The organism is Streptomyces olindensis (assembly GCF_040645895.1).
Taxonomy (GTDB): Bacteria; Actinomycetota; Actinomycetes; order Streptomycetales; family Streptomycetaceae; genus Streptomyces; species Streptomyces olindensis.
This window is the reverse complement of record NZ_JBEYZD010000024.1, coordinates 56,564-112,399: the sequence shown is the minus strand read 5'-3', so window position 1 is coordinate 112,399 and position 55,836 is coordinate 56,564. Positions and strand designations below refer to the sequence as shown.

Annotated in this window: 53 protein-coding genes and 2 tRNA genes (2 of these 55 only partly in view); 28 read left to right on the top strand and 27 right to left on the bottom strand. The window is 72.9% G+C overall.

Annotated features, from left to right (window positions below; translation table 11 throughout):
* From ABZ948_RS18065 to ABZ948_RS18010, 12 genes are all read left to right on the top strand, one after another.
* On the top strand, positions 1-1,173 hold the 3' portion of the coding sequence (locus tag ABZ948_RS18065; protein ID WP_359760624.1) for an MBL fold metallo-hydrolase. 108 nt of this gene lie to the left of the window's left edge; the window shows 1,173 of its 1,281 coding nt (coding positions 109-1,281); its start codon lies off the left edge, out of view; its stop codon occupies positions 1,171-1,173.
* 530 nt (positions 1,174-1,703) lie between these two features.
* Entirely contained in the window at positions 1,704-3,983 is a 2,280-nt protein-coding gene (locus tag ABZ948_RS18060; RefSeq protein WP_359760622.1) for a sensor histidine kinase, read from the top strand.
* Positions 3,984-4,051: 68 nt separating this feature from the next.
* Entirely contained in the window at positions 4,052-4,483 is a 432-nt protein-coding gene (locus tag ABZ948_RS18055; RefSeq protein WP_031112764.1) for a roadblock/LC7 domain-containing protein, read from the top strand.
* A 2-nt stretch (positions 4,484-4,485) separates the two neighbouring features.
* Positions 4,486-4,857, top strand: a complete 372-nt coding sequence (locus tag ABZ948_RS18050) for a DUF742 domain-containing protein (RefSeq protein WP_114256583.1) — start codon at positions 4,486-4,488, stop codon at positions 4,855-4,857.
* Positions 4,835-5,464 carry a GTP-binding protein gene (locus ABZ948_RS18045; RefSeq protein ID WP_031112766.1) on the top strand — a complete coding sequence of 210 codons (630 nt, stop codon included), beginning with the start codon at positions 4,835-4,837 and terminating at the stop codon, positions 5,462-5,464. The genes ABZ948_RS18050 and ABZ948_RS18045 overlap by 23 nt, the downstream gene beginning before the upstream one ends.
* A 60-nt stretch (positions 5,465-5,524) precedes the next feature.
* Positions 5,525-6,097, top strand: coding sequence for a GAF domain-containing protein (locus ABZ948_RS18040; protein WP_359760619.1), 573 nt, complete (start codon positions 5,525-5,527; stop codon positions 6,095-6,097).
* Between the two features lie 182 nt (positions 6,098-6,279).
* A complete protein-coding gene (tdh, locus tag ABZ948_RS18035) occupies positions 6,280-7,308 on the top strand; it encodes an L-threonine 3-dehydrogenase (RefSeq protein ID WP_359760618.1) in 1,029 nt (342 codons plus the stop codon).
* A 120-nt stretch (positions 7,309-7,428) separates the two neighbouring features.
* Positions 7,429-8,622, top strand: a complete 1,194-nt coding sequence (locus tag ABZ948_RS18030; RefSeq protein ID WP_359760616.1) for a glycine C-acetyltransferase — start codon at positions 7,429-7,431, stop codon at positions 8,620-8,622.
* 31 nt (positions 8,623-8,653) lie between these two features.
* On the top strand, positions 8,654-9,556 hold the full coding sequence (locus ABZ948_RS18025) for a LysR family transcriptional regulator (RefSeq protein ID WP_359760614.1): 903 nt from the start codon (positions 8,654-8,656) through the stop codon (positions 9,554-9,556).
* 46 nt (positions 9,557-9,602) lie between these two features.
* Positions 9,603-10,175, top strand: a complete 573-nt coding sequence (locus ABZ948_RS18020; protein ID WP_359760612.1) for a helix-turn-helix domain-containing protein — start codon at positions 9,603-9,605, stop codon at positions 10,173-10,175.
* Complete coding sequence (locus ABZ948_RS18015; RefSeq protein ID WP_359760610.1) at positions 10,172-10,699, top strand: GNAT family N-acetyltransferase; 528 nt, start codon at positions 10,172-10,174, stop codon at positions 10,697-10,699. Before ABZ948_RS18020 ends, ABZ948_RS18015 begins: the two co-directional genes overlap by 4 nt.
* Positions 10,700-10,729: 30 nt before the next feature.
* On the top strand, positions 10,730-11,086 hold the full coding sequence (locus ABZ948_RS18010; protein ID WP_359760608.1) for an MmcQ/YjbR family DNA-binding protein: 357 nt from the start codon (positions 10,730-10,732) through the stop codon (positions 11,084-11,086).
* A 16-nt stretch (positions 11,087-11,102) separates the two neighbouring features.
* Here ABZ948_RS18010 and ABZ948_RS18005 read toward each other — a convergent pair whose 3' ends face one another.
* Both ABZ948_RS18005 and ABZ948_RS18000 read right to left on the bottom strand, forming a co-directional pair.
* Positions 11,103-12,020: a transketolase family protein gene (locus ABZ948_RS18005; protein ID WP_359760606.1), complete on the bottom strand. Its 918-nt coding sequence runs from the start codon at positions 12,018-12,020 to the stop codon at positions 11,103-11,105.
* A gap of 80 nt (positions 12,021-12,100) precedes the next feature.
* Entirely contained in the window at positions 12,101-12,805 is a 705-nt protein-coding gene (locus tag ABZ948_RS18000) for a thiamine pyrophosphate-binding protein (RefSeq protein WP_359760604.1), read from the bottom strand.
* Positions 12,806-12,941: 136 nt separating this feature from the next.
* On the opposite strand from ABZ948_RS18000, the gene ABZ948_RS17995 reads away from it, so the two are divergent.
* Positions 12,942-13,015 (top strand) — tRNA-Pro (locus tag ABZ948_RS17995).
* A gap of 71 nt (positions 13,016-13,086) precedes the next feature.
* Here ABZ948_RS17995 and ABZ948_RS17990 read toward each other — a convergent pair.
* The 5 genes from ABZ948_RS17990 to ABZ948_RS17970 all read right to left on the bottom strand — a co-directional run bounded on the left by ABZ948_RS17990 (position 13,087) and on the right by ABZ948_RS17970 (position 17,465).
* The gene (locus ABZ948_RS17990) at positions 13,087-14,088 is read right to left on the bottom strand and encodes a glycoside hydrolase family 43 protein (protein ID WP_359760602.1); all 1,002 of its coding nucleotides are present in this window, start codon (positions 14,086-14,088) and stop codon (positions 13,087-13,089) included.
* 77 nt (positions 14,089-14,165) lie between these two features.
* Positions 14,166-14,693, bottom strand: coding sequence for an NUDIX hydrolase family protein (locus tag ABZ948_RS17985; RefSeq protein WP_190050758.1), 528 nt, complete (start codon positions 14,691-14,693; stop codon positions 14,166-14,168).
* An 84-nt stretch (positions 14,694-14,777) separates the two neighbouring features.
* A complete protein-coding gene (locus ABZ948_RS17980) occupies positions 14,778-15,590 on the bottom strand; it encodes an SAM-dependent methyltransferase (RefSeq protein WP_359760600.1) in 813 nt (270 codons plus the stop codon).
* Positions 15,591-15,807: 217 nt separating this feature from the next.
* Positions 15,808-16,626 carry a hypothetical protein gene (locus tag ABZ948_RS17975; protein ID WP_359760598.1) on the bottom strand — a complete coding sequence of 273 codons (819 nt, stop codon included), beginning with the start codon at positions 16,624-16,626 and terminating at the stop codon, positions 15,808-15,810.
* 110 nt (positions 16,627-16,736) lie between these two features.
* Positions 16,737-17,465 carry a response regulator gene (locus ABZ948_RS17970; protein WP_359760596.1) on the bottom strand — a complete coding sequence of 243 codons (729 nt, stop codon included), beginning with the start codon at positions 17,463-17,465 and terminating at the stop codon, positions 16,737-16,739.
* Positions 17,466-17,644: 179 nt separating this feature from the next.
* Between ABZ948_RS17970 and ABZ948_RS17965 the strand changes: the two genes are divergently transcribed.
* The 8 genes from ABZ948_RS17965 to ABZ948_RS17930 all read left to right on the top strand — a co-directional run bounded on the left by ABZ948_RS17965 (position 17,645) and on the right by ABZ948_RS17930 (position 25,845).
* Positions 17,645-18,805: a sensor histidine kinase gene (locus ABZ948_RS17965; RefSeq protein ID WP_359760594.1), complete on the top strand. Its 1,161-nt coding sequence runs from the start codon at positions 17,645-17,647 to the stop codon at positions 18,803-18,805.
* 94 nt (positions 18,806-18,899) lie between these two features.
* Positions 18,900-19,541, top strand: a complete 642-nt coding sequence (locus ABZ948_RS17960; protein ID WP_359760592.1) for a helix-turn-helix domain-containing protein — start codon at positions 18,900-18,902, stop codon at positions 19,539-19,541.
* 52 nt (positions 19,542-19,593) lie between these two features.
* The gene (locus ABZ948_RS17955; RefSeq protein ID WP_359760590.1) at positions 19,594-20,931 is read left to right on the top strand and encodes a M24 family metallopeptidase; all 1,338 of its coding nucleotides are present in this window, start codon (positions 19,594-19,596) and stop codon (positions 20,929-20,931) included.
* Positions 20,931-21,908, top strand: coding sequence for a thiamine pyrophosphate-dependent dehydrogenase E1 component subunit alpha (locus tag ABZ948_RS17950; protein ID WP_359760588.1), 978 nt, complete (start codon positions 20,931-20,933; stop codon positions 21,906-21,908). The genes ABZ948_RS17955 and ABZ948_RS17950 overlap by 1 nt, the downstream gene beginning before the upstream one ends.
* A complete protein-coding gene (locus tag ABZ948_RS17945; RefSeq protein ID WP_359760587.1) occupies positions 21,896-22,876 on the top strand; it encodes an alpha-ketoacid dehydrogenase subunit beta in 981 nt (326 codons plus the stop codon). Before ABZ948_RS17950 ends, ABZ948_RS17945 begins: the two co-directional genes overlap by 13 nt.
* A gap of 43 nt (positions 22,877-22,919) precedes the next feature.
* The gene (locus tag ABZ948_RS17940; protein WP_359760585.1) at positions 22,920-24,281 is read left to right on the top strand and encodes an amidohydrolase family protein; all 1,362 of its coding nucleotides are present in this window, start codon (positions 22,920-22,922) and stop codon (positions 24,279-24,281) included.
* Positions 24,278-25,159 carry a cupin domain-containing protein gene (locus ABZ948_RS17935; protein WP_359760583.1) on the top strand — a complete coding sequence of 294 codons (882 nt, stop codon included), beginning with the start codon at positions 24,278-24,280 and terminating at the stop codon, positions 25,157-25,159. Before ABZ948_RS17940 ends, ABZ948_RS17935 begins: the two co-directional genes overlap by 4 nt.
* Positions 25,156-25,845: an SDR family oxidoreductase gene (locus ABZ948_RS17930; RefSeq protein WP_359760582.1), complete on the top strand. Its 690-nt coding sequence runs from the start codon at positions 25,156-25,158 to the stop codon at positions 25,843-25,845. The genes ABZ948_RS17935 and ABZ948_RS17930 overlap by 4 nt, the downstream gene beginning before the upstream one ends.
* Positions 25,846-25,980: 135 nt before the next feature.
* Here ABZ948_RS17930 and ABZ948_RS17925 read toward each other — a convergent pair whose 3' ends face one another.
* From ABZ948_RS17925 to ABZ948_RS17910, 4 genes are read right to left on the bottom strand one after another with little or no spacing between them, the layout of a single operon-like run.
* The gene (locus ABZ948_RS17925) at positions 25,981-26,628 is read right to left on the bottom strand and encodes an HhH-GDP family DNA glycosylase (protein WP_359760581.1); all 648 of its coding nucleotides are present in this window, start codon (positions 26,626-26,628) and stop codon (positions 25,981-25,983) included.
* Between the two features lie 2 nt (positions 26,629-26,630).
* On the bottom strand, positions 26,631-26,975 hold the full coding sequence (locus ABZ948_RS17920; protein WP_031112803.1) for a DUF3140 domain-containing protein: 345 nt from the start codon (positions 26,973-26,975) through the stop codon (positions 26,631-26,633).
* Positions 26,976-27,009: 34 nt separating this feature from the next.
* A complete protein-coding gene (locus ABZ948_RS17915; RefSeq protein WP_359760580.1) occupies positions 27,010-27,492 on the bottom strand; it encodes a Dps family protein in 483 nt (160 codons plus the stop codon).
* A complete protein-coding gene (locus tag ABZ948_RS17910) occupies positions 27,489-27,746 on the bottom strand; it encodes a WhiB family transcriptional regulator (protein ID WP_114257742.1) in 258 nt (85 codons plus the stop codon). Before ABZ948_RS17910 ends, ABZ948_RS17915 begins: the two co-directional genes overlap by 4 nt.
* Before the next feature lie 185 nt (positions 27,747-27,931).
* Here ABZ948_RS17910 and ABZ948_RS17905 point away from each other — a divergent pair, with 185 nt between their 5' ends.
* A complete protein-coding gene (locus ABZ948_RS17905; protein WP_359760579.1) occupies positions 27,932-29,119 on the top strand; it encodes a thiolase family protein in 1,188 nt (395 codons plus the stop codon).
* A 79-nt stretch (positions 29,120-29,198) separates the two neighbouring features.
* Entirely contained in the window at positions 29,199-29,972 is a 774-nt protein-coding gene (locus tag ABZ948_RS17900) for a sulfite exporter TauE/SafE family protein (RefSeq protein ID WP_359760578.1), read from the top strand.
* Here ABZ948_RS17900 and ABZ948_RS17895 read toward each other — a convergent pair.
* Positions 29,958-30,758 carry an HAD-IIA family hydrolase gene (locus ABZ948_RS17895; RefSeq protein ID WP_359760577.1) on the bottom strand — a complete coding sequence of 267 codons (801 nt, stop codon included), beginning with the start codon at positions 30,756-30,758 and terminating at the stop codon, positions 29,958-29,960. The two genes, ABZ948_RS17900 and ABZ948_RS17895, sit on opposite strands and share 15 nt — an antisense overlap.
* Before the next feature lie 107 nt (positions 30,759-30,865).
* On the opposite strand from ABZ948_RS17895, the gene ABZ948_RS17890 reads away from it, so the two are divergent.
* Entirely contained in the window at positions 30,866-31,606 is a 741-nt protein-coding gene (locus ABZ948_RS17890) for a cobalt-precorrin-6A reductase (protein WP_359760575.1), read from the top strand.
* An 18-nt stretch (positions 31,607-31,624) separates the two neighbouring features.
* Here ABZ948_RS17890 and ABZ948_RS17885 read toward each other — a convergent pair whose 3' ends face one another.
* The 3 genes from ABZ948_RS17885 to ABZ948_RS17875 all read right to left on the bottom strand — a co-directional run bounded on the left by ABZ948_RS17885 (position 31,625) and on the right by ABZ948_RS17875 (position 35,259).
* The gene (locus tag ABZ948_RS17885) at positions 31,625-33,700 is read right to left on the bottom strand and encodes an MDR family MFS transporter (protein WP_359760573.1); all 2,076 of its coding nucleotides are present in this window, start codon (positions 33,698-33,700) and stop codon (positions 31,625-31,627) included.
* Between the two features lie 81 nt (positions 33,701-33,781).
* Positions 33,782-34,552, bottom strand: coding sequence for a precorrin-6A synthase (deacetylating) (gene cobF, locus ABZ948_RS17880; RefSeq protein ID WP_359760571.1), 771 nt, complete (start codon positions 34,550-34,552; stop codon positions 33,782-33,784).
* A gap of 128 nt (positions 34,553-34,680) precedes the next feature.
* Positions 34,681-35,259, bottom strand: a complete 579-nt coding sequence (locus ABZ948_RS17875) for a DUF309 domain-containing protein (protein WP_359760569.1) — start codon at positions 35,257-35,259, stop codon at positions 34,681-34,683.
* A gap of 98 nt (positions 35,260-35,357) precedes the next feature.
* Between ABZ948_RS17875 and ABZ948_RS17870 the strand changes: the two genes are divergently transcribed.
* Positions 35,358-35,431 (top strand) — tRNA-Pro (locus tag ABZ948_RS17870).
* Between the two features lie 59 nt (positions 35,432-35,490).
* Here the strand turns inward: ABZ948_RS17870 and ABZ948_RS17865 are convergent.
* Complete coding sequence (locus ABZ948_RS17865; RefSeq protein WP_359760568.1) at positions 35,491-36,726, bottom strand: FAD-dependent monooxygenase; 1,236 nt, start codon at positions 36,724-36,726, stop codon at positions 35,491-35,493.
* 246 nt (positions 36,727-36,972) lie between these two features.
* Here ABZ948_RS17865 and ABZ948_RS17860 point away from each other — a divergent pair, with 246 nt between their 5' ends.
* Complete coding sequence (locus ABZ948_RS17860; RefSeq protein ID WP_359760566.1) at positions 36,973-37,635, top strand: NUDIX domain-containing protein; 663 nt, start codon at positions 36,973-36,975, stop codon at positions 37,633-37,635.
* 4 nt (positions 37,636-37,639) lie between these two features.
* Here ABZ948_RS17860 and ABZ948_RS17855 read toward each other — a convergent pair whose 3' ends face one another.
* Positions 37,640-38,386 carry a TetR/AcrR family transcriptional regulator gene (locus tag ABZ948_RS17855; protein ID WP_359760564.1) on the bottom strand — a complete coding sequence of 249 codons (747 nt, stop codon included), beginning with the start codon at positions 38,384-38,386 and terminating at the stop codon, positions 37,640-37,642.
* Between the two features lie 183 nt (positions 38,387-38,569).
* Between ABZ948_RS17855 and ABZ948_RS17850 the strand changes: the two genes are divergently transcribed.
* Complete coding sequence (locus tag ABZ948_RS17850; protein WP_359760562.1) at positions 38,570-39,652, top strand: GNAT family N-acetyltransferase; 1,083 nt, start codon at positions 38,570-38,572, stop codon at positions 39,650-39,652.
* A 40-nt stretch (positions 39,653-39,692) separates the two neighbouring features.
* On the opposite strand, the gene ABZ948_RS17845 is transcribed toward ABZ948_RS17850, so the two are convergent.
* Genes ABZ948_RS17845 through ABZ948_RS17805 form a run of 9 tightly spaced genes read right to left on the bottom strand, consistent with a single transcriptional unit; the run spans position 39,693 to position 51,941 of the window.
* Positions 39,693-40,772, bottom strand: a complete 1,080-nt coding sequence (locus tag ABZ948_RS17845; RefSeq protein WP_359760560.1) for a GNAT family N-acetyltransferase — start codon at positions 40,770-40,772, stop codon at positions 39,693-39,695.
* Positions 40,773-40,782: 10 nt separating this feature from the next.
* A complete protein-coding gene (locus ABZ948_RS17840) occupies positions 40,783-42,108 on the bottom strand; it encodes a beta-galactosidase (protein WP_359760558.1) in 1,326 nt (441 codons plus the stop codon).
* A complete protein-coding gene (locus ABZ948_RS17835) occupies positions 42,105-43,202 on the bottom strand; it encodes a glycosyltransferase family 4 protein (RefSeq protein WP_359760556.1) in 1,098 nt (365 codons plus the stop codon). The genes ABZ948_RS17840 and ABZ948_RS17835 overlap by 4 nt, the downstream gene beginning before the upstream one ends.
* Positions 43,195-44,733: an ArnT family glycosyltransferase gene (locus ABZ948_RS17830; RefSeq protein ID WP_359760554.1), complete on the bottom strand. Its 1,539-nt coding sequence runs from the start codon at positions 44,731-44,733 to the stop codon at positions 43,195-43,197. The genes ABZ948_RS17835 and ABZ948_RS17830 overlap by 8 nt, the downstream gene beginning before the upstream one ends.
* The gene (locus tag ABZ948_RS17825) at positions 44,730-45,563 is read right to left on the bottom strand and encodes a PIG-L deacetylase family protein (RefSeq protein ID WP_359760552.1); all 834 of its coding nucleotides are present in this window, start codon (positions 45,561-45,563) and stop codon (positions 44,730-44,732) included. The genes ABZ948_RS17830 and ABZ948_RS17825 overlap by 4 nt, the downstream gene beginning before the upstream one ends.
* On the bottom strand, positions 45,560-47,380 hold the full coding sequence (locus tag ABZ948_RS17820; RefSeq protein WP_359760551.1) for a glycosyltransferase: 1,821 nt from the start codon (positions 47,378-47,380) through the stop codon (positions 45,560-45,562). The genes ABZ948_RS17825 and ABZ948_RS17820 overlap by 4 nt, the downstream gene beginning before the upstream one ends.
* Entirely contained in the window at positions 47,380-49,773 is a 2,394-nt protein-coding gene (locus ABZ948_RS17815) for a lipopolysaccharide biosynthesis protein (RefSeq protein WP_359760549.1), read from the bottom strand. Before ABZ948_RS17815 ends, ABZ948_RS17820 begins: the two co-directional genes overlap by 1 nt.
* Complete coding sequence (locus ABZ948_RS17810) at positions 49,770-51,248, bottom strand: glycosyltransferase family 4 protein (RefSeq protein WP_359760547.1); 1,479 nt, start codon at positions 51,246-51,248, stop codon at positions 49,770-49,772. The genes ABZ948_RS17815 and ABZ948_RS17810 overlap by 4 nt, the downstream gene beginning before the upstream one ends.
* Before the next feature lie 6 nt (positions 51,249-51,254).
* On the bottom strand, positions 51,255-51,941 hold the full coding sequence (locus ABZ948_RS17805; RefSeq protein ID WP_359760545.1) for a glycosyltransferase: 687 nt from the start codon (positions 51,939-51,941) through the stop codon (positions 51,255-51,257).
* A 281-nt stretch (positions 51,942-52,222) separates the two neighbouring features.
* Here ABZ948_RS17805 and ABZ948_RS17800 point away from each other — a divergent pair, with 281 nt between their 5' ends.
* Complete coding sequence (locus ABZ948_RS17800) at positions 52,223-54,049, top strand: glycoside hydrolase family 15 protein (RefSeq protein ID WP_359760543.1); 1,827 nt, start codon at positions 52,223-52,225, stop codon at positions 54,047-54,049.
* Between the two features lie 54 nt (positions 54,050-54,103).
* Here ABZ948_RS17800 and ABZ948_RS17795 read toward each other — a convergent pair whose 3' ends face one another.
* A protein-coding gene (locus tag ABZ948_RS17795; protein WP_359760541.1) for a putative bifunctional diguanylate cyclase/phosphodiesterase crosses the window boundary here: on the bottom strand, positions 54,104-55,836 show its 3' portion. 1,456 nt of this gene lie beyond the right edge of the window; the window shows 1,733 of its 3,189 coding nt (coding positions 1,457-3,189); the start codon falls outside the window, past its right edge; the stop codon is at positions 54,104-54,106.

The window sequence follows — 55,836 nt, the reverse complement described above, 5'->3', positions numbered from 1 at the left end:
TTCAAGGACGGGGTCTTCCAGAACCCCGGCGGCCCCGCGCGGACCCGGCCCTCGGGCTCGACCCTGGATTTCGCGAAGGTCTTCTTCGACAAGGAGACCCGGCCGCGCCGCGCTCCCAGGGGCACGGTGCCGGTGCACGCCACCACCCTCGCGGACATCTCCCGGCCCCCGGCGACGGGGCTGCGCCTGACCTGGATGGGCCACTCCAGCGTGCTCGCGGAGATCGGCGGCCGGCGGGTGCTCTTCGACCCGGTGTGGGGCGAGCGCTGCTCTCCGTTCCCCTTCGCCGGCCCCAAGCGGCTGCACCCGGTGCCGCTGCCGCTGGCCGCGCTCGGCCCGGTCGACGTGGTGGTCATCTCGCACGACCACTACGACCACCTGGACATGCCCACCATCAAGGCCCTGGCCGGCACGGACACGCTGTTCGCCGTCCCGCTCGGCGTCGGCGCCCACCTGGAGCACTGGGGCGTGTCCGCCGACCGGCTGCGCGAGCTGGACTGGCACGAGTCGACGAAGATCGGCGGCCTCACCCTGACCGCCACCCCGGCCCGGCACTTCTGCGGCCGGGGCCTGCGCAACACCCAGCACACCCTGTGGGCCTCCTGGGTCGTGGCCGGTGACGAGCACCGGATCTACCACAGCGGCGACACCGGCTACTTCGACGGCTTCGCGGAGATCGGTGCCCAGCACGGGCCGTTCGACGCCACGATGATCCAGATCGGCGCCTACTCCGACTTCTGGCCCGACATCCACATGACCCCCGAGGAGGGCATGCGCGCCCACCTCGACCTCCAGGGCGGACCGGAGCACGGCCTGATGCTGCCGATCCACTGGGCCACGTTCAACCTGGCGACGCATCCGTGGGCGGATCCGGGCGAGGGCACGGTCGCCGCCGCCCGCGCGGTGGGCGCCCGCGTCGCGCTGCCCCGCCCTGGCGAACCCTTCGAGCCCACGGCCGGGACCGTCCCGTCACAGCCGTGGTGGCGCGGGGTGGCGCTCGCCCCGTCCGGTGGTCGTCCGGTCGGTGGCGGCCCGGTCGGGGAGGCCCTCGCCGACGCCACGATCAAGACCGCCTCGGACGCGGCAGCCGTGGCCCAGGCCGACACTCAGCGTGACAGTCGAGGCGGGGCGGCCCAGGGCACCGAGGACCCGGAGACGCTTCCGGCGGGCTGACCCGGGGCGCGGCGCGGACGGACGGCGAGGGCCGGGGAGCGAGAGGCTCCCCGGCCCTCGCCGTCTCTGCGTGACCACTTCTGACCAGGTCGGATCGAAACGTTTCCGTGCATGTTCGGATGCCTGACGGGGTTATCGGTCTGTCGTACGAGACCTCATACCAGAGCGGGACGCTCACCGTATGAGTTTGTCAACTGCCCACCGCACATGATGCGCTGGCGACTACTGTCAGTGGCCGTCGGGAAACAGACGGATCAAGGAGCGGGGGCCGGCACGTGCAGGCGCAAGGCGGACGAGGGAGTCGACGCGAGGAGGATCCCCGCTGCCCGAGCGCGACCGACGCAGGCACGGGCGCGGCTGTCGCCGCCGCGCCCGAGCGGCATCCGGACCCCGGCCAGGTCGGTGCCGGACGGAAGCGGCGCGAGTCCGGGCGGGCGGCCCGGGGCGCGCGGAAGCGGCCCCGTGAACCGGTCCGCACCTCCGCAAGCCCCCCTGGCAGCCAGGACCGACGGACCAGTACGAGGACACCGATGTCTCACCTCCGCGCCCCGGCCGCACGCGCAGACCGCCGTGAGGGCGGGCGGCACGGGCGGCCGGCCGCCCGCACCGCCACCGCGCTGCCCGAGACCCACATACGGCCCCAACTGCTGCGTCTCGCGGTACTGCCGCCCGTCGCCGTCGCCCTGAGCGGCTGCGCCGCCGTCCTCTTCACCGTCCGGTCCACCGGAACACGGCCGGGCCTCACGCTGTGGGCCGTACTCGCCGGCGCGGTCTTCGTCGCCCTCGTCGGCATCGGCGTCGCCGCGGTGGCGGCCAACCGGGCCGCCAGGTCCGTGCACGACCGCATCGGAATCCTGCGCCGCGCCACCGCACGGCGCGAGGCGGACCTGCGCGCCCTCGTCGAGACGCTGCGCCGCGGCGACGGACCGCCGCAGCACAGCCCGCAGGGCCCGCGCGACGGCGCCGCCGATGACGCCGACGACTTCGAACTCCTCTCCGGCGACCTGGCCCGTGCGCACGACGGCGCCGTCACCGCCGTCGTGCAGGCCTCGCAGCTCTCCAGCCAGGCGGGCAGCGAACAGAAGCTCGAGGTGTTCGTCAATCTCGCCCGGCGCCTGCAGTCACTGGTGCACCGCGAGATCTCCATCCTCGACGAGCTGGAGAACGAGATGGAGGACCCCGACCTGCTCAAGGGGCTCTTCCACGTCGACCACCTCGCCACGCGCATCCGCCGCCACGCCGAGAACCTCGCCGTGCTCGGCGGGGCCGTCTCCCGCCGCCAGTGGAGCAACCCGGTCTCCATGACCGAGGTGCTGCGCTCGGCCATCGCCGAGGTCGAGCAGTACTCCCGGGTCAAGCTCGTGCCGCCCGTCGACGGCACCCTGCGCGGGCACGCCGTCGCCGACGTCATCCACCTGCTGGCCGAACTCGTCGAGAACGCCACGGTGTTCTCCGCCCCGCACACCCAGGTGCTGCTGCGCGCGGGCCTCGTCACCTCCGGGCTCGCCGTCGAGGTCGAGGACCGCGGGCTCGGCATGCCCCTGGAGGAGCAGACGCGTATGAACGCGCTGCTCGCCGACCCGGACCAGGTGAACGTCGCCCGGCTCCTCGCGGACGGCCGCATCGGGCTGTTCGTCGTCTCGCAGCTGGCCCGGCGGCACGGCATCACCGTCCGTCTGCAGACCAACATCTACGGCGGCGTGCAGGCGGTGCTCGTCGTGCCCCAGGCGCTGCTCGGGGCGGAGGCGGGAGCGCCCGGCGGCGCGGGCCGGCCCCAGGGCGGCGGTACGGCGGCGGGCGCGGAGCGCCCCGCCGTGCCGATGCGGCAGGCGGGGCAGCGCGGGCAGGCGGCGCCGGGCGGGCAGCCACAGGGCGGAGCCGACGCCGGCGCCGGCGGCCGGCTCGGGCGGCAGTCTCCTGCCGACGGGACGGTGTCCGGCTTCTCGTCCGTTGCCGAGGACACGGCGTCCGGTTTCTCGTCCGTTGCCGACGACACGGTGTCCGGCTTCTCGTCCGTTGCCGACGACACGGTGTCCGGCTTCTCGTCCGTGCCGGTGCCCGCGTCCGAGGCGCGGTCGTCCGGCCCGGCGGCATCCGCCGTCCCGGCCACGACAACCGCAGGTCCGCCCGCGGCACCCGCCGGTCCCTCCGCCGCATCCGCCGACCCGTCCCCGGCCGGCCTCGTGTCCGAAGGGTCCCGGCAGGCGGCCGAACCGGCCCCGGGCGGAGGGCCGAAGAACGGCCGGCCCGCGCCGCTGCCCGTGCGCGGCGCCCGCCGCGAGCGACCCACCCCGGCCGAGGCACGGCCCGGCATCAGCGCCGACGACCGGCTGATCCTCGCCGAGAACGTGACCGCGCCGCCCACCCCGCGCAACGGCGTCGTGCGCGGCACCATGGGCAAGCCCCAACTGCCCCGCCGCCGCGCCCAGGAGCACATCGCACCCCAGCTGCGCGACGGCCCGGCGCCCCGCCAGGACTCCGAGTACCTCGTCGGCCACGACCCCGGTCTGATGGCGGCCTTCCAGCGCGGCATCAGCCTCGCCGAGGCCCAACAGAACATGGAGGCCGGGAACATGGAGTGGGGCGACACCACGTCGTCCCCCATGGACAGGGAGCCCGCCCACAGGGACCCGATCCCCCGGCAGCCGGCACACCCGGAGCCGCTCCCCACCGAGCTGTCCTCCCCGACCACCCCGGCCTCCCTGGACGCGGTCCGCACCATCGAGGCACGCGGCGTACGGGACGGTGCGACAGCGTCCCGCCCCGACCACACCACCACCCGGCACGACGGGAGCGCACCCGCCGGATGACCACCCCCGTTTCCCCCCCCACCCCCAGCGCTCCCGCAGACCTTCGTACCCCAAGGAGTCGATCCACCATGGCGAGCGATGCGCCGACCGCCCATGTATCCGATCTCGACTGGCTGATGAGCGGCCTCGTGCAGCGCGTACCGCACACGACCGCCGCCGTGCTGCTGTCCTGCGACGGACTCGTGAAGTCCGTGCACGGCCTCGACCCGGACAGCGCCGACCACATGGCCGCGCTGGCCTCCGGCCTGTACTCCCTCGGCCGCAGCGCCGGGGTCCGCTTCGGCGACGGCGGCGACGTACGCCAGGTCGTCGTCGAACTCGACTCGACCCTGCTGTTCGTCACCACCGCCGGCTCCGGCACCTGCCTGGCCGTGCTCGCCGGCCGCGAGGCCGACGCGGCCGTGCTCGGCTACGAGATGGCGATGCTGGTCAAGAGCGTCCGCCCCTACCTGGTGACCGCTCCCCGGCAGTCCGTCGAATCCCCGGCGATGAGGCCTTGAGCGTGACGGCGGCCGGTGACGGGCCCTGGCTCGACGACGCGGCCGGGCGACTGGTGCGCCCGTTCACGGTCAGCAACGGCCGCACCCGTCCCACCGTCGCGCTCGACCTCGTGTCGCAGGTGATGGCCACCGGGGCGACCCCCCTCGGCTATCTCGGCCCCGAACACGCGGAGGCGCTCGAGCGGTGCCGTGTGCCCGTCGCGGTCGCCGAGGTGGCCGCGCATCTGAAACTGCCGGTGGCCGTCACCAAGGTGCTGCTGGCGGACCTCGTCGACTGCGGGGCGCTGACCACCAAGCCCCCCGCGTTCCACCACAACCCGACGGACCGGGCTCTTCTGGAGGCAGTGCTCGATGGACTACGACGACAGCTCTGACTACGCCGACGGACCCGGCCGCGGCGCCGACCCGTTTCCCACCGCGCTGAAAATCCTGGTGGCGGGCGGGTTCGGCGTGGGCAAGACGACCTTCGTCGGCGCGGTCAGCGAGATCGCACCGCTCAGCACGGAGGAGCTGCTCACCACCGTCAGCGCCGCGACCGACAACCTCGACGGCATCGAGAACAAGGTCGAGACGACCGTGGCCATGGACTTCGGCCGCATCACGCTCGACCCGCAACACGTGCTCTACCTCTTCGGCACGCCCGGCCAGGAGCGATTCTGGTTCATGTGGGACGAGTTGTGCGAGGGAGCGCTCGGGGCGGTCATCCTCGCCGACACCCGCCGCCTCCAGGAGTGCTTCGCGGCCGTCGACTTCTTCGAACAGCGCGGCCTCGGATTCATCATCGCCGTCAACGAGTTCGACGGTTCCCACCGCTACGACCCCGAGGAGGTGCGCGCGGCACTCGACCTGCCCGAGGAGGTCCCCGTCGTGTGCTGCGACGCCCGGATCTCCAGCTCCGGGGTCCAGACCCTGCTGACCCTGGTGCGCCACCTCATCGCCCACGCGCCCGCCCCCGCGACGGGGTACGGCGCCCACATGTGATCTCCAACCACCCCCAGGGAGACCGTATATGACGCATGCCCACACTCCAGGAGCGTGCCCATGAGCTACGACCCGCCGCGCCCGGCCGGTCGTCTGCTTCTCACACCCGAGGACAAGGAGGCCCCGGCCCGCGCCCGCCGACTGCGCGGGCTGGGCCTCGGGGAGCGCCCCGAACCCGCGCTCGACACCTTCGCGCACCGCCTCGCCGAACTGACCGGGGCGCCCTACGCCATGGTCAACTTCCCCGACGAGCAGCGGCAGTTCTACGCGGGCCTGTACGTCCCGGCCGTCGCGCCGGTCGTGCGGAGCGACGGCACCAGCCCGCAGCTCGGCCGCACACTGCCCCGCGACCACGGCTTCTGCCCCCATGTGGTGGCGCGACGCAAGGCCCTCGTCCTGGAGGACGTCCACGACTATCCGCGGTTCTCCGGCAACCCCGTGGTCGACGAGTTCGGCATCCGCTCCTACCTGGGCGCACCGCTCATCGACGGCACGGGGCTGGTGCTGGGCACGCTCAGTGTCGCCGACGTCGAGCCACGGCCGTGGGGCAAGCAGGGCCTGACCACCATCAAGGAGCACGCCGCGCGGCTCGCCATGGAGCTGGAGGGCCGGGACGGCCTGCTGCCCTACTGAACGCCCGGGTGGCCGCCGTGCCCGCGCAAGGCGTGAAGGAAAGCTGAGGCGGCGCTTAAGAAAACCTCGATGGACCGGTCCGGCCGCCGTACGGCACATTGCTGTGCGATCCCACTCCTCTCCCGGTCCAGGGGCTCCTTCGGCATGCCCGGAGCCGGGACTCACCCCCAGGAGCCGTAGCGGTGAAGGCGCTGGTCAAGCAGAAGGCGGAACCCGGGCTGTGGCTCGCGGACGTCCCCGAGCCTCCGGTCGGGCCGGGCGACGTCCTCATCAAGGTGCTGCGCACCGGTATCTGCGGCACCGACCTGCACATCCGCGCCTGGGACGGCTGGGCCCGGCAGGCCATCAGCACCCCGCTGGTCGTCGGGCACGAGTTCGTCGGCGAGGTCGTCGAGACCGGGCGGGACGTCACCGACATCGGCGTCGGCGACCGGGTGAGCGGCGAGGGGCACCTGGTGTGCGGCAAGTGCCGCAACTGCCTGGCGGGCCGACGCCACCTGTGCCGGGCCACCATAGGGCTGGGCGTGGGCCGGGACGGGGCGTTCGCCGAGTACGTGGCCCTGCCCGCCGCCAACGTCTGGGTGCACCGGGTGCCCGTCGACCTCGACGTGGCCGCGATCTTCGATCCGTTCGGCAACGCCGTGCACACCGCGCTGTCCTTCCCGCTCGTCGGCGAGGACGTGCTCATCACCGGCGCCGGCCCCATCGGCCTGATGGCCGCCGCCGTCGCGCAGCACGCCGGCGCCCGCCACGTCATGATCACCGACGTCAGCGAGGAGCGTCTGGAGCTCGCGCGCAAGATCGGCGTCAGTCTCGCGCTCGACGTCTCCGGTGCCACCATCGCCGACGGGCAGCGCACGCTCGGACTGCGGGAGGGCTTCGACATCGGCCTGGAGATGTCCGGCCGCCCCGAGGCGCTGCGCGACATGATCGCCAACATGACGCACGGCGGCCGGATCGCGATGCTCGGCCTGCCCGCCCAGGAGTTCCCGGTCGACTGGGCCCGGATCGTCACCTCGATGATCACCCTCAAGGGCATCTACGGCCGCGAGATGTTCGAGACCTGGTACGCGATGTCGGTCCTGCTGGAGGGCGGGCTCGACCTCGCCCCCGTGATCACCGGCCGGTACGGCCACCGCGACTTCGAGGCGGCGTTCGCCGACGCGGCGAGCGGCCGCGGCGGCAAGGTCATCCTCGACTGGACGGCGTAACTCCCGCCCCAGGCAAGACTCCCGCCCCGCAAGACTCCCACCCCCGCAAGACTCCCACCCCCGCAAGACTCCCACCCCCGCAAGACTCTCTCCCGCCGCAAGCACCTCAGGAGCTTCCCGATGTTCGACTCCGTGCGCGACGACCTGCGCGCCACCCTCGACGAGATCCGCGCCGCCGGTCTGCACAAGCCCGAGCGCGTCATCGGCACCCCGCAGTCCGCGACCGTCGCCGTCACCGCGGGCGGCCGCCCCGGCGAGGTCCTCAACTTCTGCGCCAACAACTACCTCGGCCTCGCCGACCACCCCGAGGTCGTCGCCGCCGCCCACGAGGCCCTGGACCGCTGGGGCTACGGCATGGCCTCCGTCCGTTTCATCTGCGGCACCCAGGAGGTGCACAAGGAGCTGGAGGCGCGGCTGTCCGCGTTCCTCGGCCAGGAGGACACGATCCTCTACTCCTCCTGCTTCGACGCCAACGGCGGCGTCTTCGAGACGCTGCTCGGCCCCGAGGACGCGGTCATCTCCGACGCCCTGAACCACGCGTCGATCATCGACGGCATCCGGCTGTCCAAGGCCCGCCGCCTGCGCTACGCCAACCGCGACCTGGCCGAACTGGAGGCCCGGCTCAAGGAGGCCTCCGACGCCCGCCGCCGGCTGATCGTCACCGACGGCGTCTTCTCCATGGACGGCTACGTGGCCCCGCTGCGCGAGATCTGCGACCTCGCCGACCGCTACGACGCGATGGTCATGGTCGACGACTCCCACGCGGTCGGCTTCGTCGGCCCCGGCGGCCGCGGCACGCCCGAGCTGCACGGCGTCATGGACCGCGTCGACATCATCACCGGCACCCTCGGCAAGGCCCTCGGCGGCGCCTCCGGCGGCTACGTCGCCGCCCGCGCCGAGATCGTCGCCCTGCTGCGCCAGCGCTCCCGGCCCTACCTGTTCTCGAACACGCTGGCCCCGGTGATCGCGGCGGCCTCCCTGAAGGTCCTCGACCTGCTGGAGTCGGCGGACGACCTGCGCGTCCGGCTCGCCGAGAACACGGCGCTCTTCCGCGGCCGCATGACCGAGGAGGGCTTCGACGTCCTCCCCGGCGATCACGCCATCGCCCCGGTGATGATCGGCGACGCGGCGAAGGCCGGCCGCATGGCCGAACTCCTGCTGGAGCGCGGTGTGTACGTGATCGGCTTCTCCTACCCGGTCGTGCCGCAGGGGCAGGCCCGGATCCGGGTGCAGCTCTCGGCCGCGCACTCCACGGACGACGTGCACCGCGCGGTCGACGCGTTCGTCGCGGCACGGGCGGAGCTGGAGGGCTGAGAAGCAGCGGTGACCTGAGAGAATCGATCGCATGATCGAGGCGCGGCGGCTCCACATCCTCCGTGCGGTGGCCGACCACCGCACGGTGACGGCGGCTGCCGCCGCGCTGTACCTGACCCCGTCGGCCGTGTCCCAGCAGCTCGCCGCGCTGGAGCAGGAGACCGGCCACCGGCTCGTGGAGCGCGGCGCCAAGGGCGTACGGCTCACCCCGGCCGGCGAGATCCTGCTCAACCACACCAACGCGGTCCTCGCCCAGCTGGAGCGGGCCGAGGCCGAGCTCGCCGCGTACAGCTCGGGAGCGGCCGGCACCGTCACGGTCGCCTCCTTCGCCACCGGGATCGCCCTGGTCGTGGCGCCCGCGGTGGCCCGCCTCGCCGAGTCGGCGCCCGGCATCCGCATCCGCGTCCAGGACGCCGAGGGCGACGCCAGCCTGCCGATGGTGCTGGACCGGCAGGTGGATGTCGCCGTCGCCGTCGAGTACCGGGGCGCCCCGCCCGCCGACGACCCACGGCTGGCCCACGTACCGCTGTACGCCGAGCCCTTCGACGCGGTCGTGCCCGTCGGTCACCGGCTGGCCGACGCGGCCGAGGTGCCGCTCGCCGACCTGGCCAAGGACTGCTGGATCGGCCCCTACCCCGGCAACCCCTGCCATGACGTGGTGGTCCTGGCCTGCGAGAACGCCGGTTTCCAGCCCCGCATGGAGCACTCCTCGGACGATTTCCGCGCGGTCGTCGCCCTCGCCTCGGCCGACGCGGGTGTGGCCCTCGTACCGCGCTCGGCGCTGCGCGGCATGGACCTCGCCGGCGTGGTCGTCCGCCCCGTCGACGGCACGCCCCCCACGCGCCGGGTCTTCGCCGCCGTACGTCGGGGAGCCGAGGGGCACCCCCTCATCCGGCCGGTGCTGGACGCGCTGAGCGCGGCGGCCCCGGTGTGAGGACTCCGTAACCCGGGCGTCTCATATCCGGGATAGCGTCCCGAATATGAGAAATGACGACCTCGACCCCGTCGACGCCAGGCTGGGGGCCCGCCTGGCCGAGCTGCGGGCGCAACACGGCTACTCCCTGGGCGAGCTGGCCGACCGCAGCGGAGTGAGCCGGTCCACCCTCTCTCGTGCCGAGCGGGCCGAGATCAGCCCCACGGCCTCGCTCCTGAACCGCCTGTGCGCCGTCTACGGGCGGACCATGTCCCAGCTCCTCAGCGAGGTCGAGGCCGAGCCGGCGCCCGTGGTGCGCACCGCCGACCAGCCCGAGTGGCGGGACCGGACCTCCGGCTTCGTGCGGCGGTCCGTGTCCCCACCGCACCCGGGGCTGCGCGGCGAACTCGTCGAGGGACGGCTCACCGCCGGCGCCGACCTCGCCTACGACCGCCCGCCCGTGGCCGGCCTGGAGCAGCACATCTGGGTGCTCGAAGGGGCCCTGGAAGTGACCGCGCAGGACACCGCACACCACCTGGGCACCGGCGACTGCCTGCGGATGCGCGTGTGGGGGCCGACCCGGTTCCGGTGCGCCGCCCCCGAGGGCGCCCGGTACCTGCTGGCGGTGGTGCGGCCGTGACCCCTCTGGACGAATCCCGGCTGCGGCGTCACGCCGGGGCGTTGGCGGACCTGCTCGCCGACACCGTCAACGGCGGTGCCTCGGTCGGCTTCCTCGCCCCGCTCGACCGCGCGGAGGCCCTGGCCTGGTGGCGGGAGCGGGCCGCCGACGTGGCCGCGGGCCGGCTCGCCGTCTGGGCGGTCTGCGAGGGGGACCGCGTCCTGGGCACCGTGAGCCTGGCCTTCCCGCGCAAGGCCAACAGCCGCCACCGCGCCGAGGTCGTGAAGCTCATGGTGCGCCGGGAGGCCCGCGGGAGGGGCCTCGGACGCGGGCTGCTGGCCACCGCGGAGGAGGCCGCGGCGGCCGCCGGCATCACCCTGCTGCACCTGGACACCGAGACCGGCAGCCCCGCCGAGCACCTGTACCGGTCCGCCGGCTGGACCTCGATCGGCGCGATCCCGGACTACGCGGCGCGCCCCGACGGAGTGCTGCGACCGACGACGATCTACTACAAGCACCTGCCGGCGACCGCTCTCACCAGGTGATTGTCAGTGGCAGCGGATACCGTGCCTGCCATGCCGGATGCCGAAGACGTACGACGGATCGCCCTGTCCCTGCCGGACACCACGGAGAAGATCGCCTGGAGCATGCCCACGTTCCGGGTCGCGGGCAAGATGTTCGCCACACTGCCGGAGAACGAGACGTCCATCGCCGTGCGCTGCCCCAAGGTCGAGCGGGACGAGCTGGTGCTCGCCGAGCCGGGCAAGTTCTGGATCGCGGACCACGAGGCGCAGTTCGCCTGGGTCCGGGCCCGGCTCGACGCGCTCGAGGACGAGGCCGAACTGCGGGACATCCTCGCCGACTCCTGGCGCCAGGCGGCCCCCACCCGGCTCCTCGAGGCGCATCCCCGGCTGGGTCTCCCGGCCGGGTGACACCACCCTCCGGAGCTCACGCCGCCGCGGCCGCGCCTCCACCCAGGAAGCTCCCGACGCGCTCCCGGAGCGACCGGGCGTCGAGCCCGTGGGCGGCGGCATGCTCCTCCGGCTGCCCGTACCGCCGCAGCTCGCGCCGGCCCACACCCAGCCCGAGGACCCGGTGCGGCACATCGGACAGCGCGTCGTTCGCGGCGGCCGTCGAGGTGCCCGCCAGATAGGGCTCGACCAGGACGACGTCCGCCCCCGCCGTCTCGGTGGCGAGGCGCAGGGCGGCCCCGTCGAAGGGGCGGACGGTCGTCGCGTACAGCACGGTGACGTCCAGCCCCTCGGTGGCGTCGAGCACCGCGTCGAGCGTCGGCCCCACGGCGACCACCACACCGGAGCGCCCCTCGCGGACGGTGCGGAAGCGCTCCCCGTCCACCGGCAGCGCCCGCCCGTTGGACTGCACGGACAGCCGTACGTACACCTTGTCGTCGCCCGCGGCGACCGCGTGCCGCAGCAGCGTCTCGGCCTCGTCCGGGTGGCCCGGGACGTGGACGGTCCAGCCGTCCAGGGTGTCGAGGAGGGCCACGTCGCCCGGCGCCATGTGCGTGTACCCCCCGGCGGGCCAGTCGAAGGAGGCGGCGGCGCTCACCAGCACCGCGCCCGCGTCCTGGTGCCCGAGGTCCAGCTTGACCTGCTCGAAGGGCCGCTCCACGAGGAAGCTGGCGAAGGTGTGCACGACGGGCCGCAGCCCGGTCAGCGCCAGTCCCGCCGCCGCCCCGACCAGGAGCTGCTCGCGGATGCCGACGTTGACGACCCGGTCGGGATGCCGGCGGGCGGCCGCGGCGAACCCGTCCACGCCGATCTCGGCGAGGACCACGGCGACCCGGGGGTCCTCGTCGAGCAGCCGGGAGACGACAGGGGCGAAACGGTCACGCATGGTGTCCATGGGTACGGATTCCTTTTCGTGGGGTCGGGAGTCGGGAGTCGGGAGTCGGGAGTCGGGAGCCGGGGGTCGAGGGTCGAGGGTCAGGCGGACTTGGGCTCGACGCGGGCCACCACCACGTGCGGCCGGCCCGGGTGCGGAGCGGTGAAGGCGGCGTGCAGCGCCTCGTGGTCACGGCCGTCGACGGTCAGCGCGGACCAGCCCGCGGCCTCGAAACGGGCGGCGATCCCGCCGGGGCGGGCGTATGTCGCCGAGGAGTTGTCGATGACGACGGTGTGCAGCCGGTCGAGTCCGGCGGGCCCGGCGAAGGCGATCGCCTCGTGGTTGCTGCCCTCGTCCAGCTCGGCGTCCCCGACGAGCGTCCACACCCGCGGTCCGTCGAGGCCCTGGGCGCGCAGTCCCAGCGCCGTGCCGACGGCGATCGGCAGCCCGTGCCCCAGCGAACCGCTGCCGATCTCGGCCCCCGGCACGAGGGTGCGGTCCGGGTGGTGGCCGAGCGGGGAGTCGTACGAGCCGAAGCCCGGCAGCCACTCCACGGGCACGAAGCCCTTGGCGGCCAGTACGGCGTAGTACGCCATCGGCCCGTGCCCCTTCGACAGCAGGAACCGGTCCCGCTCCGGGTCGGCCATCCCCTCCGGGCTCACCCGCAGCACCCGGTCGTAGAGCACCCACAGCACGTCCAGCGTGGACGTCGCGGCCGGGCCGTGCTTCTCGTCGCCGGTCATCAGGGCCATCAGCCCCGGCAGGTCGGCGTACGTGTACGTGTGCGTGTGCGTCGCGTTGGTCATGACGACGAGCCTGCAACCTCAATCAATGTTGAGGTCAAGCGGCGGCCGCGGGAAACGGATGCGCGATCACCGGTGTGAGTGCGGTATTGTTTCCCTGCGCGTTCGGCCAGGGGAAACCCCCAGGTCAGACGGGCAACGGGACGTGGCGCAGCTTGGTAGCGCACTTGACTGGGGGTCAAGGGGTCGCAGGTTCAAATCCTGTCGTCCCGACAGAATCGATCAGCGGGTCCGCCGATATCGGCGGACCCGCTGATTGCTTTTCCGGCAGCCGTCGTGCCGCCTCAGCCTCCGCCGTCCAGGTCGTCGCGCCGACGCAGGATCTCCAGCTCGTGGCCGTCGAGCCGCATCTCGTACAGCTTCCCGCGGGCGTTCTCGAAGGGGCGGTGGAGGATCATCATCAGCTGCCCGTCGAAGGTGCGGAACAGCATGCCGTGGCCGCTGTCGTCGCGGACCAGCGGGCGGTGCTGCCGCCACGGGCCCGTCAGCTCCCCGGACTCCGACACGGCGTAGGTCTGCACGTAGCCGCCGCTGATGGTGCCGTCCTCGCCGGCCACGTTCTTCTCGTAGGTCGACCACAGCATGAGCAGCGACCCGTCGGGAGTGCGGTACAGCTGAGGGCCGTCCGTGATGTACGGCGGGAGCTGATGCGGTACGCCGGCCGGGATCTGCTCGCCGGTCCACGGCGCGTCCGAGGCCTTGAAGAGGTGGACCGGGTCGCCGACCGACGCGGACAGGTCCGGGGTCAGCCGGACCGCCTCCATCGTGCCGTCGATGGTCTGGAGCCACTCGTGCGCGTACACCATCCACGGCTGCCCGGCCGGGTCGGTGTACAGCGTGCCGTCGAGGGTCATCAGATGCTCGGGCGGGACCGGGCGCGAGGGGTCGAGGACGGTGAAGGGGCCGAGCAGCGAGTCCGACACCGCCGTGATCGTGCCGCGCATGTGGGTCGCGGTGCGGAACGGCACGCCCCACCGGTTCGGCGGCGGGACCGGAAGCGGCCTGCTCTCGTTGTGCAGCGTCGTGAACAGGTAGTACCTGCCGCCCCACGCGTGCACCTCCGGCGCCCACGCGCCGTCGGTCGCCCAGATCCCGTCCTGGTCGGAGGTCCGGAACACCACGACGGGGTCCGTCCAGTCACGCAGGTCGTGGCTGCGGTAGACCATCGTGCCGGTGCCGTCGACGCCCGACACGGAGGGGACGTTGGACGTGTACAGGTGGTACGTGCGCGTCACGTCGTCGGCGACGACGAACGGGTCGTGCAGCGGCATGTCGGGAAGGCGCATCGGCGAAGGTCCTCTCGTCACCGGTTACTCGTCGCCGGTCCGTTCGTCGCCAGTGCCCCGGTCACCGCCGCGAGCGGTCAGATCACACAGCCCGCGTGCGCCAGCGCCTGCTTCAGCAGCACCCCGTGCCCACCCGGCATCTCGCTCTGCACCGCCTCCGACAGGGCCTCCTGCGGGCTGAACCACACCAGGTCCAGCGCGTCCTGCCGGGGCCGGCAGTCGCCCGTCACCGGCACGATGTAGGCCAGGGACACCGCGTGCTGGCGGGGGTCGTGGTACGGCGTGATCCCCTGGGTCGGGAAGTACTCCGCGACCGTGAACGGCTGGAGCGAGGCCGGGACGCGCGGCAGGGCGACCGGCCCGAGGTCCTTCTCCAGATGGCGCAGCAGGGCGTCGCGGACGCGCTCGTGGTGCAGCACGCGGCCGGAGACCAGCGTCCGGCTGACCGTACCGTCGGGCCCGATGCGCAGCAGCAGGCCGACGCTGGTGACTTCGCCGCTGTCGTCGACGCGTACCGGGACCGCCTCGACGTACAGGATCGGCATGCGGGCGCGCGCCATCTCCAACTCGTCGGAGGACAGCCAGCCGGGCGTGGTTTCGGTCATGTCAGACATCGCTTGATCATACTTTCAGCCGTGTGGACTTCCTGGGTAGCCGCTCCAGGGGAACTGTGACCGGCCACACGCGCGTCAGGGCTTCACGGCCACCGCGCCGTACTGCGGGACCAGCACGGCCGAGCCGGGCTCGGCGCGCCACTGCCCGCACGACACCATGCCCGGGTCGAGCAGGTCGAGGCCGTCGAGGAAGGCGGCGATGTCCGTGCCGCTGCGGGCCGTGATCGGGGGAGTGGCGTTCTCGTTCCAGAACTTCATGGCCGGGATCTGGCCCGCGCCGCCGAGCTCGTCGTCGAAGGTCGGGTGGGTGAGGACCAGGAAGCTCCCGGACGGGACCGCGGCCATCACCCGGCGCACGATGTCCCGGGCCTTGGCGGTGTCCAGGACGAAGTTGAGGATGCCCAGCATCATCACGGCGACGGGCCGGGTGAGGTCGAGGGTGTCCGCCGCCCGCTCGATGATGGCGTCCGGGTCGTGGACGTCGGCGTCGATGTAGGCGGTGGCGCCGTCGCTGGTGCCGGTCAGCAGGGTGCGCGCGTGCACCAGCACGATCGGGTCGTTGTCGACGTAGACGATCCGGGCGTCGGGCGCGATCCGCTGGGCGATCTCATGGGTGTTGTCCGCCGTCGGCAGACCCGTGCCGATGTCGAGGAACTGCCGCACTCCGCGCTCGCCGGCCAGGTGCGCCACGGCCCGGCCGAGGAACTCCCTATCCGCCCGGGCGATGTCCCGGATGATCGGGAACATGCCGGCGACGTGCTCCCCGACCTGCTGGTCGACCTCGTAGTTGTCCTTGCCGCCGATCCAGTAGTTCCACACGCGGGCGTTGTGCGCCACACCGGTGTTCAGCCTCGCCGAGCCGCTCGGCGGGGTGTGGCTCTCACTCACGTCTGTTCCTCTCCTCGCACGAGCGACCGAAACCGGCCATCGCCGCCATTGTGCCGTCCCGTTGATCACGCTGTCCCGGGAATCGGCAGAGCGGGTGGGGCGGTGGGTGCGCGGCAGCCGATGGGCGGTCGGTGCGCGGCAGCCGGTGGGGCCGTCGGTGCGCGGCAGGAGCGAGCCGCGGGCCTGCGACCTGGTCCGGCCACGGGCCCGACTCGGCTCAGTCGGGGCTCGCGGCGGGCGTCCGGCCGGCCAGGACGTCCTCCAGGCGCTGGGTGCCGAGCCGCGCGGCCTGCTCGACGGAGTCCTGTTCGTCGCCGTCGAGCCCGCCCGCCGTGACGGTGATCGCGTCGTTGCCGACGCGCACGGCGGCGACGTCCAGGGTGAGGGTGGCCTCCGTGCCCCCGATGGGGCCCCGCACCGTCACGCGCAGGCCCTCACGGGCGTCGCCCACGGCGGGCGGCGAGGTGTCGACGACCTGGACGGTGCGCTGTTCACGGCCGTCGGTCACGGTGAACTGGTCGCACTCCTGCGGCAGGGAAGCCAGCCAGTTCAAGGACTCCTGTGGGTCGGTCCGGTCGTAGGAGGCGACCTGGTACAGCAGCCGTGAGTCGCCCTGCGTGAAACCGCGCAGCGCCGACACGCCCGACGGTCTGCCCAGCAGGTCGTCGTCGAAGAGGGAGTCCATGAGCCGTTGGCAGTCGGCGGCCTGGGCCTTGGCGGTGAGGAAGTCGGAGACGTCCACCCGGCCGATGAGCAGGCTGTCGTGCCAGTTCTGGGCCTCCGTCTCCTTCACCTGGGTCCAGTCGTCCTCGATGTCCGCCTCGGTGATCAGCGCGGCCCGTGCACCGCTCTCGGTGAGGGTGGCGGTGGGGGAGGGGGTCTGCCGCCGCTCCCCGGCGACCTGCGACGCGGTGACGCCCGGGACGCGCGAGCCGTCCTCGCCGCCGCCGTCGGAGCAGGCGGCGCCGGCCAGGAGCGTGCCTGCCGCGAGGGCGCAGGAGAGAACGCGGGTGTGCCGGGGCGGACGACGGGTCATCGGTGGTGCCTCCTGGGGACGTGACGCGTGTCCTCAGCGCACCACCGGCACCGACGGCCCACCACCGGCACCGGACTGTTCGGGTGAGCGCCCGCCGGGGCGCGGACGCCTCACGCTCCGGCCCGGGCGTGCCCGTTCTGCCAGGCCCAGGCCGCGATCTCGACGCGGTTCCGGGCGGCCAGCTTGGTCTGGACGCTGGACAGGTGCGTCTTGACCGTGGAGAGGGAGACGTACAGTTCCGCCGCGATCTCGGCGTTGGTGCGGCCGAGGGCGACCAGGCGGACCACGTCCAGCTCGCGCTCGGTCAGCGGCTCCCGGAGCGGCGCCGAGGGGGCGGGGGGTGCCGGCCGGGGCGCGCTGTCGGCGGGAGTCGCCGCCGTGACGTGCTTGAGCAGGCGGACCGTGACCGACGGGGAGACCAGCGAGTCGCCCGCGGCGGCGGCGCGCACGGCCTCCGCGAGGAGGGTCGGCCCGGAGTCCTTCAGGAGGAAGCCGCAGGCACCGCCGCGCAGCGCGCCGTACACGTACTCGTCGAGGTCGAAGGTGGTCACCACGACCACCCGCATCGGGTCGGCGACCTGGGGCCCGGCCAGCAGCCGGGTCGCCTCCAGACCGTCCAGCTTCGGCATCCGGATGTCCAGCAGGCACACGTCCGGGCGCTCCCGGCGGGCCAGCGCCACCGCCTCCTCGCCGTCGCGGGCCTCGGCGACCACGGTGATGTCCGGCTGGGCGTCGAGGAAGAACCGGAATCCGGTGCGGACCATGTCCTGGTCGTCCGCGATGAGCACCCGGATGGGAGCGCCGGCGCGGCCGGCGGTGGCCGGTTCTGGGGTCGTCATGGGTCGATCATGCCTCGGCCGGTGCTCGGGCATCCAGGTGACGGAGGGTGAGGGATGTGCCTCCACCCTCGCCCGCGGACCCGGACACGCGCCTCGGCCGAACGGCCACACGCTGCGGACCAGGCCCTCGGCCGATCGGGCGATCCCCGCGCCCGGGGTCCTCGCCTACCGTGAGCGGCATGAGATCGACCTCTCCCCGGGGCTGCCTGCGGGGCTTCGCCGTCGGCTTCCTGCTGGCGGCCTCCGCGTACGACCTGGTGATCCACGGCGCGCTCGGGCACAGCCTCTGGCCGCCGGCGGTGGTGCTGCTCGCCGGGCTCACCGCCGTGCTGTGGCCGGCCGACCGCAGGCCGCGGTGGCTCACCCCGCAGCTGCGCACCGCCGTGCCCGCCGGGGCCTCCCTGCTCTTCACGACCGGCGTCCTGGCCGGGAACAGGGAGGTGCCGTTCGGTCCGGGCGAGGTGCTGATCCTGTTCAGCCTGCTGTTCATCGCCGTACGCCACTGCCCGTGGCCCGCGGCGCTGCTGTGCGGTGCGCTCGACGCGGTCGCCCTGCTCCTGCTGCCGGTGCGGTACCTCCGGTCGCCGCTGGACGAGTCGCTGCTGGCCGTCGTGGTCGGCCTGGTCCTGGCCGGGCTCGTCGCCGGGCTCGCCGGGTACCTGCGCTCCCTGGACTACCGGCGCACCGTCGCGGTCTTCGACACGCGGCGCGCCGAACGCGTCGCCATCGCCGCCGACCTGCACGACTTCGTCGCCCACCACGTCACCGGGATCCTCGTGCAGACCCAGATGGCCCGCATGATGGCGGCTCGGCAGCCGCAGGACCTCGACCCCGTCCTGGCCGGCATCGAGCGCGCGGCGACCGAGGCGCTGGCGTCCATGCGGCGCACCGTGGGCGTGCTGCGCGACACGGGCGCGGAGGCCGCCGACCGCCGTCCCGTCGGCGACCTGGCCGGCATCGCCGACCTGGTCGACGGCTTCGCGAGCCCGGGCCAGAAGTCCGTCCTGCGTCGCGACCCGGCCGTCTCCGACGACCTGCCGCACGAGGTGCAGGCGGCGGCCTTCCGGGTCGTGCAGGAGGCGCTGACCAACGTGCGGCGGCACGCGGCCGACGCCACGGAGGTCACCGTCCGCCTGGCCCGGGCCGGTGACCGGCTGGAGGTCACGGTGGCGGACGACGGCCACGGCGGCACGCAGCTCCCGGAGGCGGCCCACGGGGGCGGCTTCGGGCTGGTCGGACTGACGGAGCGGGTCACGGCGCTGGGCGGGGAACTGCGGGCCGGGCCGCGGGCGGGAGCGGGGTGGCAGGTGACCGCGACCTTCCCCGCGGGCGGCGGCTGAAGCGGATCCCGGGTCTCGCTGGCGCGGCACGCCGCGCGGGTTGTTCAATGAAGCTGAACATGCCGCGCCGCGCGCATGGTGAGAGGAGCCGCCCGTGTCCCCGGCCGTCGTGCCGCCCGTCGGCGCGCGCATCCGGCAGGCCCGCCTGGAGCGCGGCAGGAGTCTGCGCGCTCTCGCCCGGGAGGTCGGCGTGTCGGCGAGCCTCGTGTCGCAGATCGAGACCGGCAAGAGCCAGCCGTCCGTCAGCACCCTGTACGCGATCACCACGGCCCTGGGCATCTCCGTCGAGTCCCTCTTCGACGCCCGCGAGGGTGCCGGGGCGACGGCGCTCCCGGCGGCGCGCGGCACCGTCCCGCACGCTCTCGCCGCCCTCGCCGCCGACCGAGGCCGCCGGATCGGGCCGCTGGCCGCGGCCGGTGAGCGCGAGACGCTGGAGCTGGACTCGGGCGTGGTGTGGGAGCGGCTCGGGCGGGTGCCGGGCGCGGACGTCGACTTCCTGCTGGTGACCTACCGGCCCGGCGGCGCCTCCTCCGGCTCCGGCGCGCTGATGCGGCACGCGGGCACCGAGTACGGCTACCTGACCTCCGGCGAGCTGGTCCTCACGCTCGGTTTCGACGAGTACACGGTCCGCCCGGGCGACTCCGTCTGCTTCGAGTCGACGACCCCCCACCGCTACCGCAACGATGGAGAGGTACCCGCCGTGGGCGTCTGGTTCGTGTCCGGCGATGTTCAGTGACACTTGACACGCGTACCACCCGGGCGTTCACTCCGAAGTGGGGGTGGTCGCCATGGCGATCCGCACATACGGACCCAACGCCGTCGACTGGGAAGAGCGCATCGACCTGGACCGGCTGCGCGGGCAGCGGCTGGCCCGGCTGCACGAGTCGCTGAACCGCTCCGCCCTGGGCGCGGTGCTCGGCTTCGACTTCGCCAACATCCGCTACATGACGGCCACCCACATCGGCACCTGGGCGATGGACAAGCTGATCCGCTTCGCCCTGCTGGTGCAGGGCGGCGAACCGGTCGTCTGGGACTTCGGCTCCGCCGCCCGCCACCACCAGCTGTACAACCCGTGGCTCGACTACAGCGACGGCAAGGGCGGCCCGCCCACCGGCGCCCGCGCCGGCATCTCCACCCTGCGGGGGGCCTTCCACCCGGACGCGGGCATCGCCGAGGACGTCGCCCGCAAGATCGCCACCGAGCTGCGCGACCACGGGCTCGCCGGCGAACCGCTCGGCGTGGACGTCGCCGAGATGCCGGTCCTCGCCGCGCTGCGCGCCGAGGGCATCGACGTCGTCGACGGGCAGCAGGTCTTCCTGGAGGCCCGCCGCATCAAGACCGGCGACGAGATCGGCCTGCTCACCCAGGCCTGCGCGATGGTCGACGCGGCCTACGAGGAGCTGTACGGGTACCTGCGCCCGGGCGTCCGCGAGAACGAGTGCGTCGGCGTCGTCAGCAAGGTGCTGTACGACCTCGGCAGCGAGTACGTGGAGGGCGTCAACGCCATCTCGGGCGAGCGCTGTTCACCGCATCCGCACGTCTACAGCGACCGTCTGGTCCGCCCCGGCGACCCCGCCTTCTTCGACATCCTGCACAGCCACCTCGGCTACCGCACCTGCTACTACCGGACGTTCGCCGTGGGCAGCGCCTCCCGGGCGCAGCGCGACGCCTACGTGCGCTGCCGGGAGTACATGGACGAGGCCATCGCGCTCGTCCGGCCGGGGGCGACCACCGCCGACATCGTCCGGGTGTGGCCGCGCGCCGAGGAGTTCGGCTTCGCCGACGAGACCGCCGCCTTCGCTCTCCAGTACGGCCACGGGGTCGGCCTGTCGATCTGGGAGAAGCCCATCTTCAGCCGCCTGGTCTCCCTCGACCACCCCGAAGTCCTCGAAGAGGGCATGGTGTTCGCCCTGGAGACCTACTGGCCGGCCGCCGACGGCTGGTCCGCCGCCCGCATCGAGGAGGAACTGGTCGTCACCGCCGACGGCTGCGAGGTCATCACCAAGTTCCCGGCCGAGGAACTGCTGGTGGCGGGCCGCAAGTACTGGACGGTGGGCGGCGAGCTGAACACCCGGCGCGAGGCGCAGTCCCACCTCAACACCGCGCGTGGCGACGGAGCGGGCTGATGGAGACGGCCGGACTCCTCGCCGCCTACGAGCGGATGGCTGTCATCCGCCGGACGGAGAAGGCCGCCCACGACCTGTTCCTCCAGGGGCTCGTCAAGGGCACCACCCATCTCGCGGCCGGGCAGGAGGCGGTCGCCGTGGGCGCGAGCGCCGCCCTGCGCCCGGACGACTATGTGTTCGCCACCTACCGGGGCCACCACCATGCCCTCGCCCGGGGAGCCACCCCCGAGGAGTGCCTCGCCGAGCTGATGAGCCGGGCGACCGGGCTGTGCCGGGCCAAGGGCGGCTCCATGCACCTGACCAAGGCGGCCACCGGCATGCTCGGCTCGTACGCCATCGTCGGCTCCCACCTGCCGATGGCGGTCGGCGCCGCGTGGTCCGCCCGGCTGCGCGGCACCGAGCAGCTCGCCGTCGCGTTCTTCGGTGACGGCGCCACCAACATCGGCGCCTTCCACGAGTCGCTCAACCTGGCCGCCGTCTGGCAGCTGCCCGTGCTGTTCGTGTGCGAGAACAACCTGTACATGGAGTACACGCCGATCGTCGACGTCACGTCCGTGCCCCGGCCGGCCGCCGACCGGGCACCGGCCCACGGCATCCCGGGCGAGGTCGTCGACGGCAACGACGTCGAGGCCGTCGAGGAGGCGGTGGGGCGGCTGGCGCGCCGGGCCCGGGCCGGAGACGGGCCCGCCGTGCTGGAGGCCGAGACCTACCGGCACTTCGGGCACAGCCGCGCCGACCCCGCGGCCTACCGCCCGGCCGAGGAGGTCGAACGGTGGCTGAAGCACGACCCGCTGGACCTCGCCCGCGGGCGCCTCGCCGAGCTGGGCGTCGACGAGGAGCGGGTCACCGCGGCGGACGAGCGGGCCCGGGACCTCGTGGAGCGGGCCGTCGAGGCGGCCAGAGCCGCACCGGGCCCCGACCCGGGTGAGGCGCTGACCGACGTGTGGGCGGACGGAGGTGCCGCATGGCGGACCTGATCACCTACCGGGAGGCGGTCGCCGAGGGCATCGCGCGCGAGATGCGCCGGGACGCGTCGGTGGTGTGCCTCGGGGAGGACATCGGCGCGGCCGGCGGGGTGTTCAAGACGACCACGGGGCTGCTGAAGGAGTTCGGGCCCGAGCGGGTGTGGGACACGCCCATATCCGAACAGGCCATCGTGGGTGCGGCGATGGGCGCCGCGATGACCGGGATGCGGCCCGTCGCGGAGATCATGTTCTCCGACTTCCTGGCCTGCTGCTGGGACTACCTCGCCAACGAGATCCCCAAGGTCCGCTACATGACCGGCGGTCAGGTGACCGTGCCCCTCGTCGTGCGCACCGCCAACGGCGGCGGACTCGGCTTCGGCGCCCAGCACTCCCAGGCCACCGAGAACTGGGCTCTGACCGTGCCGGGCCTGAAGATCGCCGCACCGGCGACCCCGGCCGACGTCATCGGCATGATGGCGGCGGCGATCCGCAGCGAGGACCCCGTGGTCTTCTTCGAGCACAAGGCACTCCTCGCCACCAAGGGCGCACCGCCACCGCCCGGGCACGTCGTCGAGCTGGGCCGCGCCGCCGTCGTCCGCGAGGGCGAGGACGTCACGCTCGTCGCCCTGGCCTCGATGGTGCCCCTGGCCCTGAAGGCCGCCGACGCGCTGTCGGGGGAGGGCATCGAGGCGGAGGTGGTCGACCTGCGCTGCCTGGTCCCGCTGGACGCCGCGACCGTTCTCGCGTCCCTGCGCAGGACCTCGCGGCTCGTCACCGTCGAGGAGAACCCGTACCAGGGCGGCTGGGGCGCCACCGTCGTCTCGATCGTCGCCGACGAGGGATTCGGCCTGCTGGACGCACCCGTGCGGCGGGTGGCGGGGGAGTGCGTCCCGCTGCCCTTCGCCGACGCGCTGGAGGAGCAGGTCATCCCCACCGTCGACAAGGTCGTCACGGCGGTCCGGGGACTGGCCGCCTACTGAGCCGCCCACCGCACGCACCGACAACCCCATGGGAGGAAGCGCGATGACCACCAGGACTCTGCTGCGCTCCGGTCACGTGATCTCGATGGACCCCGACATCGGGGACCTGCCCCAGGGGGACGTCCTCGTCGAGGACGGCCGGATCGCCGCCGTCCGGCCCGAGATCAGCGCCGAGGCCGAGGTCCTCGACATGACCGGCCGCATCGTGATCCCCGGTTTCGTCGACACCCACCGCCACACCTGGGAGTCCCCGATCCGGGGTGTCGCCCCCGACGCCACCCTCGACGACTACTTCGTCGACATCCTCGACACCTTCGCGCCCCTGTACACCCCGCAGGACGTCTACGCGGGCAACCTCGCGGGCGCGCTGGAGTGCCTCGACGCCGGCATCACCACCCTCGTCGACTGGTCGCACATCAACAACACCCCCGAACACCCGGACGCCGCGGTCCAGGCCCTGGCGGAGAGCGGCATCCGCGCGCAGTACGCCTACGGAAGCGCCAACACCTCCCTCGCCGACTACTGGTTCGAGAGCCGGATCGCGGTCCCGGCGGACGACGTACGGCGGATCCGGTCGACGCACTTCGCGTCCGACGACGGCCTGCTGACCATGGCCCTCGCCACCCGCGGACCCGGCTTCTGCGTCGACGAGGTCGTCACGCAGGAGTGGGCGCTCGCCCGCGAACTCGGCCTCCCCATCACGGTGCACGTCGCCATGGGACGGCTCGCCGGCCGCTTCGGCATGGTCCGGCGACTGCGCGGTCTGGGCCTCCTCGGCCCGGACACCACCTACGTCCACTGCTGCTACCTCAGCGAGGAGGAGTGGCGGATGGTCGCCGACAGCGGCGGGACCGTGTCGGTCGCGCCGCAGGTGGAGCTCCAGATGGGGCACGGCTGGCCCCCCGTGATGCAGGCGATCGAGCACGGCCTGCGGCCCTCCTTGAGCATCGACGTCGTCACCACCGTGCCCGGCGACATGTTCACCCAGATCCGCGCCGCCTTCGGCGCCGAACGCGCCCGTGTCAACGCCGACTGCTGGCAGGCCAACATGCCGGTGCCCGACACCATGCTGACCGCGCGGCAGATGCTGGAGATCGCCACCCTCAACGGCGCCCACGTCGCCGGGCTGGAGGACCGCACCGGCTCCCTCACCCCCGGCAAGCGCGCCGACATCGTCGCCATCGACGCCACCGCTTCGAACGTCGCCCCCGTGCACGACGCGGCGGCCGCGGTGACCCTGTGCGCCGGCGTGTCCAACGTGGACACCGTGCTCGTCGACGGCGTGATCCACAAGCGGGACGGCCGGCTGCTCGCCGACACCGCACGCGCCCTGCGCCTCGTCGAGGAGTCCCGGGACCGGCTCCTGGCGGCGAAGGAGGAGAAGAGGGCGAAGGCCACGGCATGACGAACCACCTGGTACGCCGCGCCGCGGACCTGCCCGAGGCGCCCTACGACGGCCACGGCCACCGGCGCCGGACGCTGGTCGGCGAGGACGACGGCAGCGTGCACACGGGCTTCGGCCTGTGCGACCTACGGCCCGACGGCCGCGTCCGGGCCCATGTCCACTCGTACGAGGAGACCTTCCACATCCTCGCCGGGGCCGTGATCCTCGACGTGCCCGAGGGCTCGTACCTGCTGGAGGAGGGCGACTACGGCCTGCTGCCGATCGGGGTGCCGCACGCCTGGCGCGGCGCCGGGGACACCGGCGGCCGCTGGGCGGACATGCTGGCCCCCGTCCCGCGGGCCCGCTACGGCCACGACACCCAGGCGGTGCCGGGCCTGCCCGCCCGCGACCCGGTCCGCGTCGACGTCCGCGACCCCCGCACCCGCTCCTTCGGCCACTTCGAGCCCGGCCAGATGGACCCCGGCAAGCAGTCCCAGGACCTGCTGGCCGCCACGGCGAGCATGCGCACCGCGCTGCTGGTCTACAGCGGCATCACCGTGAAGATGATGGTCGACGGCGACCTGGGCGCGGTCGGCTCGACGATGTTCATGGTGCAGTACGCGTCCGACGGGATCATCGGCACCCACGACCACCCCTTCGAGGAGACGTACCTGATCCTCGAGGGCGTCGCGGAGGCCACCCTCGACGGCGAGCGGTACCGGCTGGAGCCCGGGGACCTCGCCTGGGCGGGCGCCGGCTGTGTGCATGGGTTCGTCAACGCCGGGCAGGGGCCCCTGAGGTGGCTGGAGACGCAGGCGCCGCAGCCACCGGCACGGCACTCGTACCGGTTCACGCGGGACTGGGACTACCTGCGTGCGGCACTGGAGGAGGGGTCATGAGCAGGGTGCTCGTCGTGGGCGGCACGTCCGGGATCGGTCTGGAGGTCGCCCGGACGTGCGCCGGGCGCGGCGACGACGTGGTCCTCACCAGCCGCGACGCCCTCCGGGCCGACGCGGTCGCGAAGGAGGTCGGCGCCCGGGGACTCGCCGTGGACCTGGCCCGGCCGCTGGAGATCGCGGCGGCCCTCGCCGACGTGGGACGCGTGGACCACCTGGTCATCGCGGGCGTCTCCCGGGACGACAACAAGGTGACCGAGTACGACATCGACGCCGCCCTGCGCCTGGTCACGCTCAAGCTCGTCGGCTACACCGAGGTCGTGCACGCGCTGCGGACCCGGCTGCACGACGGCAGCGCCATCGTGCTGTTCGGCGGCCAGGCCAAGGAGCGCCCCTATCCGGGCGCGACGACGGTGGCGACGGTCAACGCGGGCGTGCGGGGCCTGATGAACTCCCTCGCCGTCGAACTCGCGCCCGTCCGGGTCAACGTGGTGCACCCCGGCGTCGTCGGCGACAGCCCGTACTGGCAGGCCAAACCGGAGAAGGTGCTCGCCGCGCTGCGCACCGAGACGCCCACGGGACGGCTCGCCACGATGGCGGACGTGGTGGACGCGGTCGACTTCCTGCTGCGCAACCAGTCGGTCAACGCGGTCGAACTGACCGTGGACGGGGGCTGGTTGCTCGGGTGACGGCGCCGGGCCGTCATCGGCGCCATCCGGCGACGCCGGCGTCATTCGGCCGGCGTCATTCGGCCGGTGCGTCCGGCCGGTGTCATCCGGCCGTCATCCAGCCGGTGTCCACCGGCCGGTGTCATAGGGCCGATGTCATCCGGCGCGCCGGAGCGTGTCCTCCACGATGTCCTTGTCCACCGCCGCCCGCACCAGCGCGGCGGCGAGCACGGCCGGGTCGGTCCCCCCGGCCAGCTCGACGAGGCGCTCCGGGTCCTTGGGCAGCTTCAGCCGCTCGGCGCCCTGCAGGGCCTTGGCGTCCAGGTAGGGCGCGGCCTCCGGCCAGACGCTCTGCGCCTCGCGCAGGAAGATGTCGGCACCGGCCGGTCCCATGCCGGGGAACTCCTGGAGGAGGTGGCGCAGTCCGGACACCTTGCCGTCCGCCTCCCGGCGCAGCCGCCGCAGGTCGCCGCCCCACCGCTCGTTCAACAGCTCGGCCGCGTCGCCGAGTTGTGTGGCGGTGCGCTCGTCGTAGCGCCGGTAGCCGCCCCGGCCGAGCGCGTCCACCCGCTCCTGCCAGTCCGCCTCGGCCATCCGGCGCGGATCGCGCAGCCCCGCCTCGTGCAGGGCACGGGCGGTGGCCAGCGCGATCGATCCGCGGATGCGGGCGCTGAGCAGGTGGGACAGCACCAGCAGCCGGTACAGCGGCTGCGGTGTGTCCTTCAGCCGGATGCCCGCCTCGTCGGCGTACGTCCGGCCGTGCGCGTCGACGAGTTCGCGTACGACGCGCTCCCGCCGGCTCACGGCTACGCCTTCAGCGGATCGTGGCCGACGGTCATCAGCCGGTGCCGGCGGCGCGTGTCCTCGGCCGTCACCTCGGGGATCGGCTCGTTCTCCAGATCCACCTGCGAGGTGACCCTGTCCACGACGTTCCGCATCACCCGCAGGTCGTCCTCGGTCAGGTCGGTGCGCCGCTTCTGGAGGATCGCCAGGACGTGCTTCCCGGTCTCGGTCCCCGCCTCCTCGGGCAGCGGCTCCGCCTCCTCGTCGGCGTCACGCGTCCGCAGCCAGGCGGCGAGTTCCTGCGAGGTCATGTTCACCACGCGGTGGAAGTCCTCCCACAGCGCGTCCAGTTCCAGGGCGTCGGTCATGGGGGTGCCCCTTCCGTACGTAGGTGCGCGCCGGTCAGCCTTCGCGGGGGACGTTCTCCGCGTCGAACATCCACCGCTGCTTCTCCAGCTCGGCGGTGATGCCGATCAGCAGGTCCTGGGTGACCAGGTCGGCCTTCTCGGTCGCGTCGATGCGCTCGCGCAGCCGGGCGATCGCGTCCTGCAGCGACTCGACCATCACCTGCACGGCGTCCGAGTCGCGCACCCAGCCCTCCTTCGGGGCGGGCAGCGTGAAGGCCTTCGCGATGGTCTCCGGCCGGCCGTCCGGCGGGACGCCGAGCGCCGCGGACCGCTCCGCCACCGTGTCGGCGAAGTTCCGCGCGGCCGAGACCACCTCGTCGAGCTGGAGGTGGATGGACCGGAACCGCGGTCCGACGATGTTCCAGTGCGCCTGCTTCCCGATCAGCGAGAGTCCGAGCAGATCCACCAGGGTGTCCTGGAGTGCCTCGCAGGAGACCCGGCGGGCCTCGTCGGGCAGTGTGCTCCTGACAGCCGTCATAGGGCGCTTCTCCTTCTCGCGTCGTTCCTCGTGGTCCTGAGCAGTGCGTCGCGCTCCTCCTCGCAGGTGCCGCCCCACACGCCCGAGGCCTGTCCGCTGCTCAGCGCGAAGCTCAGGCAGTCGTCGGTCACCGGACAGCGCGCGCAGATCCGCTTGGCGGCCGTGACGTCCCGCAGGGCGGGGCCCGCGGTGCCCACGGGAAAGAACAGCTCGGGGTCCTCGTCCACGCAGGCGGCGCTCCGCAACCACTCCATGACCGCGCGGGTGCCCAGGGCGCATTGGTGCAAACGCGGCGCGCGAGGCTCAGGGCCCGTGTCCCGGCCTGCGAGAACGCCTCTCCGGGCCGCTCCGGACCCGCACAATCTTCCCAGCGGGCGGCCAGAGGTCTATAGTTCGAAACTAGCAGTGCTAATTAACATGCGGTGTGAGGAGCCCTCTCGTGCGTCCCGTCCACTTCGCGGCCGCCCGCCGCACCCCCATCGGCAAGCTGCGGGGATCCCTCTCCTCGGTCCGGCCCGACGACCTCGCCGCGACCGTCGTCCGCGCCCTGGTCGGCGACGTGCCCGCCCTGGACCCGGCCCGCGTCGACGACGTCTACTGGGGCGCCGCCAACCAGGCCGGCGAGGACAACCGCAACGTCGCCCGCATGGCCGCGCTGCTCGCCGGCCTGCCCGAGTCCGTGCCCGGCGCCACGGTCAACCGCCTCTGCGCCTCCGGCCTGGAGGCCGTGACCACGGCCGCCCGCACCATCGCCGCCGGCGAGGCCGACATCGTGATCGCGGGCGGCTCCGAGTCGATGAGCCGCGCCCCCTTCGTCCTGGCCCGCCCCGACGAGGCCCTGCCGCACCGCGTCGAGACCGTCGACACCCGCCTCGGCTGGCGCCTGGTCAACCCGGCCATGAAGGACCTGCACGGCCTGCTGTCCATGGGGGAGACGGCCGAGGAGGTCGCCGCCCGGTACGGCATCGCGCGCGAACGCCAGGACGAGTTCGCCCTGCGCAGCCACCGGCTGGCGGCCCTGGCCCGCAAGAACGGCCACTTCGACGACGAACTCCTGCCCGTGGAACGCCCCGACGGCGTGGTCGTCGACACCGACGAGTGCGTCCGCGAGGACACCTCGTACGAGAAGCTGTCCCGGCTGAAGCCGGTCTTCCGGCAGGGCGGCACGGTCACCGCGGGCAACGCCTCCCCGATGAACGACGGCGCCGCCGGCCTGCTCCTGGTCAGCGAGGAGGCCCTGAACGACCTGGGCCTCACCTCCCTCGGCCGCTACGTCGCCGGAGCCAGCGCCGGCGTCCACCCCGACGTCATGGGCATCGGCCCGGTCCCCGCCACCCGCAAGGCCCTGAGCCGCGCCGGCTGGAGCGTCGGCGACATCGAGGAGGCCGAGTTCAACGAGGCGTTCGCGGCCCAGGCCCTGGCCTGCGTCGACCAGCTCGGCATCGACCCCGACCTGGTCAACCCGACCGGCGGCGCCATCGCCCTCGGCCACCCCCTGGGCTGCTCGGGTGCCCGCATCCTGACGACGCTGCTGCACCGCATGCGGCGCACCGGGGCGGGACGGGGGCTGGCGACGATGTGCGTCGGAGTGGGGCAGGGGAGCGCGCTGCTGGTCGAGCGGGCCTAGGGTCTGTCGGCCACAGGACAACCACCAGGCGAGACGGCACTGTGCGCCCCGGTTCGTTGCACATAGCATCAGTGTTCGCATGAACACCATGACGCTCTGGCACATCACCGGCTGGGAGTTCGCCGCCCTCGCCTTCGCGGCCCTGCTCGTCGGCTTCTCCAAGACCGCCGTGAGCGGGGCCAACACGGTCAGCCTCGCCATCTTCGCCGCGGTGCTGCCCGCCCGCGCCTCCACCGGCGTGCTGCTGCCGATCCTCATCGCCGGGGACCTGCTCGCCGTCGCCACCTACCGGCGGCACGCCCACTGGCCCACACTGTGGCGGCTGTTCCCGGCGGTCGCCGCCGGCGTCGTCGTCGGCACGGTGTTCCTGATGTGGGCCGACGACGCGATCGTCCGGACCTCGATCGGCGCGATCCTGCTGCTGATGGCCGGCGTCACGGTGTGGCGCAGGCGCACGGCCGACGCGGAGCGGGAGCCCGAGTCGATCACCACCCGGGCCGGCCGCCTCAAGGCCCGCTCGTACGGCGTCCTCGGCGGATTCACGACCATGGTCGCCAACGCCGGCGGCCCGGTGATGTCGATGTACCTGCTCTCGGCGGGCTTCCGCAAGCTCGGCTTCCTCGGCACCTCCGCCTTCTTCTTCCTGATCGTCAACGTCTCCAAGCTGCCCTTCAGCGCCGGCCTCGGCCTGATCGACGGCCGCTCGCTCCTGCTCGACCTCGCGCTGGTGCTGTTCGTCGTGCCCGGCGCGCTGCTCGGCAAGTGGGCCGTGCACAAGATCAACCAGCGCCTGTTCGAACAGCTGGTCATCGCGGCGACGGTCGTCGGCGGGCTGCAACTACTGCTGCGCTGAGCCCCGCAACAGCGCCGGAAGGTCCGCGAAGGAGTCGATCACGTGGTCGGGCGTGCCGTCGGCGGCCCGCAGCGCCTCCGGCTGGAACTTCCCGGTCCGCACGAGGACGCCCCTGACACCGGCCCGCTGCGCCGCCAGCACGTCCGACTCGACGTCGTCCCCGACCATCACGGCCTCGCCGGCACCGGCACCGAGCCGGGCGAGCGCCGCCTCGAAGAACGCCCGGGCCGGCTTGCCGGTGATCTCGGCCTCCACCCGGGCCGCCTTCTCCAGCCCGGCCAGGAACGCGCCGGAGTCCAGCCGCAGCCCCTCGTCCGTACGCCAGTACAGATTGCGGTGCATCGCCACCAGCCGGGCCCCGCGCTGCACGTGCCCGAAGGCCCGGTCGAGCGCCTCGTACCCGAACTCCGGCCCGGCCCCGCCGACCAGCACCACATCCGGCACGGCGCCCGTGTCCGCCGGGTCGACGACCGTCACCCCGTCCAGGTCCTCCGCGATGTCACCGCTGTTCAGCAGCGCGCACCGGGCGCCGGGACAGTGCTCGGCGAGATACGCGGCGGTGGCGGCGGGCGCGGTCAGGATGTCCTCGGCGGACACCGGGAACCCCGCGTCCGCCAGCGTCCCCGCGATCGACGCCCGGGTCCGGGACGTCGTGTTCGTCACCAGCAGCACGGCGAGACCGGCCTCCCGGACCTCCCGCAACGCCTCGACGGCCCCCGGCAACGGCCGCCACGAGACGGTGAGCACCCCGTCGATGTCGACGAGCACGGCACGCACGGACTCCATGCCAGGACGATAGCCACCACCGGCCGTCCCCGCCGGTGGTCCGCACCCGTCCCGGTGTCGGCACCCGCCTCGATACCCCCCGTCCAGGGCCCCGTACGCTCGACGCCGTGTCCTGTCACGTCCTGATCCTCGGCGGCACGACCGAGGCCCGCGCCCTGGCCGCCGCGCTGGCCGACCGCCCCGGTGTGCGCGTCACGACGTCTCTCGCGGGGCGCGTCGCGAAGCCCGGGGCGCTCGACGGGGAAGTGCGCGTCGGGGGCTTCGGCGGAGCCGAGGGGCTGGCCGGGTGGCTGCGCGAGGAGGGCGTGAGCGCGCTCGTGGACGCCACGCATCCCTTCGCCGAGTCGATCACGGCCAACGCGGCCCGGGCCGCGGCCGCGACGGGTGTGCCGGCGGTGGTGCTCCGCCGCCCCGGGTGGCGGCCGGGCCCCGGGGACCTCTGGCACCCGGTCCCCTCACTGGAGGCGGCGGCGGACCTGCTGCCCCGGCTCGGACGCCGGGTCCTCCTCACCACCGGGCGCCTTGGCCTGGCCGCCTTCGCGCACCTGACGGACCTCCACTTCGTGGCACGGTCGGTGGACCCGCCCGAGCCGCCGATGCCGCCGGACACCCAGGTGCTCCTGGCCCGCGGCCCGTTCACCGTCCCCGGCGAAACGGCCCTGCTGCGCGAGCACCGCGTCGACGTCCTGGTGACCAAGGACAGCGGGGGAGAGGCCACGGCGGCCAAACTCACGGCGGCGCGGGACCTCGGCCTGCCCGTCGTGGTCGTCCGGCGGCCGCCGCTGCCGGACGGCGTGACGACCGTGCCCGACGTGGTGGGAGCACTGGAACGGCTGGGGCTGCGGTAGGGGCCGGACGCCCGGCCCTCACACCGAGCTGGTCGCCAGGACCTTCGCCGGCCTGGTCGGCAGCCCGTGGCTCAGGTCCTCCACCAGCAGCCGCTTCGCGATCGCGTCGACCGCGACACGCAGGTCGCTGTCCGAGGGGCGGCCGATGTCCTGCCCGAGCCGGTCCTCCAGCCAGGCGGCCCACGCCCGGCTGATGACGGCCGCCTCGCGGGCACCCGCCTCCGTGTGCGAGAGCAGGGAGCCGGAACGGGTCAGGAACCCCTCGTCGACCATCCGCTCGAAGACGGGCAGCAGCACCTCGGGCGGCATCCGGCGCCGCGCGGCGATCAGCCCCAGGCTGGCGTGGCCGACCAGCCGCGTGAACAGCTCGACCTGCATCACCGCCCACGCCCCGGCCACGTCGAGCCGCGTGTCGGACTCCAGGACGATCCGGCGGGTGGTGTCCAGGTCCGTACTGCCGATGATCTTCCCGACGGCGGCCTCCAGCACCCGCTGGGAGTCCGGGCCGTGCGGCGAGGCGAACCCCTCACCCATGTCGGTCGACCCGGTCCGGGCGGTGTCGCGCAGCCGGACCTGCTTGAGGAACAGGGCGACGAGGAAGCCCAGCGCGGCGACCGGCACCGTCCACAGGAAGACGGTCTGGAGCGTGTCGGCGTAGGCACCGACGATCGGGGCGGCCACCGCCGGCGGCAGTTCGTGCACACCGTCCGGGCTGGTCGCCGCCCTCGCGACGGTGCCCGGGTCCGGCCCACCGGACTCCGCCGCCCGGCCCACCCCCTCCCGCAGGTTGGGCGTCAGCGCGTTGGTGTAGATCGTGCCGAACACGGCCGTGCCGAACGAACTGCCCAGCGTGCGGAAGAAGGTGACCCCGGACGTCGCCGTGCCCAGGTCGGCGTAGTCGACGGTGTTCTGCACCGCGATCGTCAGCACCTGCATGCACAGGCCGATGCCGGTGCCCAGCACGACCATGTACAGGGACTCCAGCCCCGCGCCGGTGTCCGGCCCCATGAGGGACATCAGGAACAGGCCGACGCCCATCACCACCGCGCCGACGATCGGGAAGATCCGGTACCGCCCCGTCCGGCTGACCACGCTGCCGCTGAACACCGACGCGACCAGCAGCCCGGCCACCATCGGCAGCGTCCGCACCCCGGACACCGTCGCCGAGTCGCCGTCGACGTACTGCAGGTACGTCGGCAGGTACGTCAGCGCGCCGAGCATCGCGAAGCCGACGATGAAGCTCAGCACCGAACAGACCGTGAACACCGGGTTGGCGAACAGCCGCATGGGCAGCATCGGTTCACGTGCCCGGGTCTCCACCCAGCAGAACAGTCCGAGCGCGACCACACCGCCCGCGAACAGCGCGATGATCACCCCCGAGCCCCACGCGTACTCGTTGCCGCCCCAGCTCGTCGCCAGGATCAGCGCACTGGCCCCGGCCGCGACGAGCGCGATGCCCAGGTAGTCGATGACGGGCCGGGACGCCGACTTCACCACCGGAATGGTCCGGGCCGCCGCCAGCACCACGACGATCGCGATGGGGACGTTGACGTAGAACGCCCACCGCCAGGTCAGGTGGTCGGTGAACAGCCCGCCCAGCAGCGGCCCGATGACGGTGGAGACGCCGAACACCGCGCCGATCGCGCCCTGGTACTTCCCGCGCTCGCGCAGCGGGATCACGTCCGCGATCAGCGCCATCGACGTGACCATCAGCCCGCCCGCGCCGATGCCCTGCATCGCCCGCCAGGCGATCAGCAGCGACATGTTCGTGGCCAGACCGCACAGGAACGAGCCCGTGATGAACACGACCGCCGAGACCTGGAAGACCACCTTGCGGCCGAACAGGTCGCCGAACTTGCCGACCAGCACGGTCGACACGGTCTCCGCGAGGAGGTACGAGGTGACCACCCAGGACATGTGATCCGCCCCGCCCAGGTCCGAGACGATGGTCGGCAGCGCGGTGCCGACGATGGTCTGGTCGAGGGCCGCGAGCAGCATCCCCAGCATGATCGTCACGAAGACGACGTTGCGGCGACGGGTGTCCAGCACCGGCGGCTGGGAGGCGGGCAGAGCGGTTTCCTCCACGACGGTCACGTCGTCACCTTCACACCTGTGGGCTACGTGCGCATGCCAGAACGTCCGCACGGGTGCCCGGTCACGCCTGCCCCAGTCGTGTCAGTCGCGGGGATGCCGGCGCAGCAGGTACGTGTCCATGATCCAGCCCTTGCGCTCGCGGGCCTCGGCACGCAACCGCTCGATCCGGGGCGCGGCCTCGGCGAGCGGGCCGGAGACGAGGATCTCGTCCGGGGTGCCGATGTAGGCGCCCCAGTAGATGTCGACGTCCTCGTCCGTGTACCGCTGGAACGCCTGGTGGGCGTCGAGCATCACCACCACGTCGTCCACGCCCTCCGGGAAGCCCTCCGCGAGCCGCCGCCCCGTGGTGATCTGCACCGGCCGGGCGACCCGGTTGAGCCCCGTCCGGTGCCGGGCGACGAGCGCCGAGACGCTGCTGATGCCGGGCACGACGTCGTACGCGAACGCGACGGTGCCGCGCTCCAGCACCTCCTCCAGGATCGCCAGGGTGCTGTCGTACAGCGAAGGGTCGCCCCAGACCAGGAAGGCGCCGGTCTCCTCCTCGCCGAGCTCCTCGGCGATCAGCCGCTCGTAGATGCCGGCCCGGGCACTGCGCCAGTCCCCGACGGCGGGGGAGTAGGCCGCGCCGCCGGCGCTCCGATCCCGCTCCGGGTCACGCGCCTCGACGACCCGGTACGTCCCCTCCGTCAGATGCGCCTCCAGCATCTCCCGGCGCAGCCCGGTGAGGTCCGCCTTCACCTCGCCCTTGTCCAGGATGAAGAACACGTCCGTGCTCCGCAGTGCCTTGACCGCCTGGAGGGTGAGCTGGTCGGGGTCGCCCGCGCCGATACCGATGACATGAATCTTTCGCACGCCCCGAGTCTGCCGTACGTGTGGGGGCGGGGGTTCACCGCGTCCGTGGGGGAGGGCGGGGCTCGGGGGAAGATGTGGCTCGCTCACGGCGTCCGTACGCGAGGGGCGTGACGTCACCGCGACCCGGCTCAGCGCCCCGCGCCCGCTCCCCGAAGCCGGGGCGCCCGCGCCCCCGCGTCCACGGCCCGGCCGTCCCGCTCCACCTCCCGGGCCAGCTCCCGCGCCCAGTCGGCGACGGTCCCGACGTCGATGCCGTACGGCACGGTCCGCCCGGAGCCGGACACCCACGTCTCGGCCGCGCTCGCGCCCCGGCGCAGCAGCCGCGCTCCGCCCGTGAGATTGCCGCGGGCGGCGTGCGTCAGGCCCACGGCGAGCTGGGCGAGACCGCGCCACAGCTCCCGCTCCTCCTCGGGCCCCGACTTCCACGCGTCCTCGAAGACCTCGTGGGCGTGGAACGGCTTGCCCTCGTCCAGCAGCCGCTGCGCCTCCGCGACGGTCTCCTCCGGGGTGCGGACGACGCCCTCGGGCTGGCGGGGCACGCCGTCCGCGCCGTACGGCAGGGGCCGGCCGAGACCGTCCCGCGGCCGGGCGTTGCGCGCCCGGCCCTCACTGTCGCGGTCCCGCACGCCTCCCGGCTGACCCGAGCCGTCCGCACCGCCGCTGCCGTTTTCGTTGCCCGTGCTGTCCTCGTCGCGTGTGCTGCCCATACGCCGATTGTCCCGCCCGGGCCGCTTTCGGCGCGGCCAGGGGTGTGGGGTAAAGTGCTGTTCGCGCGATCACGCGGTTCACCGCGGGTGGCGCGCACCGGGACGTGGCGCAGCTTGGTAGCGCACTTGACTGGGGGTCAAGGGGTCGCAGGTTCAAATCCTGTCGTCCCGACGGTGCGGAAAGGCCTCCGCGGGCAGTCGCCCGCGGAGGCCTTTCCCATGCCCGAGGAATCAAGGCACCCGGTGCCCGTACAGCCAGTCCAGGCGGCGGTGGTACACGTGGGGAGCCAGTGTGCCGAGGAACCACAAAGGCACGTGGGCGAAGCGGCCGTCCTGGTGGAAGCGCCGGCCGTTCTCGCGTGACCCGGCCTGGACGCGTGCGGTGCGCGGTTGCCTGATCGCGGCGTACGAGCGCAGCGCCCGCGGAACGTCGCCGGGGCGTTCGAGTCCCTGTGCTTCGAGTCCCTGTGTTTCGAGCCGCTGTGCTTCGAGCCGGTCGGCGAGGACCTGTGCGTCCTCGATGGCCATGGTGGCGCCCTGGGCCAGGTAGGGCAGCATCGGATGGCAGGCGTCACCGAGGAGCGCGACCCGGCCGTCGGTCCAGTTCTCCAGGGGCTCGCGGTCGAACAGCGCCCAGCGGTAATGGGCGTCCGCCTCGCGCAGGACGGTGGTGACCGTGGGGTGCCAGCCCTCGAAATCGGCCAGGGCGTCCTGCCGGGTGCCGCGCTCGGTCCAGGACTCGCCCCGCCACGCGTCGCGCTCCACCACCGCCACGAGATTGGCCAGCGCCCCACCCCGGAGCCGGTAGGTGATCGCATGGCGTCCCTCGCCCACCCAGAGGCATGCGGTCGGCGGGGGCACGTCATGCCCCAGGCGTTCGACCGGGACGGTGACCCGCCAGGCGACGTGGCCGGTGAACCGGGGCTCGCCGGCCCCCAGCATCCGGTCGCGGATCACCGAGTGGATGCCGTCCGCCCCGACGAGCAGGCTGCCGCCGACCCGCTCGCCCGAGTCGAGCACCGCCGTGACCCGCTCCGGGTCCTGCTCGTAGCCCCGCACCGCCGACCCGGTGCGCAGGGTGATGTCCAGGCCGCTGTCGGCCGTCGCGGCGAGGAGGGCGTCGAGCAGGTCCGCGCGGTGGACGTGCAGGTAGGGGGCGCCCCACCGCCGTACGGCCGTCCCGGCCAGCTCGATGCGGAACACGCGCCGGCCGGAGCGGCCGAGGCGCATCTCGACCGCCTCGGGGCGGAACGTCGTGGGCAGCAGCCGGTCCAGCACGCCGAGGGAGCTCAGCACGCGCACCCCGTTGGGGCTGAGCTGGATGCCCGCGCCGATCTCCCCGATGGCCGCCGCCCGCTCCAGCACCGTCACGCGCCACCCGGTGCGGCCGAGCGCGAGCGCGGTGGTCAGCCCGCCGATACCGGCCCCGACGACGACCGCGTGTTTCGTGCTCCGGCGCGTTTCCACGCGTGTTTCCATACGTCCTCCCCCGTGAGGTGAATCGGATCGCCGCGGCCGTGCGGGCACTCCCGCAAGCGCTCGGCGCCGACCCCCACTGTCTCCCGGCCGACGGGGCGACGGGCAGGCGCGGACGCGCCACACCGTCGCGCCGGGAACCCCGGCCGGCCCGGAAACGTCCGGCGACGGACAGCCCCGGATGGTAGAAGCGGGCATGACCACTTCGCTTTCCGTCCCCCGCCCGGCCGGTGCCCGATGACGGCCGGCATCGACACCCCCGACCGCAGGGGCCGCACCGGACTCGACCGCACCGGCCGGGACCTGACCGGCAACCCCCGCGTCAAGGTGCGCGACGTCAAGCTCCTGTCCAGTCACTGGTACGTCGAACGGACCACGACCTTCGACTTCCGGCACGCCGACGGCACCTGGAGCACCCAGGAACGCGAGACGCACGACCGCGGCAACGGGGCGACCATGCTGCTGTACGACGCGGAACGCGAAACCGTCCTGCTCACCCGCCAGTTCCGCTTCCCCGTCTACGTCAACGGGCACCCCGACGGCATGCTCGTGGAGACACCGGGCGGCCTCCTCGACGACGATGACGAGCACCCGGAGATCGCGGTCCGGCGCGAGGTCGTGGAGGAGACCGGCCACACCATCGGCGAGGTCCGGCACGTCTTCGACGTCTACATGAGCCCCGGCTCGGTCACCGAACGCGTCAGCTTCTACGCCGCCGCCTACGGCCCGTCGACTCGCACCCACGAGGGCGGCGGCCTGGGCGAGGAGGGCGAGGACATCGAGATCCTCGAACTGCCCTTCCGCAGGGCCCTGGAGATGATCCGCACCGGGGAGATCGCCGACGCGAAGACGATCATGCTGCTGCAATGGGCGGCGTTGGAGGGGCCGTTCGCGACGTGAGGCCCTACTCCCGCGCGAACCGGTCGAGCAGGGCGTCCAGCCCCGCCGTCAGACCCTCCGGCCCACCGTGCTCGGCGAGCGCGGACGCCGTCTCCCGCAGCGTGGGCAGTTCCTGGGGCGACAGGCGGTGCAGTCCCATCCGGAAGGCGGGATCCGTCTCCTCGGGGTTGTCCACCATGGGGCGCAGCTCCACGGACACGTAACCGAGGAGCCAGGCGGTGAACGCCCGGAAGGCGGAAGCGGCACGGGCCTGGTCGAACCCCGCCTCGCGGAGCAGGGCGAGCACCCGCTCGTGGTCGCGCAGGACCGCGAGCGGCCGCCGGGCCAGCGGGACGGCGAGCATGCGCGTGGCGAGCAGCGGCACCGCCTGCGGATGGGCGAGGCAGACGTCGTACGTCGCGCGCGCGATGCGGTGGAGCTCACTGCGCCAGGCGTCCTCGGCCGCGGTCGGCGTTCCGGAATCCTCGGACAGGCGTTCCTCGAGTTCCAGGTAGAGGGCCTCGACCAGTCCGTCCAGGAGGGCGTCCTTGCCGGCCGCGTACCGGTAGAGCGCCATCGCCTCCACGCCGAGCTCCGCGCCGAGGCGGCGCATGCTCAGCGTGGAGAGACCTTCGCGGTCGACCAGCTCCAGGGCGACGGTCAGGACGCGTTCCCGGCTGAGCCTGCCATACTTCCCGCGGTCGCTGGCGCGCCGGGCCGGGTCGGAGGCAGCCCCGGCCTTCCCGCGGGCTCTGGCCCGTTCCTTGGCCATGCGTGGCCTCCTCACGTCGGCGCGTGCCCGCATTTCGCTGGGGCGACCTTACGTCTACCGCGTACCTGTACATCGTAAGTGGGTGCCCGGCATCGCCGTCTCGTCCCGAGATGCCCGCCTTGTTCGAACACCCTAGGATCGGAGCGTGGACGCCGGTGGTCTCCGCGTCGGCAGGAGATGGCTGTGAGCACATCCGTAGTCCTGATCCCCACGCCCGCGGGAGCCGTGCGGGTCACCGCCCCGGCGCCGCGCGGGACCTGGTGGGAGCTGGCCGAGGCCGACGCCTCGACCCGCGTCACCCAGACCCCGGCATGGCTGGACTGCGTCTGCGCGACGGGGCCGTACCGCGACGCCAGCCGGCTGTACGAATTCGAGGACGGCAGGAGGCTGCTGCTCCCCCTGGTGGCCCGACGGCAACGCCCGTCGTGGCTGGGCGAGGAGGAATCGTGGCCGGGGGAGTGGGGTATCGGGGGGCCGGTGTGCCCGGGACCCGTGGGATCGACGGAGGCCCGTGCGGTGTTCGACGACCTCGCGCGGCGACCGGCCAACCGGATCGGGGTGAGGTTCCGCCCCGGGGACGACGAGGCGTGGGCGCGCAGCGCGCCCGCGGACTTCCGCTCCGAGCCGCACACGGTCCACGTGCTGAACCTGGAGGGCGGCTTCGGCACGGTCTGGGAGCGTCGCTTCCACCAGGGCGTGCGACGGGGAGTCCGCCGCGCCGAGCGCTCCGAACTCGAGGTCGAGGTGGACCGGACCGGCCGTCTCGTCCCGGTCTTCTACGAGTTGTTCGAGCAGTCGATCGCGCGATGGGCCAAGCAGCAGCACGAGCCGCTGGCACTGGCCCGGTGGCGCAGGAAGCATGTCTTTCCCCGGCACCGGCTGGAGACCGTCGCCGACCGGCTGGGGGAGTCCTGCGCGACGTGGCTGGCCTGGCGCGCCGGGGAGCCCGCCGCCGCGATCGTCGTCCTGCGCCACGGCGGCCAGGCCTTGTTCTGGCGCGGCGCCATGAACCGGGAACTGGCTCACCCGACCCGGGCCAACCACCTGCTGCAGCGGCTGGCGATCGAGGACGCGTGCGCCGAGGGCTGCCGGCAGTACGACATGGGAGGGTCCCTCCAAGGTCCCTCCCTCGCCAGGTTCAAGGAGAGCTTCGGCACGGACGCCCTCTCGTCCCCGCGTTACGTCCGCGAGCGGCTTCCGCTCTACGCCGCCGATCGCGGCCTGCGCAAGGCCGTGAGGCGCGCGATCCGCTTCCAGGGGTACTGACCGCAGGCACCGGCGCCCGGCGATGACGCGGCTGCGGCCGTCAGTGAAGCCGATCGACCGCGTTGGCCGCCTTGACGGCGGCGCGGTGGACCGCCGGGTTGGCGCGGACCGCCGCACGAGCGGTGCGACCCGACGCCATCCGCGCCCGGCACAGCGCCGCCTTGGGCGTGCGCCGGGCGACGTACCCCTCGGTGACGGTCAGTTCCGCCGTCTTGAGGTCGTCCTTGTGGGTCCCGGCGCCCTTGCCCAGGTCGATGTGGTCGATGCCCCGCTCCGCGGCCGCCTCGGCGAGCTTGAGGTACAGCAGGATCCCGGGCGAGTACCGGGCGAACCGCTGGTCGTAGGCGGGGAACCAGCCGGCGAGCACCCGCCGCGACCGCAACTCGTAGCGCATGGCGACGGGCTCCTCGCCCGCGTACAGCACGGACAGGGTGCCCGAGCAGGACTCGGAGGGGAGGTCGAGGAGCTCCCGCAGAATCGCCTGGAACCACTCCTGGGACAGCAGGTCCCGGCGCCCCTTCGCGCGCAGCTGGGCCGACTTCCAGCGGATCAGGGTGTCCAGCAGCAGGGGCTCGGGCGCGTGGAAGACCAGACGGACCGGGCCCGCTTCGCGGCTCAGCTTGCGCTCCTTCTGCCGCGCGGCCTTGAGGAACTTGCGCGGGAGGCTGTCGAGGTAGGCGCCGTGATCGCCGTTCAGCTCCATGATGGGCGAGGCGGCCCGGGCGCGGGGCGTGCCCGCGGCCTCGAAGGGCGTCTGTCCCGCGGCGAGATGGTCGTACTCCCATACCGCGAGATCACACGCCCGGAGCAGCTCCACCGGATCCCATGCGAATCCCGGCTCGTGGACCAGGCCCTGGCAGTCGCAGAACCCGGAGCCGATGGGCTTGCCGGAGCCGAGGGCATGCCGTTCGAAGGGGAAGAACCCGACGGTACGCGCGCCCTGCGGGCCGGCCGTGGTGAGCCGGGCCACCCGGGCGGTCGCACGCTGGTGCCCGACCGCCAGGGTGAACTCGGCAGACAGGAAGGGGTTGGCCAGTGCCGGGTCGGCCTGCTGCATGGCGCGCCAGGAGCCGATGTCGGCAGCGGTCAGCTCGTCGGGCCGGAGGACCGTGACGTCCATCGCGATCACCTCAGTTGTAGCGGGAGATCACCGTGGCGTAGTCCGCGAGTGAGGAACCCGGGGTGCCGTCGTAGAGGTTCTTCCCGAACGCCCACATCAGCCCCCGGAGTCCGCAGCTCTTCATCTGGTGGGCCGCGTCGGCCATGACGCCGGGGTAGTAGGGGCTCACGTGGATCCCGGCGCTTTCCCCGTTCAACTGGGTGAAGCCGTATCGCCGCGCGATGCGGCTGATCCAGCGCATCGACGACCAGTCGGCCTGCACCTGGGGGGACGGGGACAGGACGTTGACCCGGTGGTCGTCGGAGGAGCAGCCGTTGTTCTTCGGCTTTCCGGTGCCGTCGACCAGGGAGGTCGGCACGATCTGCACGTTCCGGCGGTCGCGGATGTAGCCCAGGGTGTTGTAGAAGCCCGCCCCGAGGGCGACCAGTCGGGAGTCGGCCGTCGCCCGCAGGTGCTGGTCGACGGCGCGTTCGAAGCGCCGCGGGTAGTAGCCGGTGCCCGGCACGAGGACCTTGAGGAAGCCGTTGTAGCCCAGCGACTTGTAGTGCCTGATCTGCCAGTTCACGACGTCGGACAGGGCCCGCAGGTACCAGTCGTGCCAGCGGCGGACCTGGGCCTCGGTGAACGCCTTCCCCTGGTAGGAGCGCTGGCCCGGTTTCCAGCCGGGGTACGGGTTCGCGGCGACGGTGGGCGGCCGCCCCGCCGGGGTCCGGCTCTGGGCGTTCCTGTCGTACGCCCAGTAGTACGTGTTCCCGCTCGCGCGATCGGGGCCGCCGGTGGGGTAGGTGAACTCGCCGGAGGAGCTGACCACGACCCGGACGGCCCAGAAGTTCTCGAGCCCGATGACCTGGTCGAGCCGGTCGACATAGCGCTGTGCCTTCTCGCGCACGGTCTGGCTGAAGACCATGTTGGGGGTCTCCGCGATGCGTTCCCCGTGCTGGTTCACGTAGGCGGCTTCGGGATACGTCTCGTAGAGCCAGTCCGGCGCGCGGTTCAGGCCGAGGTTCACCTCGACGAGCAGTCCCGCCTTCTGGAACCGGCTCAGCTCCCGTTTGACGCTTTCCAGGTACCGGGCGGAGTACTCGCCCTCCCGGATCTCGTACTCGTCCCAGGAGATCTGCATCTCGGCGACCTGGAGGCCCATGCTCCGCTCCGTGCGCGCCTTGTCGGGCAAGCTCTGCAGGGTGCCGAAGTAGTAGGTCGAGCGATCGTCGTCCTGGGGGGCTCGGACGCAGGCCACGGCGAGGAGGACGGCGGCGATGATGCCGATGTGCTTCCGGTAGCGCGCCGTCTGGCCGACCGCGCGCCGTACGGCGTCTCGACGTGCCGGGTTCACGCCAAGGCCTCCTTGTACAAACGTTCGTACTGCGCTCGGAAACGGTCGGGGCCGAACAACTCCTCCACCGTGGCACGCCCGAGCCTCGCCTGCATCTCCCACTGGCGCGGCCGCTCGAGCAGCCGCGCCAGCAGCTCACCCGTTCGGTGCCGGTCCCCGACAGGAGCGCGCGACGCGGCGTCCCCCAGCCCGGCGAACTGGGGGAGGTCGCTGAGGATCACCGGCCGTCCCGTGGCCAACGCTTCCAGTACGACGAACGGCACGTCCGCCTTCCCGCCCAGCTGCCGCGGGGGGAAGAGCAGGACGTCCGTCGCCCCCAGCAGCCCCGGCATGTCGGGGACGTGGCCCTGGACGTCGACCTCGGGGAGCCCCTCCCGGGCCGCCAGGGTGCGCAGCTCTGCCTCCAGCGCTCGCTCGTCCTGCCCCGGCCGGGCCCTCATGGCCAGCACCAGACGGAACCGGGCCCCTCGGCGATGGGCCTCCGCCGCCGCGGTGACGGCCTCCCGGGCGCCGCCCTGCGGGTCGTGGTGACCGGCGAACAGGACCACGGGAGGGCTTCCGGTGGTCCGCGGGCGCCACGGCCAACGGTCCAGGGGGATCGTCGGCGGAATCACCCGGACGTCGCCGAACCCCGCCGACCGCAGCTGTCCGGCCGTGGCCTCCGACAGGGCGACCGTCGTCCCGAGCGGCCGGGCCCGCTCCAGCAGACCGGCGTCCATCACCCCGGGCACCGTGTGGATGACCGGGCCGCCACCGAGCAGACCCCGACGCAGCCGGGAGAACAACGGGTACGTCCCCCCGATCGTCAGGACCGCGTGCACCAGGTCCGTGCGGCGGGCGAGGACGCCTCCGGCAAGGGCCACCTGGAGCCGCTCCGGAACGTGGGGGGCACCGTCGCGCGACACGATCGGGATGCCCTTGCCGCGCGTCGGCCCGCGCGATCCGCGCGACGGCCACCGCGTGAACCACAGGAAGTCCCGGTCCGGCATGCAGTCGGCGATCGACGCGGCCAGCCGGGTGTCGGCTCCCGCCCCGCCCTCGTACGGACAGCTGGTGAAGAGCAGGACGCGACTGCGTGCCGAGCGGCTAGCCATCGCGACCGTCCACCGGCGACGCCGGCGGCACCGGCACCCGGTACAGCTCGACCGTGCCGTACGTGCGGCCGTGGAACGAGAAGAGCAGTGCGCCCTGCTGGGTGAGCTGCCGCGCCTCGCCCGGCGTGAACGTGGAGATGTTGTGCTCGACGATCCGCCACGGCACGACGACGTAGGCCACGTGCTCCCGCGCCCGCTCCTGCGGCGTGAACCACTTGCCCATGCGATAGCGGTCCTCAAGGAGCAGGCTCGCCGAGCCGCTCATGGACGTGATCGCGCTGCCCGCGGGCACGTGCTCCACCATGTACTGCCGCAGTCGCTCGTACCCGTCGTCGGGCTCCGAGGTGGCGCCCGCGTAGGTGAACCCGGACCACGCCAGGGTCAGCGCCAGCAGGGAGACCGTCGCGACGCGCGAGACGGGGCCGCGGCGCCGGCGCTCGACCCGCCGCTCCCACAGCAGGTGGGCCCTCATCGCCACGATCACGATCGTCGGCACGATCAGCAGGTACAGCTGCTGTTCCTCCAGCGTGCCCTTGACCACGGCGTAGGCGAGGGCGATGGCCGCCGACACGTACCACAGGCCCAGCAGGCGCTGCGGCGGACTGCCGCGACGCAGGAACGGCACCACGGCCACGACGGCCAGGGCGAGGAGCGCGTAGGTGCTGCCGAAGTTCGACAGCTCCTCGGTGAGGCGCTGGTTGAGGGACGGCGTCTTCGCGGAGTTGAAGCCGGTCTCCTGTGCCATGCCCAGCAGCCGTCTGATGCCGTGGGTCTTGTTCCCCCACAGGTCGTCGAAGTGGCCCGCCCATGCCACGACGCCGACGTAGATCGCGTACGGGACGGTCGCCATCGCGGCGGTGAACAACGGCACCGACCGCCGCTTCGGCCAGACGAATCGCGCCGCGACGATCAGGGGCACCACGGTGATGAGGGCCGCCACGTCCTTCGTCAGGATGCCGACGCCGAACAGCAGCCCGGCGGCGGCGGCCCGCCGGCGCCACCTGATCCCCGTGGCCCGCTGGGCCAACGGCAGCAGCACCAGGAAGCCCAGCACCACCCAGAGCATCGTCGACGTCTCGATGAGCACCCGCTGGTTGATCCGCAGGATGTACGGGTCGAAGGCGAAGACCGTGGCCACGGCGACGGCGACCGTCGTGGACTTGGTGACGCGGACCATCAGAAGTACCAGTGCCACGGCGGTGAGGCCGGCGAGCACGGCGTTCAGGGAACGCATCTGGTACACCCCGGAGACGACGTCCGCCGGCGCGCCGAACAGCCGCTCCCAGCCGCCCTCGATGTAGAAGAAGCCGGGCGGGTGGAGCCAGAACGTGCCCCCGTGGTCCCGGGGGAAGCCCCCGTGGGCCACGGAGTGGCCGAATCGCCAGTAGAAGACCTCGTCGCCGAAGACGTCCGGCCCCTGGCCCCAGCCGATCAGCCGGACCACCACGGTGAGGAGGCCGCCGGCGCCGGCCACCGCCCAGAGCGGTACCGCGCGCAGCCACGCCACCGACATCGGCAGAGCCCTGCTCATGACAGCCATGGCGCGCCCCCGTTCGGTCGGCCGTTCGCCCGCTCGCCGTCGGCGAGCAGATAGGTCTCCGGCACCATCGGGATGCGGCCACCGGGGAAGAGCGCCCGGGCCTGCGAGCCGTAGCCGCGCACCAGCGCCGACTTGGCGGCGAGCTCCCGCGACCACTCGACCTCGATCAGGGAGGCCCGGTCGACGAAGCCCGGGTCGAGGCGGTGCCGCTGGTTGTAGGGGAAGTCGCTGTAGTAGATCACCGGTTCACCGCTGAGTTCGGCGGCGGTCCGCACCAGCACGTGGTCCACGTGTCCGCCCACTCCGCAGGGCGCCAGCAGGACCGGACGCGGCGGGGCCGCCAGCTCCTGGAGCAGCGCCAGCATGCGGCCCAGGGTGCGGGCGTCGTGCCGGGAGACCCGGCCCGTGGCGATGTGCAGCCGGTACGTCGGATAGACGTGCGCCACCTCGGGCAGCACCCGGCGCACCCGGCCCGGGCTCCGGCCCGGCGCCCCGGACTTGCGCCGGAACAGACCGTCGACCAGCCCGAGGTGCAGCCAGGCCGCGCCGAGCCGAGCGAGGACTTCCCGGTCCTCGGCACGCCGCCGCCGGTACAGGCGCTCGGCGTCGGGCTGTCCGACCTGCCGCAGGTACTGCCGCCCCGAGAACGTGTAGGGCGGGGCGCCGGACTCCGTGAAGAAGGTCACCACCCGCACCTGTGTGCGCCCCATCGCGTGCGTCATCAGCGCACCGCAGGACAGGACCGCGTCGTCCAGATGCGGGGAGAGCACGACCAGTGGTGTGCCCGCCTCGATCACGGCGGTGAGTGGATCGGCCCTCATGACGCCGCCTCCTCTCGTTCCGCTTCCCGCGGGGTCGCCTCGGCCGTACTCCTGGGCGGACCGGGGGCGTCCAGCAGCCGCTGGACGAGGGTGAGGTACTGACCGGCCGTGCGCTCCCACGAGAACCACTGCGCGGCCTCGTACGCCAGGCGCCCCAGCCGCCGGCGCCTCTCCTCGTCCCTCGCGAGAGCGCACAACTGCCGTGCCAGGGCGTCCACGTCGAAGGCGGGGACGGGGACATTCCCGCCGCCGTCCATCCACCGCAGGGTGGGCAGATCGAAGTGCACCACCGGCTTGCCGTACGCCATGCTCTCCAGCGCCACGATGCCGAACGCCTCGCCGCGCGAGGGCAGCACGGTGAAGGCGCAGCCCTCCAGGAACCGGTGCTTGTCGGAGCCCGTCACCTCACCGATCCAGCGGGCCTCGGCGCCCGTCGCGCTGAGCAGTCCGACGAGCTTGGCCTCCTCGCCGGGGGCGCCCGCACCGGCCAGCAGCAGGGGCATCGGCGGCGAGCCCCCGGCGTGGGCGGCGAGGAGGAGGTCCAGCCCCTTGGTCCAGACGTCCACGCGCCCCAGGAAGGCGATGTAGTCGCCGTCGCCGATCCGCTCCGGCCTGACGGGCGGCCGCTCGATGCCGTTGGGGATCAGGTGGGTGACCGTCCGGGGGGAATGCCGGCGGACGGTGGCGCCGTCCGCCTCGTTGAGGACGACGACGTCCTCGTAGAACCGCAGGCCGAACCGCTCGACCAGGAAGAACGGAAGGTGGTACTTGCGTGACATGGCGGCACCGCTGAGCGACTGGGCGAGTCCCACCACCCGGCTCCGGGAGTACAGCGGGAGGAAACTCGTGGAGAAAGGCGGCGTGAAGCTCTCCAGCCACAGGTCGTGCGACAGCCGGCGCGCCATGAGCGGCAGCACCGCGTGATAGAGGAGTTGCCCGAAGCGCGGTCCGGCCCAGCCCAGCGGGATCCGGCGGTACCGCACACCGTCGCGGGTCTCGCTGCCGCCGTGCGCCGCCACCGTGATGACCGTGACCCGGTGGGTCTCGGCGAGGCGGCGGGCGACCTTGTAGACGAGCAACGCGCCGCCGCCGCGGTAGTGCGGGTTGTGGAGGTCGTCGAAGGTGGAGATCACCACGTGCTTCCTGCCGTCGGCCGAGTCGCCGGGCGGTTCGGCCGTGCTCTCCGGCGTGCGCTGCCGCGCCAGCACCCGCCGCATGGCCTCGGCGGCGACCGTGGCGGGCGGGGCGGCGGCGTCCACCACGTCCGCGTCAGGCGGCCGCGAGGCCCAGCGCCGGTAGCGGTCCCGGAGGTCCGCCAGCGGACCGATCGCGAACACGCCGTCGCGTTCCGCGAGTACCTCAGGCTCCGCGTCGAGGAGCAGGGTGACGTGACAGAACCTCGACAGCCGGGTGAGGACGGCCGCCAGCGCCGAGTGGGGCACGGGGTCGAACTTGACGAGAGCGTCGAGCGGGCCGCGATCGGTCACCACCGCGCTGGGCCGTCCCCGGCCCGTGAGACGTGCCCGCGCGGTGGCCTGCGCGAGGCGGACGGCGAGTTCCGCCGCGTCCAGCCAGCCGTGCAGCCGGCCGACCAGCGTGCCGGCAGCCGAGGTGAACGACCGGCGCGGCGCGGGGGAGGCGGTGTACCGCGACCGCAGCCGCTCGGGCAGGCGCCGGCAGATGACACAGCCGTAGCAGTACGGGGTCGCCACGGCGTACCCGTGACCGCGCAGGCTCGTCGCCACACGTCCGGCCAGGGACGACTTCCCGGCGCCGTCCGGACCGGACACACAGACCAGCAGGGTGCGACGCTTCATCAGGCGAACCTCCCCCGGCTCTTGGCGACCACGAGCGGCACCCGCAGGGCAGCCTCTCGCGCCGCGACGGTCGTGCGTCCGTTCCGCAGGAGGTGGAGCGCGTGCTCGGCGCCCACGCGGAGGGACGCGGTGGCCGGGAGCGGTACCGGAAGCCTGATCAGCGTCCCGCGGTCCAGCTCGCCTATCGCCTCGTCCGCGACGACGAGTGCCCGGGCACAGCCGGTGAGCCATCCCTCGCGCGCCGCCTCCCGCCGCGCGTCCTCCACGAGGTCCGGCAGGAGCAGGTCCCGCAGCGCGACCAGCTCCGACAGGTCGAGGGAGAGATTCTGGAACAGGCCGTGAGCCAGCCAGATGCGCAGTTCGTCCGCCGGATGGGGCGCCAGCCAGGCGCCTGCGTCGGGACAGGCCCGATCGAAGAGCCGGCGGGTGGACATCACGGGCACACCGAACCACGACACGCCGGTGTGCAGATGGACCGAGGGGCCGCGCCGCGGTTCCAGCAGCACCTTCGTGGACCGCTCCAGCCAGTACGTCGAACGGTCGACGTACCAGCCCTGGAGGACGTCGCACGCGGCCTGCCAGCGCCCGTCCGGCACCACGAGATCGAAGTCGCCGCACGCGTGGCCGTTCTCCCGGCCCCGTTTGATGAGCACCGTGGGGATGCCGGCGGCGCGCAGGCGGTCGGTGACCTCGCCCAGGTTCTCCCGGAACAGCTCGTTCGCGGTGTCCACCTCGGCCACGACGTCCGCCAACTGCCGGGGGTAGGCCCGCGCGAGGCGGCCCTCCACCTGGTTGTCGCGCGCGAGCGGCAGCGCGCGCCGCAGTGCGGCATCGCCGGCCGGCCGCGGCGTTTCGCGCCAGACGGCGTCCACGAGGAGGCGGCCGGGCCGCACTTCGGTACCGCTGGTGCGGACCTTCGAATGTTCCGCCGATGCGTGGATCATGGCTGTTCCTGACTGGTGGGTGGTCAACTCCACAGGCGGCTCCTCCGCCGGGCCGTGGGCGTTGGTGCGGCGCAGGAAGCGCTCCACGGTGCGCAGGCCGATGACCGTCGCGGCGATCAGCCACGCCAGTGGATACGGGTGCAGCAGCACCAGCACTCCCGCGAGCAGCAGCGGTTCCAGGAGGGGCATCCGGCTGAGGGGTGCCGTCCCCCGGCTGCGGACGAGCCGGTGGACCAGGAGGGCGAGCGCTCCGACGCCGCCCACCGCTCCGCCGATCGCCATGCCGCGCACGCCGCCGATCTGCCAGCCCGCCAGGAGGCTGAGGGTGTAGCCCACCAGGCCGACGACCTGGTGGCGCGCACAGGCGTAGTCGTCCGCGGCCTGGAAGAAGGTGACGATGAGGTTGATCGTGCCGAGAGCGAAGCCCGTGATCGCCGTGAAGGCGATCAGGGCGCTCATCATGCTGTAACCGGCGGGGAAGATCGTGGTCAGCACCGCGGCCGGCGCGGTGGCGACGGTGACGGCGAGCGGCAGGGAGGCGATGACGTACATCCGCACGGCGCTGGCGCTGAGCGAGCTGTCGACCAACCGCCGGGACAGCGCCGGGAAGAACGCTATGGACACCGCGGAGGCCACGAACAGCGGCACCCGCGACAGCGTGACGCTCGACTGGTAGCTCGCGGCGGCGGCCCGGTCGGCGGGCAGCACGGTCACCAGGACCACGTCGATCGCGACCATCAGCGCGACCAGCCCCTGCACTCGCGCGATGCCGAACGCGCGGCGCCACAGGTCCCGGTTGGCCGAGGCGCTCTGCCAGGCCCGCCCGGCGCCTCGCCGCAGTGCCGGCCACCACAGCAGGAACGGCAGCAGGGCCACCCCGAAGGCCGCCAGCGCTCCGGTGTCGCTCAGCCCGAGGACCAGCACCAGGGCCACGCCGATCATCGTCTTCAGCACGACTTCGGCCACACCCAGCAGAGACAGCGTCCGCATGCGCTCCTCGCCCTGGAGCCGGCCGACGGGCACCGACGTCACGTAGCAGCAGAACGTGGTCAGGGCCAGCGCCAGCGTGGTCGCGGGGCCGGCGAACCCGATGGCCACGCCCGCGACGATGCCGGCGGCGACGAAGCCCGCTCCCGTGCTGGTGATGATCGCGAACCGGGTGGCGTCGCTGCGCTCCGCGTCCGACCCCGCGCGGGCCAGCGCCTGCGCCAGCACCCAGGGGATCGTCACCCTCGCCACGGTCACCGCGCTCAGCAGCAGCCCCGCGCCGGCCGCGAACACCGCGTACGAACCGACGTCCAGCAACCTCGTCAGGAGCAGCGCGTACCCGTAGTTCACGACGCCGACGACCACGACCGACGCGGTGATCCAGCGCGCGCCGTGCGCCGCCGTCGCCACGTCGGGGCGTGCCGTCGGCCGGTGCGTCGTCGCCGTGCGCAGGGCGGTCATGCGGGATCCCGCCGATCCAGGGTGCCCGGCCCGGGGCCGGTCGGTGTCGGTGCCGCCCACGCCGCGTCCACGTCGCTCGTATCGGGGCGTACGAGTTGTTCCCGCCGGTGTGCCAGCCGGACGACGGCCTCCTCGACGCCCAGCCGCCGCAGCGCCTGGAACGCACGCAGTTCGTCGCAGCCGTCCAGCATCACCTGGAAGGTGTCTCCGCGCCGGTCCCACCGGTCGGTCTCCCGCAGGAGGGACCTCAGGACGCGCTCGACGTCGTCGCCGTCGCGGGCGCGGAACTGCGTGAAGACCGTGAGATCACTGGTGCGGCGGCGGGATCGGCGGTGCCGGCGGACGCGCCGGGACTCCTCCAGCACCACCCGGGCGAGCCGGTCGGCGCTGTCGTCCCAGGAGAACCGCGAGCTCCAGGCGACGCAGCGCCGCGCCGTCCGCTCGCGGATGCCGGCATCGCCCAGTTCGGTGAGCGCCGTGGCGATTCCCTCGGTCAAGGCCGACTCGGTGGGGATCAGCCAGCCGTTGTACCCGTGCTGGACGGCGTCACGCAGGCCGGGAACGTCGAAGGCGAGCGCGGGCGTTCCCATGGAGTTCGCCTCGATGACGGTCAGGCCCCAGCCCTCGGCGACGGAGGGCACGACGGTGAGCCACGCCCGGCCGAGCAGCACCCGTTTCCGCTCCTCGCTGACATGGCCGTGGAATTCGACGGCCCTGTCGAGACCGAGTGCGGAGGCGAGCGTGCGCAGCTTCGGCAGTTCGGTGCCGTCACCGGCGAGGTCGATGCGCAGGTCGGGCCAGCGCCGCCGGAGCTCGGGGAGGGCCCGGAGCAGCAGATCCACCCGCTTCTGCGGTGTCATGCGGCTGACCACGGTGATCGTCGGCGTCTCGGCGCGGGCGACGCGCGTCGGGTGCGGCCTGGGGCTGCCGTTGGGCACGAGGTAGATGGGGTTCGTGAAGCCCAGTTCCGCGCGCACGCCCTGGCGGGTGGAGGGGGACACGGCGACGATCGCGCGCCCGCGGTAGACCCAGCGGCTGATCTGCTTCTCGAGGAGTCGCCCGACGCTGTTCACGGGCCATGGGAAGAACAGGTCGAACTGCTTCTGGTGGATGTGGTGGATCACGCAGATGTCCGCGGTCCAGCGGGGCGTGAACAGCGGTGAGAAGAAGGGGATGCCGTTCTGGAAGTCGACGATGGCGTCGTAGGTGTGACGGTTCCTCAGCAGGTGGGCGGCAGCGGCGGGGTAGACGCCGAACGTGCCCCCGCCCCGCAGGACGCGAACGCCGTCGGCCGACTCGCTCTTCGGTGAGCCGGGGAAGCGGGCGGCGAAGAAGGTCACGCGCGCGCCCGCGCGGGCCAGCCGTCGCGCGATCTCGTAAGCGTAGGCCTCCGCGCCCCCGGCCTGGGGATGTGCCGGGTCACGCCAGTTCAGGACCAGGATGTTCGTGCGAGCAATGTGCTCAAGAGCAGACATCAACAGTCACCGCGCGAGAGAGATACGAAGCACGTCCGCCATGGAACGCAGGCCGTCCCGGCGGGCCGAGAACGTCGATCCGGGCATGTCCGACCAGTCGACCGGCACCTCGGCGACTCTGCCGCCGGACCGCACGAGCCGGGCGAGCAGCTCGACGTCGAAGGCGAACCCGTTCACCTGGCAGTCCGCCGCCACGCGCCGGACGAGCGGCCCGTCGAAGAACTTGAAGCCGCACTGGGTGTCCGCGATGTCCGGCAGCGCGATGCGGGCGAGCCTGCGGAAGGTCCAGCCGCCGCATCGGCGCAGCGCCGACTCGACCTCGCAGTGGGAGCCGTCGACGTGCCGGGAGGCGATCACCGCCGCGTACCCGTTCCTGAGCAGCGGGAGCGCCTTGTCGAGCGTCTCGATGGGCGTCGCGTTGTCGGCGTCGACGAAGCCGATGAAGCGGGCCGCCGAGGTGACCAGGCCACGGCGGACGGCGGCGCCCTTGCCGTGTTCGCTGCAGCCGATCACATGGACCGGGGTCACGGGGTTGTCGTAGCGCTCCGGCACGTCGATCGTGCAGTCCACGCTGTCGTTGTCGACGACGACGACCGCGGACGACCAGGGCTGTCCTCTGAGGTAGTCCACCGTCACCGCGATGGTGCGGGGCAGGCGCCGCTCCTCGTTGACAGCGGGGATGACGATCTCCACCTCCACTGCCGGGCGCCTGAGGCACGAGGGGATCGCACCCAATGCGGCGGGACCTCGTTTCACCGGGCTGGGTGACGGCACGGTCGGCATGGACACCATGTGCGCTCACCTCCGTCGCCATCGGGCGACTCGCCGTATGTTTACGACGTATACAAGCATCTTGTGTCGATATGCCGGACTCGTCAAGTGATGTCCACCGGGTTGACGGGCGGTCACCGCTGGGGTGACGATGTATGTATACGTCGTAAACGAGACGGCAGGGAGAGAAAGCTCGCCCGGTCATGAATACGCCCATCGAGGACTACGCCCTCCTCAGTGACCTCGAGACCGCGGCCATGGTCGGCCGGGACGGGGCCATCGACTGGCTGTGTCTGCCGCGCTTCGACTCCCCGGCCTGCATGGCCGCCCTGCTGGGCGCCGAGGACAACGGCTTCTGGCGGATCGCGCCGGACTCCGGCGGCCCCTGCACCCGGCGGGCGTACCGCCCCGACACGCTGGTGCTGGAGTCCGTGTGGGAGACCCCCGCCGGTGCCGTGCGTGTCACGGATTTCATGCCGCCGCGCGCGGGGCTGCCGTGTCTGGTGCGGGTCGTCGAGGGCCTGGCGGGGACCGTGCGGGTGCGCAGCGAGCTGCGGCTGCGGTTCCACCAGGGCCGGGTCGTGCCGTGGGTCCGCGAGATCGACCACTGCACCGTCGCGGTCGCGGGTCCGGACGCCGTGTGGCTGGGCGGCGAGGCTCCGGAGCGAGTGGAGGGCGGCGAGGAGGCCACGGTCCGGTACTTCACCGTCCCGGCGGGCCGGCGTCTGGCGCTGACGCTCGTGTGGTCGCCCTCCCACCGGCCCGCCCCGCCCGAGCCGCTGTCCGTCCCGGCCGAGACCGCGCTCAAGGAGGCCGTCGACTTCTGGCGGCGCTGGAGCGGCCAGTGCCGCTACGAGGGACCGTGGCGGGAGGCCGTGGTCCGCTCCCTCATCACGCTCAAGGCGCTCACCTACGCCCCCACGGGCGGCATCGTCGCCGCGCCGACCACCTCACTGCCCGGAACCATCGGAGGGGAACGCAACTGGGACTACCGGTTCTGCTGGCTCCGCGACTCCACGCGAACCCTGTCGTGCCTGCTGCGCAGCGGTTACCGGGAGGAGGCCACGGCCTGGCTGGACTGGCTGGTGCGGGCCATCGCGGGTGACCCCGCCGACCTCCAGACCGTGTACGGGGTCAAGGGGCAGCGGCTGCTGCCGGAGACCGAGGCACCCTGGCTGCCGGGCTACGAGGGCTCCCGGCCGGTGCGGTTCGGGACCTCCGGCGTGCGCTCCTTCCAGCTGGACGTGTACGGCGAGGTCATGGACACGCTCTGGCACTCACTGCGGGCGGGGATCGCGATGCCGGCCCATGTGTGGGACCTGGTCGAGTCGCTCATGGGGTTCCTGCACCGGCACTGGCGCGAGCCCGACCTCGGCCTGTGGCAGGTACGGGGCCCGCGGCGGCAGTTCGTGCACTCCAAGGTGATGGCCTGGGTGGCCGCCGACCGCGCCGTGCGCATGGGCGAACTGCTCGGCCGCAACGGCTCCTCCGGCGAATGGCGGGCCATGCGGGAGGAGGTGCACCGGCAGGTCTGCCGGGAGGGCTGGGACGCCGCCCAGGGATCCTTCGTGCAGTCGTACGGCTCGCCGGGCCTGGACGCCTCGGCGCTGCTCATCCCCCGGCTCGGTTTCCTCCCGGCCCGGGACGAACGGGTCCGCGGCACCGTCCGCGCCATGCGCGGTCTCGGGCACGGGGGGTTCGTACGCCGGTACGGGCCGACCGGTCCCGCGGCGGCCGCCGTGGACGGCATGGACGGCCACGAGGGCACGTTCGTGTCGTGCTCCCTGTGGTACGCCGACGCTCTCGCCGCGACCGGACATCCGCAGCAGGCCCGCGAGGCCTTCGAACGCGTCCTCGCCGTCCGCAACGACGTGGGGCTGCTCGCCGAGCAGTGGGACCCGGACGCCGGACGGCAACTGGGCAACGCGCCCAAGGCGTTCAGCCACATCGCCCTGGTGGAGACGGCGTTCGGCCTGTCGTCGCCACGGGGCCCGAGCCGCCGTGCCCCGGCCGTCGCGAGGCGGCGCTGATCGTCTCGAGGCGACGCCGAAGACGCTGAAGAGGAGGAGGGGGCTCCGCCCCGTTCAGGCGCCCGGTGCGGACCGGTCGCCGTTCCGCTCCCGCAGTACGGCGTTCTGCTGCCGCAGCACGGCCTCGCTCTGCTCCACCGTCATCGGCCGGGCGAAGAGATACCCCTGGCCGTACCGGCAGCCGATGCTCTCCAGCAGGTCCCGCTGCGCCGGGGCCTCGATGCCCTCGGCGATCACCTCCAGCCCCAGTGTGTCGGCGAGGTGGACGATGCCCTCGACGAGAGCGATCTGCCGGGGGTCGGCCGGGATGTCGTCGATGAACGACTTGTCGATCTTCAGGACGTCGATCGGGAAGTCCCGCAGGTAGCGCAGCGAAGAGTAGCCGGTGCCGAAGTCGTCGACGGCGATGCGCACGCCGCGGTCCTTCAGCGCCCGCAGGAGCATGTCGATCTGCTCGGTGCGCCGCATGAGCACCGACTCGGTGAGCTCCAGCTGCAGCGTGCCCGGGGCCAGTCCGCCGCTGTCGAGGGCGCGGCACACCTGGTCCAGGAAATCCGTGTCGTGCCACTGCCGGGCGGAGACGTTGACGCTGAGGTACGGCGGCGCGAGCCCCGCGATGCGGTGCTGCAGCCGGGCCATGTCGGCCGTGGCGCTGTGCAGCACCCAGGCGCCCAGCGCCGATATGTGCCCGGTCTCCTCGGCGAGCGGGATGAACTGGGCCGGTGAGACCGGCTCGCGATGCAGCCGCGGCCAGCGCGCCAGTGCCTCAAAACCCACCACCTCGTCCGCGGCGATGTCCACGACCGGCTGGTACCGCAGGTCGAACTCCTGGCGGGCGACCGCGTTGTCCAGCCGCGCCCTGAGGTCGTGCCGCTCCACCATGCGCACGCGCTGCTGGGGCTGGAAACGGCGCCACTGGCGCTTCCCGGCGGCCTTGGCCGCGTACAGCGCCAGGTCGGCGAGGGCCAGCAGCTCCTGGGCGTCGGTGCTGTCCCGGGCCGTGGCGACGCCCACGCTGGCCGAGACCCGCACCGACTCGTCGACGAGCTGGAACGGCCTGCCCAGGGTCTGGATCAGCTGCGCGGCCAGCAGCTCGGCGTCCAGGGGCTCGCGGGCGTCCTCCATCAGCACGGCGAACTCGTCCCCGCCGAGCCGGGCGGCGGTGTCGGTACGGCGGAGGGCCGCCGACAGGCGCTCCGCGACGGAGCGCAGCAGACTGTCGCCGACCGCATGGCCCAGGGTGTCGTTGACGATCTTGAAATCGTCGAGGTCGACGAAGAGCAGACAGGTGACGGTCGACTCCCGGCGGCCGCGGAGCAGGGCCCGTTCCGTGCGCTCCAGCAACAGGGTCCGGTTGGGCAGACCCGTCAGCGAGTCGTGGAAGGCCCGCTGGGTGAGTTCGTGCTCCAGCTGGCGCTGCTCGGTGACGTCCCGGAGCGTGACGACCAGGCCGCCGACCGTGGGGTCCTGCCGCAGGTCGCGGCAGCGCACCTCCACCTCGATCCGTCTGCTGCCGCGTGCCACCCACCAGTGGTCGTGCGCCTCCTGCCGGCCGGTGTTCCGCAGTGCCGTGAGGGTGCGCACCACCCGGTCGCGCTCCCCGGAGTCCACCAGGTCCGTCAGCTGGGCGCCGGTCAGCTCGGAGCTGCCGAACACGGCCCGGGAGGACGGGCTGGCGTACCGGACGGCCATGTCCTCGTCGACGATGAGAATGACGTCCGAGGCATTGTGCACGAGGGTGCGGAAGTACGCCTCGCTCTCCTTGCGGACGACCTCCTGCCGCAGCG

Excerpts from the sequence above, each read along its gene's own strand:
- ABZ948_RS18060 (WP_359760622.1), top strand. The coding sequence starts at position 1,704 with ATGTCTCACCTCCGCGCCCCGGCCGCACGCGCAGACCGCCGTGAGGGC.
- ABZ948_RS18055 (WP_031112764.1), top strand. The coding sequence starts at position 4,052 with ATGGCGAGCGATGCGCCGACCGCCCATGTATCCGATCTCGACTGGCTG.
- ABZ948_RS18045 (WP_031112766.1), top strand. The coding sequence starts at position 4,835 with ATGGACTACGACGACAGCTCTGACTACGCCGACGGACCCGGCCGCGGC.
- ABZ948_RS18040 (WP_359760619.1), top strand. The coding sequence starts at position 5,525 with ATGAGCTACGACCCGCCGCGCCCGGCCGGTCGTCTGCTTCTCACACCC.
- ABZ948_RS18030 (WP_359760616.1), top strand. The coding sequence starts at position 7,429 with ATGTTCGACTCCGTGCGCGACGACCTGCGCGCCACCCTCGACGAGATC.
- ABZ948_RS18025 (WP_359760614.1), top strand. The coding sequence starts at position 8,654 with ATGATCGAGGCGCGGCGGCTCCACATCCTCCGTGCGGTGGCCGACCAC.
- ABZ948_RS18020 (WP_359760612.1), top strand. The coding sequence starts at position 9,603 with ATGAGAAATGACGACCTCGACCCCGTCGACGCCAGGCTGGGGGCCCGC.
- ABZ948_RS18010 (WP_359760608.1), top strand. The coding sequence starts at position 10,730 with ATGCCGGATGCCGAAGACGTACGACGGATCGCCCTGTCCCTGCCGGAC.
- ABZ948_RS18005 (WP_359760606.1), bottom strand. The coding sequence starts at position 12,020 with ATGGACACCATGCGTGACCGTTTCGCCCCTGTCGTCTCCCGGCTGCTC.
- ABZ948_RS18000 (WP_359760604.1), bottom strand. The coding sequence starts at position 12,805 with ATGACCAACGCGACGCACACGCACACGTACACGTACGCCGACCTGCCG.
- ABZ948_RS17990 (WP_359760602.1), bottom strand. The coding sequence starts at position 14,088 with ATGCGCCTTCCCGACATGCCGCTGCACGACCCGTTCGTCGTCGCCGAC.
- ABZ948_RS17985 (WP_190050758.1), bottom strand. The coding sequence starts at position 14,693 with ATGACCGAAACCACGCCCGGCTGGCTGTCCTCCGACGAGTTGGAGATG.
- ABZ948_RS17975 (WP_359760598.1), bottom strand. The coding sequence starts at position 16,626 with ATGACCCGTCGTCCGCCCCGGCACACCCGCGTTCTCTCCTGCGCCCTC.
- ABZ948_RS17970 (WP_359760596.1), bottom strand. The coding sequence starts at position 17,465 with ATGACGACCCCAGAACCGGCCACCGCCGGCCGCGCCGGCGCTCCCATC.
- ABZ948_RS17965 (WP_359760594.1), top strand. The coding sequence starts at position 17,645 with ATGAGATCGACCTCTCCCCGGGGCTGCCTGCGGGGCTTCGCCGTCGGC.
- ABZ948_RS17955 (WP_359760590.1), top strand. The coding sequence starts at position 19,594 with ATGGCGATCCGCACATACGGACCCAACGCCGTCGACTGGGAAGAGCGC.
- ABZ948_RS17950 (WP_359760588.1), top strand. The coding sequence starts at position 20,931 with ATGGAGACGGCCGGACTCCTCGCCGCCTACGAGCGGATGGCTGTCATC.
- ABZ948_RS17945 (WP_359760587.1), top strand. The coding sequence starts at position 21,896 with ATGGCGGACCTGATCACCTACCGGGAGGCGGTCGCCGAGGGCATCGCG.
- ABZ948_RS17940 (WP_359760585.1), top strand. The coding sequence starts at position 22,920 with ATGACCACCAGGACTCTGCTGCGCTCCGGTCACGTGATCTCGATGGAC.
- ABZ948_RS17935 (WP_359760583.1), top strand. The coding sequence starts at position 24,278 with ATGACGAACCACCTGGTACGCCGCGCCGCGGACCTGCCCGAGGCGCCC.
- ABZ948_RS17930 (WP_359760582.1), top strand. The coding sequence starts at position 25,156 with ATGAGCAGGGTGCTCGTCGTGGGCGGCACGTCCGGGATCGGTCTGGAG.
- ABZ948_RS17920 (WP_031112803.1), bottom strand. The coding sequence starts at position 26,975 with ATGACCGACGCCCTGGAACTGGACGCGCTGTGGGAGGACTTCCACCGC.
- ABZ948_RS17915 (WP_359760580.1), bottom strand. The coding sequence starts at position 27,492 with ATGACGGCTGTCAGGAGCACACTGCCCGACGAGGCCCGCCGGGTCTCC.
- ABZ948_RS17910 (WP_114257742.1), bottom strand. The coding sequence starts at position 27,746 with ATGGAGTGGTTGCGGAGCGCCGCCTGCGTGGACGAGGACCCCGAGCTG.
- ABZ948_RS17900 (WP_359760578.1), top strand. The coding sequence starts at position 29,199 with ATGAACACCATGACGCTCTGGCACATCACCGGCTGGGAGTTCGCCGCC.
- ABZ948_RS17895 (WP_359760577.1), bottom strand. The coding sequence starts at position 30,758 with ATGGAGTCCGTGCGTGCCGTGCTCGTCGACATCGACGGGGTGCTCACC.
- ABZ948_RS17875 (WP_359760569.1), bottom strand. The coding sequence starts at position 35,259 with ATGGGCAGCACACGCGACGAGGACAGCACGGGCAACGAAAACGGCAGC.
- ABZ948_RS17860 (WP_359760566.1), top strand. The coding sequence starts at position 36,973 with ATGACGGCCGGCATCGACACCCCCGACCGCAGGGGCCGCACCGGACTC.
- ABZ948_RS17855 (WP_359760564.1), bottom strand. The coding sequence starts at position 38,386 with ATGGCCAAGGAACGGGCCAGAGCCCGCGGGAAGGCCGGGGCTGCCTCC.
- ABZ948_RS17845 (WP_359760560.1), bottom strand. The coding sequence starts at position 40,772 with ATGGACGTCACGGTCCTCCGGCCCGACGAGCTGACCGCTGCCGACATC.
- ABZ948_RS17835 (WP_359760556.1), bottom strand. The coding sequence starts at position 43,202 with ATGGCTAGCCGCTCGGCACGCAGTCGCGTCCTGCTCTTCACCAGCTGT.
- ABZ948_RS17830 (WP_359760554.1), bottom strand. The coding sequence starts at position 44,733 with ATGAGCAGGGCTCTGCCGATGTCGGTGGCGTGGCTGCGCGCGGTACCG.
- ABZ948_RS17825 (WP_359760552.1), bottom strand. The coding sequence starts at position 45,563 with ATGAGGGCCGATCCACTCACCGCCGTGATCGAGGCGGGCACACCACTG.
- ABZ948_RS17820 (WP_359760551.1), bottom strand. The coding sequence starts at position 47,380 with ATGAAGCGTCGCACCCTGCTGGTCTGTGTGTCCGGTCCGGACGGCGCC.
- ABZ948_RS17815 (WP_359760549.1), bottom strand. The coding sequence starts at position 49,773 with ATGACCGCCCTGCGCACGGCGACGACGCACCGGCCGACGGCACGCCCC.
- ABZ948_RS17810 (WP_359760547.1), bottom strand. The coding sequence starts at position 51,248 with ATGTCTGCTCTTGAGCACATTGCTCGCACGAACATCCTGGTCCTGAAC.
- ABZ948_RS17800 (WP_359760543.1), top strand. The coding sequence starts at position 52,223 with ATGAATACGCCCATCGAGGACTACGCCCTCCTCAGTGACCTCGAGACC.